Genomic DNA, 45,712 nt, shown 5'->3' on the forward strand with positions numbered 1-45,712 from the left:
TCGAACTCCTACCGCGACTACCTCGAACTGCACGGCCTGTCCGTGCAGTTGGCCGAGGCACTCGCCGAGTACTGGCACGCGCGCGTGCGCTCGGAGCTGGGCTTCGCCGGTGAGGACCCGTCGGTCATCGAGGACATGTTCGCCCTCAAGTACCGCGGCGCCCGCTTCTCGCTCGGCTACGGCGCCTGCCCCGACCTGGAGGACCGCGCCAAGATCGCCCGCCTCCTCGAACCGGAACGGATCGGCGTCCACCTCTCCGAGGAGTTCCAGCTCCACCCGGAACAGTCCACGGACGCGATCGTGATCCACCACCCGGAGGCCAAGTACTTCAACGCGCGGTAGCACGGGCAGGGGCAGCGCACCGCACCCCGAAGCCCCTTCACGGAGGCCGCACGAAGGCGCGCCGGTGCCGGTCGTGCGGCGGGAGCATGCGGTGGCGCCCGGGCAGGTGACGGGAGCCCGTGCGGTGGCGCAATTGCGCGAGGGCGGGGCCGGGAGTCTGTGTGGTGGCAGGCCTGTGCCGGGGCGGGGTTGGGAGCCCGTACGGTGGCATGCCCGTGCCGGGCCGGCTCTGAGAACCCGTGCGGTGGCGCGATCGCGCGAGGGCGGGGCCGGGAGTCTGTGTGGTGGCACGCTTGTGCCTGGCCTACGGCGGGGAGGCCTGCGGCGGTGCGTCAGCGCAGGTGACGGGAGGCTCCCGTGGCCGTCCACCGAGCGAGGACACCCAGAGGCTGCGGTGGCGCGCCTGTGCCGGGCCGGCGCTGAGAGCCCCTACGGCAGCCCGGCTCGCGCCGGTCCGGCGGCGGGGAGGCGGGCGGTGGCGTACCCCCGACCCATGGCGGGGATCGCACCCGTGGCGACCCGGACCGGGAGCGCACACAGTGGCGCGCCCGCGCACGCCGACGGCTGGGCGCCTCCTCGTGCGCCGACGCTGGGCCACCCCTGGCGCGCCCCGGGGCCATCCCCTCGTACCCGAAAGCGGCGGAGGGCCGGCCGCACCCGTCGCCACGAAACCGCCCTTCCGCCCTACCCGCTGGCCCCAGTGGCGTGGCGCTCTCGTATCGGGGGGCACTTTGCCCACGAGAGTCGTACACTGGTCGGTCCATCGCAGGCCGGTTCCCTGTCAGGGAACCGGCCTGGTCGTCCCTTCAAGGAGGTGCGCCGGATGACGACCACGGTTCCCGCGCTTGGAACCCGTACGGCCGAAGGCTCAGCCCTGCAGGCCGTGCTCCTCGACATGGACGGAACGCTCGTGGACACCGAGGGGTTCTGGTGGGACGTCGAGGTCGAGGTCTTCGCCGCCCTCGGCCACACGCTCGACGATTCATGGCGCCATGTCGTGGTCGGCGGCCCCATGACGCGCAGCGCGGGGTTCCTGATCGAGGCCACCGGCGCCGACATCACCCTCGACGAGCTCAGTGTGCTGCTCAACGACGGGTTCGAGGACCGCATCGACGGCAGACTGCCGCTGATGCCGGGCGCCGCACGACTGCTCGCCGAACTCGCGGCGCACGAAATCCCCACCGCCCTGGTCTCCGCCTCGCACCGGCGCATCATCGACCGCATCCTGGCCTCGGTCGGCCCCCAGTACTTCGCCCTGACCGTCGCAGGCGACGAGGTGGAGCGCACCAAGCCGTTCCCGGACCCGTATCTGCTGGCGGCCAGGGGCCTCGACGCGGACCCCGCCCGGTGCGCGGTCATCGAGGACACGGCCACCGGTGTCGCGGCCGCCGAGGCCGCGGGCTGCCGCGTGGTCGCCGTACCGTCCGTCGCCCCTATCGCACCCGCCGCGGGCCGCACCGTCGTGACCTCACTGGAAGAGGTGGACCTGCCATTTCTGCGTGGTTTGATGACGGAAATGCGCTAGGCCTTCACCCAGCGTGCACCATGAATGGACGGAATACCGCGGAGTGTCCAACGGAATGAATTAATACCCGGGCACCTGCCCGAATTCCGGTACTCCCCAGCAGAGTTGAGCGTGTGACGTTCACCACGCCAAAGGGTCTCGACAGCGGGCCCGGCGCGTGCTGTTCCACCCCATTCGGGTGACCCTGGCGTGCCCTTGTGTCCCGATTGATGGAACGCTGCACGAATCCTTCCCTGACCGGTTATTCGGTGCGTTCACAACCGGTTTCACAGCGTGATGGGAACTCAACTCCGCTACCTGTGAGCCCTCATGCAGGTGCGGACTAATCTCATCGCGAGAACATCGCCACATCCCCGTGATCCGCCACACCACCCATGTTTGCCGGATACACGGACCCGACAGCTCTGGAGAAACTCGAGCATGAACCGCAAGACTTTGGTGCTGCCGGCCGTCGCAGGTCTGCTCACCCCCGTCCTCGCCGCCTGCGGCGGGTCCACCACTGGGGGCAAGAGCGGTGACGCCATCGTCGTCGGTACCACCGACCGGTTCACCGCCTCCAGCGACGCCCCCGCGCCCGTCGACCCGGCGTACGCGTACGACGTCGGCACCTGGAACATCCTCCGGCAGACCGTGCAGACGCTGATGGTCCAGCCCCGCGGTGACGGTGAGCCCGAGCCCGAGGCCGCCGAGAGCTGCGGCTTCACCGACACCGGCAACGAGCGCTACGCCTGCAAGCTGCGCAAGGACCTCAAGTTCTCCAACGGCGACCCCGTGACCGCGAACGATGTGAAGTTCTCCATCGACCGCGCCCGCGCCATCAAGGCCGACAGTGGTGTCTTCGCCCTGCTGTCCACCATCGACACCGTTGAGACGCAGGGTGACAACGAAGTCATCTTCCATCTCAAGACCGCCGACGCCACCTTCCCGTTCAAGCTGTCGACGCCGGTCGCGGGCATCGTCAACCCCAAGGACTACGAGAAGAACAAGCTCCGCAACGGCTTCTCGGTCGACGGCTCCGGCCCGTACACGCTGCAGGCCGAGGTCCAGAACAACGAGATGGTGAAGGCCACCTTCACCAAGAACCCCAACTACAAGGGTCTGCTCAACCCGAAGAACGACAAGGTCGTGCTGGAGTCCTTCAAGGACGCCGACAGCATGGGCACCGCCCTCGACAAGGGCGACATCGACGTCATGACCCGCTCGATGTCCCCGGACCAGATCCGCAAGCTCCAGAACAACAACGCGAGCGGCAACATCAACCTGGTCGAGATGCCGGGCCTCGAAATCCGCTACCTGGCCTTCAACACCGACGCCACGTCGGTGAAGAGCCAGGCCGTCCGCCAGGCGATGGCGCAGATCATCGACCGCGGCGCACTGGTCTCCAAGGTGTACGGCACCGAGGCCCAGCCGCTGTACTCGCTGGTCCCGGCCACCATCACCGGCCACTCCAACTCGTTCTTCAACAAGTACGGCGACCCGAGCGTGGCCAAGGCCCGTACGCTGCTCAGCAGGGCGAACATCAGTACCCCGGTGAAGCTGACGCTGCACTACACGACCGACCACTACGGCTCGGCCACCGCCAAGGAGTTCGAGGTGCTGAAGCAGCAGCTCAACGACAGCGGGCTGTTCGACGTCAGCGTCCAGGGCGCACCCTGGGAGCAGTTCGTCCCGGCCGAGCGCAAGGGCCAGTACGACGTGTGGGGCATGGGCTGGTTCCCGGACTTCCCGGACGCCGACAACTACCTCGCGCCGTTCCTCGACAAGGACAACTTCCTCAAGCTGCCCTACGCCAACAGCGAGATCCGCAACAGCCTGATCCCGCAGTCCCGGCGCGAGGCCGACCGGCTCACCGCGTCCAAGAGCCTCACCGACATCCAGGACATAGTCGCCGACGACGTGCCGATCCTCCCGCTGTGGCAGGGCAAGCAGTACGTCGCCACCCGGGACAACATCACCGGCAGCGAGTACGCGATGAACTCCTCCTCCACGCTGCAGCTGTGGGAGCTCAGCCGCGGCGTCGGCAGCTGACGCGCAACTCCTGAAGGCCCCCGGTTTCCGACCGGCCCGGGGGCCTTCGCCTTGTCCGCGGTACGATCCGAAGGCTCCCGTACGGCCCTGTCCCGCACCGCAGTTCGGGCCACCGAGAATCCAAGACAAGGCACATACACGTGAACAAGCGCACCCAGTGGCCGGTCCTGTCCGTCGCGACGGGGCTGGCGGCCGGTTTGCTCACCGGATGCGGCACCTCGGCCGGCGACTCCGGAGGCAGCGGCTCCTCCATCGTGATGGGGATGTCCGACGATGTCCTGGCCACCGACCCTGCCTCCGGCTACGACCCCGGATCCTGGCTGCTGTTCAACAACGTCTTCCAGTCCCTGCTGAGTTTCCCCAAGGGCGGCACGGAACCCCAACCGGAGGCCGCGAAGCAGTGCTCGTTCACGGACACGGCCACCAAGGTCTACTCGTGCACCCTCAAGGACGGACTGAAGTTCAGCAACGGTGACTCGCTCACCTCGAAGGACGTCAAGTTCTCCTTCGACCGTATGCTGAAGATCAACGACTCCGCCGGTCCCGCGATCATGTTCCCCATGCTCGGCTCGGTGGAGACCCCGAACGAGAAGACCGTCGTCTTCAGACTGAAGTACGCCGACGCCACGTTCCCCAGCAAGATAGCCTCCGGCGCCGGGTCCATCGTGGACCACAACCAGTACCCCGCCGACTCCCTCCGCAAGGACGGCACGGCGGTCGGCTCCGGCCCCTACAAGCTGGACTCCTTCGGCAAGGACCAGGCCGTCTTCTCCGTCAACTCCAACTACCAGGGCACCGCCAAGGTGCACAACTCCGGCGTCACCCTGAAGCTCTTCCACGGCAACCAGTCCGCCCTGAAGAACGCCCTCCTCAACCACCAGGTCGATGTCGCCTACCGCGGTCTGGCCGCCGCAGACATCGCCGACATCGACAACAACACCTCCACAGGCAAGGGCATCGAGGTCGTCGAGGGCTCCAGCGCCGAAGTCCAGCACCTGGTCTTCAACATGGCCGACCCCGTCACCGGCAAGCTCGGAGTCCGCAAGGCCATCGCCTACCTTCTGGACCGCGACGCCCTGGTCAGCAAGGTGTACGAGAACACGGCGACCCCGCTGTACTCGATCATCCCGGCGGGGATCACCGCCCACGACACGGCCTTCTTCGACACCTACGGCGCCCGCCCCTCGAAGACCAAGGCGGCGGCCGCGCTGCACGCCGCGGGCATCACCGGCAAGGTGAAGCTGACCCTGTGGTCCACGCCCTCACGCTACGGACCCGCCACCGACGAGGAACTCAAGACGATCGCCGAGCAGCTCAACGACAGCGGGATGTTCGACGCGACCGTCAAGTCCGTACCCTTCGACCAGTACGAAAAGGACATCGCGGCGGGCAAGTACGGCGTGTACGTGAAGGGCTGGGTGCCGGACTACCCGGACCCCGACAACTTCACCGCCCCGTTCTTCGGCAAGGGCAACGTGCTGGACAACCGCTACGCCAACAGCACGATCACCGGCGAACTCATCCCGAGGACGGCCGCCCAGAGCGACCGTTCGTCGACCGACAAGGAGTACGGCGAGCTCCAGGACATCGTCGCCCGGGACGTGCCGATGATCCCGGTCTGGCAGGCCAAGCAGTACGCCCTGCGCCGGGAAAACGTCTACGGGCTCGAGTACTGCCTCGATGCCTCGACGGTGTTCCGTTTCTGGGAGATCAGCAAGGACTGAGCGACCGAGCGAGACCGTACGAGCGCCGAATGAGCGCTGAGTGCGCCCCCTTGGAGAAGAGGGCGCCCTCAGCGTCGAAAAAGCCCGTAGGGGTGGTGAAGGTCGTAGAAGGCCCGCAGAGCGCGGGACGAGCTACTGCGCGCCCGGGCGCACCAGTCCGCTCTCGTACGCGTACACCGCCGCCTGCACCCGGTCCCGCAGCCCCAGCTTGGTGAGGACGTGACCGACGTGCGTCTTGACCGTCGTCTCGCTGACGAACAGGTCGGCGGCGATCTCGGCGTTGGACAGCCCGCGCGCCACCAGCTTCAGCACCTCCACCTCGCGCTCGGTGAGGGTGTGCAGCGTGTCCGGAACCGGCTCGTCCCCGGAGGGCAGATGCCCCGCGTACTTGTCGAGCAGCCTGCGCGTGATGCTCGGCGCGAGCATCGCCTCGCCCGCGGCGACCACCCGGATCGCCTGCACCAACTCGTTGGCCGGAGCGTCCTTGAGGAGGAAGCCGCTGGCACCGGCCCGCAACGCCTCCACCACGTACTCGTCGAGGTCGAAGGTCGTCAGCACGAGCACCTTGGCCGGGCCGTCCCGCCCGGGCCCGGTGATCTGCCGGGTCGCCTCCACCCCGTCCATCCGCGGCATGCGGATGTCCATCAGAACCACATCGGGCTGCAGAGCACGCACCTGGTCGAGCGCCTGGAGGCCGTCTCCGGCCTCGCCGACGACCGCGATGTCCTGCTCGGCCTCCAGGATCATCCGGAACCCCGTACGCAGCAGCGGCTGGTCGTCGACCAGTAGGACGCGGATGGCCACGTAAGTCTCCTTCGCTAGTCCGGCCCCATTCTGCCCTGCCCGCCACCACCCGACTCGACCACCCTGACCGGCAGCGACTGCGTTCCCCCGGAGCCGTCCCCTGGGCCGTCGGCCGGTCGCCCGTCGGCGGTCTGTACGGGGGGCGGCTGCGTCTGCCGGGGGGCGTCCCCCAGGACCCCGGCCGATTGCCCGTCGGCGGCCCGCACCGACTGCGGCTGCGTCTGCTGGAGGGCAGCCCCTGGATCTCCGGCCGACTGTCCTTCGGCGGCCTGCCCCGGGGGGCGTTCCCCCTGGGCCCGCGGCCGATTACCCGTCGGCGGCCTGTACTGGGGGCGGCTGCGTTTGCCGCGCCGTCCCCTGGATCTCCGGCCGACTGTCCGTTGGCGGCCCGCACCGGGGGCGGCTATATCTGCCGAGGGCCGTCGCCCGGATCCCCGGCCGACTGCAAACCGGCGGCCCGCGCCGACTGCGGCTGCGTCTCCCGGGGTTCGTCCCCTGAGCCCCCGGCCGACTGTCCGTTGGCGGCCCGCACCGGCAGCGGATACGGCGGGGGAGTGCCGCCGAATTCCGGACAGAACGTCTGGTGGTCGCACCAGCCGCACAGCTTGGTGGGACGCGGCCGCCAGTCGCCCGTCTCCGTCGCGAGCCGGATCGCGTCCCACAGCGCGAGCAGCTTGCGCTCGACGCGCTCCAGATCCGCGAGCACGGGGTCGTACGTCAGCACGTCCCCGCTCCCCAGATAGACGAGTTGCAGCCGCCGCGGAACGACCCTCTTCAGCCGCCACACCACCAGGGCGTAGAACTTCATCTGGAACAGCGCACCCTCGGCGTACTCGGGCCGGGGCGCCTTGCCCGTCTTGTAGTCGACGATCCGCACCTCACCCGTGGGCGCCACGTCGACACGGTCGATGATCCCGCGCAGCTTCAGCCCCGACTCCAGCTCCGCCTCGACGAACAGCTCACGCTCGGCAGGCTCCAGACGGGTCGGGTCCTCCAGCGTGAACCAGCGCTCGACGAGCCGCTCCGCCTCACTCAGCCACAGCGCCAGCCGCTCACCGTCCGGATCGTCCGCGAACAGCTCCACGACCTCCGGCCGGCTCTCCCGCAACCGGTCCCACTGGCCGGGCACCAGCGACTTGGCGCGCGGGGCGGTCCGCTCCGCGGCAGGCGCGTCGAAGAGCCGCTCCAGCACCGCATGCACCAACGTGCCTCTGGTCGCCGCCTCGCTCGGCTTCTCGGGCAGCTTGTCGATCACCCGGAACCGATAGAGCAGCGGGCACTGCATGAAGTCACTGGCGCGCGAGGGCGACAGCGACTCCGGGGGCGCGGCGGCCACGGCGGACGGCTCGGCAGCGCCGTCGGTGCTGGTTTCCATGACCACAGACCATACGGCCCACCACTGACAGTGACCCCGCGATGTCCCCACCCCGAGCGCCATGGGACACGGACGCCGCCGCTACGGGAGCGATCCGTGCGACAGCAGAGGAAACTGAGGGGGTGCCGGGGCGGAACACACCGCGACGGCCGCATACCATCGACCCCAGACCCTCCCACCCGGCACGACCGGGCCGGGGAGACGCTTCTAACGAGGGGACATCGTGGACGAGAGCGGCGGGAGCGGACAGCCGCGCTCCGGCAACGACGGGGCGACCGACCGCGAGGCAACCCCCACGGCCCGGCCCGAAGCCGTAGGCCCCGGGCAGAAGCCGACGGAGCCCACCCCGCCGTACGACCAGACGCCGGAGGCCGTGACAGATCGCGAGGAGCACGCCGAGCCCGCGGCACCGCCGTCCGACGAGAGGACGAAGGAGTCGGCGACGGCCCAGGGCGAGCGGGCCGGCTCCACGACGTCCGGCGACGTCCCGTCCACAGCAGCGGAACCTGCGGCAAAGAACCGCACCGACGACCCCGACACCCCACCGGCTCACCCCGAGGGCCGTAGCACCCCCAAGCCCCACGGCGAGCGCGAGGCATCGCCGGAGGGCGACCACCCCCACAAGAAGGACGCGCACACCGCCTCCGCTCCTTCGCGCGACCACGACCCCGCCGACACCCCACCCGCCGGCCACCCCATGGCCCGCACCCATGCCCACTCCGGCAATCCCGGCAAGGGCCGCCCCCCGCAGCGCCCCAAAGACCCCTCAGGCGGCATCGTCATGGGCCGCCCCTTCGGCGTGCCCGTCTACGTCGCCCCCAGCTGGTTCCTCGTCGCCGCCCTGATCACCTGGGTCTTCGGCGGTCAGCTCGACCGCGTCCTGCCCGAACTCGGCGCCGCCCGCTACCTCGTGTCCCTCTTCTTCGCGGTCGCCTTCTACGCCTCCGTCCTCATCCACGAACTCGCCCACACCGTCGCCGCCCTCCGCTTCAAGCTGCCGGTGCGCCGCATCCAGCTCCAGTTCTTCGGCGGCGTCTCCGAAATCGAGAAGGAAGCCGAAACCCCCGGCCGGGAGTTCGTGCTCGCCTTCGTCGGGCCACTGCTCTCCCTCGTCCTCGCCGGGATCTTCTACCTCGCCATGCAGCCCGTCGAACCCGGCACCGTCCCCGGCGTCCTGCTGGCCGGCCTCATGATCTCCAACCTCATCGTGGCCGCCTTCAACCTGCTCCCCGGCCTGCCCCTCGACGGCGGCCGCATGCTCCGCGCCGTCGTCTGGAAGATCACCGGCAGGCCCATGACCGGCACCATCGCCGCCGCCTGGGTCGGCCGCGCCCTCGCCGTCTCCGTCCTCATCGGCCTCCCCCTCCTCACCCAGTCCGGCGCCCTCGGCTCCACCGCCGAGGACAACGTCGGCATGGACACCGTCACCGACGCCCTGCTCGCCGCCATCCTCGCCGCGATCATCTGGACCGGCGCCGGCAACAGCCTCCGCATGGCCCGCCTGCGCGAACACCTCCCCGATCTGCGCGCCCGCACCCTCACCCGCCGCGCCGTCCCGGTCGAGACCAACACCTCACTCTCCGAGGCCCTGCGCCGGGCCAACGCCTCCGGCGCCCGCGCCCTCGTCGTCGTCGACGGCCACGGCGAGCCCCTCTCCCTCGTCCGCGAATCCGCCATCGTCGGCGTACCCGAACACCGGCGCCCCTGGGTCTACGCCAGCGAACTCGCCCAGGAACTCACCGACGGCATGCGCGTCTCCGCCGAGCTCGCCGGCGAGGACCTCCTCGACGCCCTGCGCGCCAACCCCGCCACCGAATACCTGGTCGTCGAGGAGACCGGAGAGATCTACGGCGTCCTGTCCACCGCGGACGTCGAACGCGCCTTCGTCAAGGCCATGGCCCGGCCCAGCTGACACCACGCACACGCGCGTGAGCCCCTTCCACGTGGTCGGCGGCCCCTCCGACGACCGGTAGGCTGGTCACATGTCCGAACCGACCGGTGCCGCCCGCCGTCGCGGGCCCTTCAAGGTCGGGGACCAGGTACAGCTGACCGACCCCAAGGGCCGCCACTACACGTTCACACTCGAAGCGGGGAAGAACTTCCACACCCACAAGGGTTCCTTCCCGCACGACGAACTGATCGGCGCACCCGAGGGCAGCGTTGTCCGCACCACCGGGAACGTCGCCTACCTCGCGCTGCGCCCCCTGCTCCCCGACTACGTCCTGTCCATGCCCCGCGGGGCAGCCGTCGTCTACCCCAAGGACGCGGGGCAGATCCTCGCCTTCGCCGACATCTTCCCCGGCGCACGCGTCGTGGAAGCAGGCGTCGGCTCCGGCTCGCTCAGCAGCTTCCTGCTGCGCGCCATCGGCGACCAGGGCATGCTGCACAGCTACGAGCGCCGCGCCGACTTCGCCGAGATCGCCCAGGCGAACGTCGAGCGCTACTTCGGCGGCCCCCACCCCGCCTGGCAGCTCACCGTCGGCGACCTCCAGGACAGCCTGAACGACACCGACGTCGACCGCGTCATCCTCGACATGCTCGCCCCCTGGGAATGCCTGGAAGCCGTCTCCAAGGCACTCGTCCCCGGCGGCATCCTGTGCTGCTACGTGGCCACCACCACCCAGCTCGCCCGGACCGTCGAATCCATCCGCGAGATCGGCTGCTTCAACGAGCCGACCGCCTGGGAGACGATGATCCGCAACTGGCACATCGAGGGCCTCGCCGTCCGCCCCGACCACCGGATGATCGGCCACACCGGCTTCCTCCTCACCGCCCGCCGCCTCGCCGACGGCGTCGAGCCCCCCATGCGCCGCCGCCGGCCAGCCAAGGGCGCCTACGGCGAGGACTACGCCGGCCCCAACGCCGACGGAGGCACCGGCCGCTGAGACGGCCCCGCGCACCGCTCAACACACGAAGCACAACGTACGAGCGCCGTGGTCGAGTTCCCGGGAACGCCCGGGAACTCGACCACGGCGCTCCGCTGTTGACACAGGGTTGCGCAAGGGAACCTGATGCGCCGCCAGAAGTGCACACCCCGCCGTTCCCCCGCACTGTGACGTGTGGCACGATGCGGGGCACCCCCACCGGCACAGCCCTCACAGGAGACGCCTCTCTCGTGCAGCACCCCGCCGTTCCGGAACTCGCTCACACCACCACCCGACCCATCCACTGGGTCGCCACCGCCACCGCCATCTCCGGCGTGATCGCCCTGTCCTCCATGCTGCACCCCGGCTCCGCGACGGCCGCCCAGCCCCGCACCGAAACCAAAGCGGCCCCGGCCACCACGGCACCCCCCGACCCGGCCAAGGCCGACTTCCCGCTCAACTGCGGCCCGACCAGACTCCTCGTCCAGAAGAAGGCCACCGGCGACCTCGACGGCGACGGCCGCCCCGAGACCGTCGTCCTCGTCCACTGCGACTCGAGCATGGGCACCCCGCCCGACGCCGTCTACGTCCTCACCCAGGCCGCCGGCACCCCCAGGCCCCGCGTGGTCGCCACCCTCGTCGACCCCAAGGACCGCCTCACCGTCACCGACTTCGCACTGAGAGACGCGGTGATCACCGCGACCCTCCTCGGCTACTCCTCGTCCGCCGTACCGAATTGCTGCCCCGACGTGAAGACCCCGGCCAAATGGCAGTGGAAGGGCGGCGCGTTCATCCGCTCCACGCCCTCCGGCGCACAGAACGTGTGACCCCGCACACCACACCGCCGGCACACGTTCGCATGACCGCCGGGAGGCGCATACGCGTCGAGACGGCAAACCCGGTGTGAGAAACCAGACACGGATGACGTGGAGTGGTCGTACGATCACTCCGCGTCGGGTCCGTAGACCTCAACCATGTCCGAAATCCGACGTACATGAATGCACTCGCCGGGACACTCCCGCGCCGAGTCGACGACATCCCTGAGAAGCGGCAGCAGAACGGGCGTTGTGGCCCCCCTGGCCTGCAGAAGCTCGTCGTCCGGACCCTTCACATAAGCCAGCCCGTCGATGTCCAGCTCGAAGACCTCCGGCGCATACTGGGCGCAGATTCCGTCCCCAGTACACAGATCCTGATCGATCCAGACCTCCAGCGCCTCGCCGTCGACTCCGGCCTCCTGCTGCACGGTCATCTCCCTGCCATTTCCTGCGCAGAGCCCGCCCGGGAATCGGGCCAGCTCTGACGGGTGTTGAACACTGCGACCCTACCTTCGGCCGCTTCCCAATCATGTTCGGTGGGTATTCCCCTGGCGTGAGGGAGAGCGCAAGGGTGAAGATCGGACACACCTCGACAGTCTTTGTGATCTAGGGGTTTCAATCGACACCCACCCAGGTAGGGTCTGGAAGCGTCCAGCTCCCCTTGGAGGAGGTGAGGACCGTGGCAGCCCACGACGACGACATGAACCGCGGCATCCGCCCGGGACGAGGGTCCGACGACCCGGCCGGGCAGATCGCCTACCTTGAGCAGGAGATCGCCGTCCTGCGACGCAAGCTCGCCGACTCTCCGCGACACACGAGGATTCTCGAAGAGCGGATCGTCGAGCTGCAGACCAACCTGGCCGGCGTGTCCGCACAGAACGAGCGGCTCGCCAACACGCTCCGTGAGGCCCGCGACCAGATCGTGGCCCTCAAGGAAGAGGTCGACCGGCTCGCACAGCCACCGGCCGGCTTCGGTGTCTTCCTGCAGGCGAACGAGGACGGCACGGCCGACATCTTCACCGGCGGCCGCAAGCTCCGCGTGAACGTCAGCCCCAGCGTGGAGCTCGACGAGCTCCGCCGCGGCCAGGAAGTGATGCTCAACGAGGCGCTCAACGTGGTCGAGGCCATGGAATTCGAGCGGGTCGGGGACATCGTCACCCTCAAGGAAATCCTCGAGGACGGCGAGCGCGCCCTGGTGCTCGGGCACACCGACGAGGAACGGGTGGTACGGCTCGCCGAGCCGCTGCTGGACGTCACCATCCGCCCCGGCGACGCCCTCCTGCTCGAACCCCGCTCCGGCTACGTCTACGAGGTCGTACCCAAGAGCGAAGTCGAGGAACTCGTCCTCGAAGAGGTACCCGACATCGGCTACGAACAGATCGGCGGCCTCGCCGGCCAGATCGAAGCCATCCGCGACGCGGTCGAGCTCCCGTACCTCTACCCCGACCTGTTCAAGGAGCACGAACTGAGGCCGCCCAAGGGCGTCCTGCTGTACGGCCCCCCCGGATGCGGAAAGACACTCATCGCCAAGGCCGTGGCCAACTCGCTGGCCAAAAAGGTCGCCGAAGTCACCGGCCAGGCCGCAGGCAAGAGCTTCTTCCTCAACATCAAGGGCCCCGAGCTCCTGAACAAATACGTCGGCGAGACCGAGCGGCAGATCCGCCTCGTCTTCCAGCGCGCCCGCGAGAAGGCCAGCGAGGGCACCCCCGTCATCGTCTTCTTCGACGAGATGGAATCCCTCTTCCGCACCCGCGGATCCGGCGTCAGCTCGGACGTGGAGAACACCATCGTCCCCCAGCTGCTCGCCGAGATCGACGGCGTGGAAGGCCTGCAGAACGTGGTGGTCATCGGCGCCTCCAACCGCGAGGACATGATCGACCCCGCGATCCTGCGGCCCGGCCGCCTCGATGTGAAAATCAAGATCGAACGTCCGGACGCCGAAGCGGCCAAGGACATCTTCGGGAAGTACCTCACCGAGAACCTCCCCCTGCACGCCGACGACGTCGGCGAGCACGGAGGAGACAAGTCGGCCACCGTCCAGGGCATGATCCAGACCGCCGTGGAACAGATGTACGCCGAATCCGAGGAGAACCGCTTCCTGGAGGTCACCTACGCCAACGGCGACAAGGAAGTCCTCTACTTCAAGGACTTCAACTCCGGCGCCATGATCGAAAACATTGTCGGCCGCGCCAAAAAGATGGCGATCAAGGACTTCCTCGAACACAACCAGAAAGGCCTCCGGGTCTCCCACCTCCTCCAGGCATGCGTGGACGAGTTCAAGGAGAACGAGGACCTGCCCAACACCACCAACCCGGACGACTGGGCCAGGATCTCCGGAAAGAAGGGCGAACGGATCGTCTACATCCGTACCCTCATCACCGGAAAGCAGGGCGCAGACACCGGACGCTCCATCGACACGGTGGCAAACACCGGTCAGTACCTGTAAAGGCAGGGCGGCTGCGGGTGCCCCCACCGGGTACCCGCAGCCGACGCTTTTCAGGCCACGGCCGGAGCAAGGCAATGACGCAAATGATCTCCCCACCAGCGCAAAGGCGTTCTAGGCTCTTTCGTACCGCCGCGTCGCGCCGTGCGGGGACGGGACCGCACGCGCACCGGAGCACCAGCGGTACTTGAGCGCCGCCCCCGACCGAGGGCGCCGCCGGGCAAGGAGGGCCGCATGACCGTACGGCGAGTAATGGGCATCGAGACGGAGTACGGCATCTCCGTCCCCGGCCACCCCAACGCCAATGCCATGCTCACCTCATCCCAGATCGTCAACGCCTACGCGGCGGCGATGCACCGGGCCCGCCGGGCCCGCTGGGACTTCGAGGAGGAGAACCCGCTGCGGGACGCGCGAGGATTCGACCTCGCCCGCGAGGCCGCCGACGCCAGCCAGCTCACCGACGAGGACATCGGCCTCGCCAACGTGATCCTCACCAACGGCGCACGGCTCTACGTCGACCACGCACACCCCGAATACAGCGCCCCCGAGGTCACCAACCCCCGCGACGCCGTCCTCTGGGACAAAGCCGGCGAGCGGATCATGGCAGAAGCCGCGGAACGCGCCGCCCAGCTCCCCGGCGCCCAGCCGATCCACCTCTACAAGAACAACACCGACAACAAGGGCGCCTCCTACGGCACGCACGAGAACTACCTGATGAAGCGGGAAACCCCCTTCTCGGACATCGTGCGCCACCTCACACCGTTCTTCGTCTCCCGCCAGGTCTTCGCCGGAGCAGGCCGCGTCGGCATCGGCCAGGACGGCCACGAACACGGCTTCCAGCTCAGCCAGCGCGCCGACTACTTCGAAGTCGAGGTGGGCCTCGAGACCACCCTCAAACGCCCCATCATCAACACCCGCGACGAGCCCCACGCGGACGCCGAGAAATACCGGCGCCTGCACGTGATCATCGGCGACGCCAACCTGTCGGAGATCTCGACCTACCTGAAACTGGGCACCACGGCTCTCGTCCTGTCGATGATCGAGGACGGCTTCATCGCCGTCGACCTGGCCGTCGACCAGCCCGTACGCACCCTCCACCAGGTCTCCCACGACCCGACCCTCAAGCGCCTCGTCACGCTCCGCAGCGGCCGGACACTCACCGCCGTCCAGCTCCAGATGGAGTACTACGAGCTGTCACGCAAATACGTGGAGGAGCGCTTCGGCGCGGACGCCGACGAACAGACCAAGGACGTCCTGTCCCGCTGGGAAGACACGCTGAACCGCCTCGAACGCGACCCCATGAGCCTGGCCGGCGAACTCGACTGGGTCGCCAAACGAGAGCTCATGGAAGGCTACCGGCGCCGCGACAGCCTCGACTGGGACGCCGCCCGGCTCCACCTCGTCGACCTCCAGTACGCCGACGTACGCGCCGAGAAGGGCCTCTACAACCGCCTGGTGGCCCGCGGCAGGATGAAGCGGCTGCTGACTGAGGACGACGTCGACAGGGCCCGTACGAAGCCACCGGAGGACACGCGCGCCTACTTCCGCGGCCGCTGCCTGGAACAGTACGCCGACGACGTCGCGGCGGCGTCCTGGGACTCCGTGATCTTCGACCTCCCTGGCCGTGACTCCCTGCAACGCGTCCCAACCCTGGAACCGCTTCGCGGAACGCGTAATCACGTCAAGGAGCTCCTGGACCGCTGCCGCACGGCGGAAGACCTGGTCAGGGTCCTGTCGGGCGGCTGAGCGGGCACCCGGGCGGGCCCGGCCGCGCAGGGTGGAAAACCCGGCGTCCGGGAATCATCGAGGTGGCCCTCGTACGTTGGAGTAACTGCGGGGCCATTGTCGGACCCGGCTAGTAGGGTCTGATCACCACCGATCGGCAGGAAAGCCGACCTGTCGACCATGTCGGGCGAACTGAGCGGGGTGAGGGTTATGGCGACCAAGGACACCGGCGGCGGACAGCAGAAGGCGACGCGCTCCACGGAGGAGGTCGAGGAGCAGGCGCAGGAGGCACAGGCTTCGGAGGACCTCAAGGAGCGGCACGAGAAGCTGAGCGATGACGTGGACTCGGTGCTGGACGAAATCGATGATGTGCTCGAGGAGAACGCAGAGGATTTCGTGAGGTCCTTTGTTCAGAAGGGTGGGCAGTAGGCCGCCTTTTCCTTCGAATCGAAGGTGGATGGGGTTCAGAGGTGGCAGACGAGTCGGAGGTGAAACGCTGCGCGCGGTGCGGCGAGGTCAAGCCGCGCGCAGCCTTCGCGGTCAAGCGAACCAATCTCGACGGCTTGCAGCACCGTTGCCGCGAGTGCGCGGCTGGGTCCGACCGGAAGCGCCAGCAGGCCATGGGCAGAACGGTTCCGCCACGAGGGGCTGTTCCGGAAGGTCACAAGTACTGTCAGGGCTGCGGAGAGATCAAGTCGCGCTCTGACTGGCACCGAGGGAAAGCCTCGCGGTGCAAGGCATGCCGCGCCGTCGACAACCGTGCGCACCACCTGAGGCGCCAGTACGGCATCACCGAAGCCGAGCGCGACGAGTCGATCGCCTCTCAAGGGGGCGTCTGTTGCATATGTCTATCCGCTCCTGCAACGCATGTGGATCACTGCCACAAGACGGGTAGGGTCCGTGGCGTACTGTGCTTCAACTGCAATTCCGGCCTCGGCCTGTTGAGGGACGACCCCGAAGCTGCGTACCGAGCTGCCGACTACTTGGAAGGAAACGCGTGGAAGCCAACCCTCGTAGCACCGGGCGTCTACCGGCTGCCTTCCTGACGCCCGGCTCGTCGTCCTTCATGGACTTCCTGTCCGAGCACCAGCCCGAGCTCCTGCCCGGCAACCGGCAGCTGCCCCCGACCAAGGGCGTGATCGAGGCCCCGCACGGCACCACGATCGTGGCCACGACGTTTCCGGGGGGCGTCGTGCTCGCCGGTGACCGTCGGGCGACCATGGGCAATGTGATCGCGCAGCGGGACATCGAGAAGGTGTTCCCGGCGGACGAGTACTCGGCGGTGGGTATCGCCGGTACCGCCGGTCTCGCCGTGGAGATGGTGAAGCTGTTCCAGCTGGAGCTGGAGCACTTCGAGAAGGTCGAGGGTGCGCAGCTCTCCCTGGAGGGCAAGGCGAACCGTCTGTCGACCATGATCCGTTCGAACCTCGGCATGGCCATGCAGGGCCTGGCTGTGGTCCCGCTCTTCGCCGGTTACGACGTGGACCGCGAGAAGGGCCGCATCTTCTCCTATGACGTGACGGGTGGCCGCTCGGAGGAGCACGGCTTTGCGGCCACGGGCTCCGGCTCGATCTTCGCGCGCGGTGCCATGAAGAAGCTTTTCCGTGAGGATCTGACCGAGGAGCAGGCCACGACCCTGGTGGTCCAGGCTCTGTACGACGCGGCTGACGACGACTCGGCGACCGGTGGTCCCGATGTCGCCCGCCGGATCTATCCGATCGTCACCGTGATCACCGAGGACGGTTTTCGCCGGCTGACCGACGACGAGTCCTCCGAGATCGCCCGTTCGATTCTGGAGCGGCGCCTGGAGCAGCCCGACGGTCCGCGGGCGGCGCTGCTCTGAGGGCGGCGGACCTGTTGTCGAGGTGATCTTGTGACTATGACAGAAAGGGACGGATAACCGGTGTCGACGCCGTTCTATGTCTCCCCCCAGCAGGCCATGGCCGACCGGGCGGAGTATGCCCGTAAGGGCATCGCGCGCGGTCGCAGCCTGGTCGTGATGCAGTATGCCGATGGCATCGTGTTCGTCGGTGAGAACCCGTCCCGTGCGCTGCACAAGTTCAGTGAGATCTATGACCGGATCGGGTTTGCGGCCGCCGGTAAGTACAACGAGTACGAGAATCTGCGGATCGGTGGTGTCCGCTACGCCGATCTGCGTGGTTACACCTATGACCGTGATGATGTGACTGCTCGCGGTCTGGCGAATGTGTACGCGCAGACGCTGGGCACGATTTTCTCGAGTGCGGCGGAGAAGCCGTACGAGGTGGAGCTGGTGGTCGCCGAGGTGGGGGAGACCCCGGAGGGTGACCAGATCTACCGTCTGCCGCATGACGGGTCGATCGTGGATGAGCACGGTTCGGTTGCGGTCGGTGGCAATGCGGAGCAGATCAGCAGTTTCCTGGATCAGCGTCACCAGGACGGGATGAGTCTGGCGGAGGCGCTGAAGCTGGCGGTGCAGGCCTTGTCGCGTGACACGAACGGCAGTGAGCGGGAGATTCCCGCGGAGCGCCTGGAGGTCGCGGTGCTGGACCGTACGCGTCCGCAGCAGCGCAAGTTCAAGCGGATCGTCGGCCGTCAGCTGTCTCGTCTGCTGGAGGCTGATGGTGCGGCCTCTGCCGCGGAGACGGAGGACGAGACTGCGGAGGACGAGGAGTGATCGTTCGTATCGCTCGGTGAGGTGTGTGTCGCCTCAGCCCGCTTTGCCGCGCGCCCCGGCCGTTCTCGGTCGGGGCGCGCGGCGTTGCTTCAGGGGCGTGGCGGGGCCGTGGAGCCGCGTACGACCAGTTCCACCGGGATGTCCCCCTCTTCGGGTGTACGGCCCTCCAGGACGGCGAGGAGGGCCTGCATGCCGCGTTCTCCGAACAGTTCGGCGTCGAGGCGGACGGTGGTGAGTTCGGGGTCGATGGCGGTGGCGAGGGCGAGGTCGTCGAGGCCGGTGACGGAGAGGTCGTCGGGGATGCGCAGGCCGAGGCGTCGGGCTGCTTTGTAGGCGCCGGCGGCGAGTTTGTCGTCGTCGCAGACGAGGGCGGTGGGGCGGGGGCCGGGGGCGGCGAGGGCGGCTTCGGCGGCGGCGAGGGCGCCTTCGATGGAGATGGGGGCGTGTGTGGTGCGGATGCTGGTGCCGGGCACCTGGGCCACGTGCGCGGCCAGCTCACGGGCCCGGGTGTCGAATGTCCACGAGGGGACGTCTGCCGCGAGGTGCAGGAATCGGCGGTGGCCGAGTGCGAGCAGGTGTTGTGCGACTTGTCGTACGCCGTCGGTGATGTCGAGGTTGACGGTTGCGGCGCCCATGCTGCCGTTCGGGTCGCTGTCGAGCATGACGAGGGGGAGTTGGTCGCCGCGGATCGCGGTGAGTGCGTCTGCGGCCATGGAGGAGGCGAGGACGCCGTCCAGTGCGGCTTGTGCGGAGTGGAAGGGGTCTTTGGCGGGGCCGACGCCTTCGGGTGAGGGGTACAGGACGACGCCGAAGCCGTGTTCGGCGGCGACTCGGGCGGCGCCGGTGTAGACGCCGGCGAAGAATTCGGTGGTGAGTGCCGGTACGACGAGCAGGACGGTTCGTGTGCGGCCGAGGCGTAGGTTGCGGGCGGCGAGGTTGGGTCGGTAGCCGAGTTCGCGTGCGGCTTCGCGGACGCGTTGGGCGGTGGGTTCGGAGACGCGTCCGCGCCATTTGTCGCCGAGGACGAGGGATACGGCGGCCTGGGAGACCCCGGCGGCCTGGGCGACGTCGCGGCTGGTGGGTCGCGTGGTACCTCGTGCCACCGTCTGCCTGCTCTTTCGTCTGGACTCGTGGTCAGCGCTCATGGTACGTATGACAGGCGACGTTATACGTAAAACTTGTTATGAACGAAGGGCTTGGGCATGGCCGCGGGGTACCTGGAGATCCTCAGGGCGAGGCACGCCACGCGCCTGCTCGCCGGGACGCTGGTGGGCCGGCTGCCGAACGCCACGGCCGCGATCGCCGTCGTGCTGTTCGTGCGGGCCGAGGGTGGCACCTACAGCCTCGCGGGGGCTCTTGCCGCGGTATACGGGGTGGCGAACGCCGTGGGGCAGCCGCTGCTGGGCCGGCTGGTGGACCTGCACGGTCAGCCGCGCGTCCAGTTGCCGGCCGCGCTGGTCTCCGCCCTGGCCATGACCGTGTTCGCCCTGACGGGCGTGGATCCGCTTCCGGCGGCCTACGCGGCCATGGTGGTCGCCGGGCTCTTCACGCCGCCTCTGGAGGGCGGTCTGCGGGCCTTGTGGCCCGGGGTGCTGTGCCGGGAGGAGCAGGTCCACACGGCGTACGCGCTGGACGCGGTGGCCCAGGAGGTGATGTTCACCGTGGGCCCGCTGCTGGTGACCGTGTGCGTGTCCCTGTGGTCCGCGGGGGCGGCGCTGGTCGTGCTGAACGTCGTCGGGGTGCTGGGCGCGCTGTCCGTGGTGGTCTCGCCGCCGTCGCGCGCGTGGCGTTCGGCGCCGCGGGAGGCGCACTGGCTGGGTGCGCTGCGCTCGCGGGGGCTGCTGGTGCTGCTCGGCGCGTTCCTGTTCGTGGGGATCGCGCTGGGCTCGATCACGGTGGCGGCGGTGCCGTATGCGGACGGGCACGGCGGGGATGCGGTGTACGGCTGGCTGATGGCGGCTTTGGGGATGGGTGCCCTGGTGGGCGGAATCGTGTACGGGGCGCGGCAGTGGTCCGGCGTGCCGGAGCGGCGACTGCGGGTGCTCGTGGGGCTTCTGGCGGTGTGTTATCTGCCGTTGATGCTGATGCCGGGTGCGGTCGCGATGGTGTTGCTCACGGTGCTGTCCGGGGTCTTCCTTGCGCCCTGCATCGCGTGTGCGTTCATCATCGTCGACCGGCATGCGCCGAGCGGTACCGTCACCGAGGCGTTCTCGTGGCTTGTGACGACGTTCACGGTGGGTGCGTCGGTCGGTACGGGCCTGGCGGGCCCGGTCGTGGAGGCGGGCGGGGCGCTGTGGGGCTTTGCGGTTCCGGGGGCCGCGGGGGCCGTGTCCTTGCTGGTGTTGCTGGCCACGGGGAGGGTCCTCGCAGCTCCCGCGGGGGGTGCGGTGGTTGCGTCTTCATCGGAAAATGATCCAAACCGTGCTGTCGAACCCCGTTTCAGCTCGGGTGATCGGGCGTAATGTTCAGTCATGGACCGCCGCATTTTCGGGCTGGAGAACGAGTACGGCGTCACGTGCACGTTCAGGGGACAGCGCCGCCTGTCGCCTGACGAGGTGGCGCGGTACCTCTTCCGCCGTGTCGTGTCATGGGGCCGCAGCAGCAATGTCTTTCTGCGGAACGGTGCCCGCCTCTATCTCGATGTGGGCTCACATCCGGAATATGCGACACCCGAATGTGACAACGTGACGGAACTCGTCACCCACGACAAGGCCGGCGAGCGCATTCTGGAAGGGCTCCTGGTCGACGCCGAACGCCGCCTGCACGAGGAGGGAATCGCGGGCGACGTCTACCTCTTCAAGAACAACACCGACTCGGCGGGCAACTCGTATGGCTGTCACGAGAACTATCTGGTGGCGCGCCACGGCGAGTTCTCGCGGCTCGCGGACATCCTGATTCCGTTCCTGGTCACGCGGCAGCTGCTGTGCGGTGCCGGCAAGGTGCTGCAGACGCCGCGCGGTGCGGTGTACTGCGTGAGCCAGCGGGCCGAGCACATCTGGGAGGGCGTCAGCTCGGCGACGACCCGTTCCCGGCCGATCATCAACACGCGTGACGAGCCGCACGCGGACGCCGAGCGGTACCGTCGCCTGCATGTCATCGTGGGCGACTCGAACATGTCCGAGACGACAATGCTGCTGAAGGTCGGCGCCACGGACCTGGTGCTGCGCATGATCGAGGCGGGCACGGTGATGCGTGACCTGACCCTGGAGAACCCGATCCGGGCGATCCGTGAGGTCAGCCACGACATCACGGGCCGGCGCAAGGTGCGCCTGGCGAGCGGCCGTGAGGCGTCCGCCCTGGAGGTGCAGCGCGAGTACTACGAGAAGGCCGTGGACTTCTGCGAGCGCCGCGGTATCCGTACCGGCACCGTCGAGCAGGTCCTGGAGCTGTGGGGCCGCACACTGGACGCGATCGAGGCGGAGGACCTCGACCGGATCGGCACCGAAATCGACTGGGTGATGAAGTACAAGCTCATCGAGCGGTACCGGGCCAAGCACAACATGACGATGTCGCATCCGCGGGTCGCGCAGATAGACCTCGCTTACCACGACATCCACCGCCGTCGTGGCCTGTACTACCTGCTGGAGAAGAAGGGCCAAGCCACCCGGATCTGCAACGACTTGAAGATCTTCGAGGGCAAGTCGGTTCCGCCGCAGACCACTCGGGCCCGGCTGCGTGGCGACTTCATCCGGCGGGCCCAGGAACAGCGTCGTGATTTCACGGTTGACTGGGTGCATCTGAAGCTCAACGATCAGGCGCAGCGCACGGTGTTGTGCAAGGACCCGTTCCGTTCGGTGGACGACCGGGTGGAGAAGCTGATCGCCGGAATGTGAGGCACGCGTTTCACGCATATCGCCGGAACGCAACGCGGGCGCCGTACGTTTGCCGTACGGCGCCCGTCTCACGTCGTAGAGTTGCGCGCACGCCATCACTCAAGATCGACCGATACGAGGCCCCATCGTGCGCCGACGCTCACTCCTTCTTGCCGCTGTGCCCGCCGGACTGGTCACGCTCTCCGGATGCGGTGACGAAAAATCCAGCAAGGGCAAGGCCAGCGCAAGCTCGTCCCCATCGGCCGCGGCCTCGCCGTCGGCGTCCCTGCCGCCGCCGCCGAAGATCGTCGAGGGTCCGCTGCCGGCGATCACCGCCGGCACCAAGTTCGACGAGAAGCCGACCGTGGCCAAGGGTCCCGGTTCCGCGTCGAAGGACCTGGCGGTCAAGACGGTGATCGCGGGCAGTGGGCAGACGGTCGCGGAGAACGACTACATCCAGGCGAACTACCTGGGCCAGATCTGGGACACGGCGAAGGTCTTCGACAACTCCTACGACCGTAAGATCCCGCTGGTCATCCAGCTCGCCCAGGGCAGCATCATCGACGGCTGGCGGTATGCCCTGCAGGGCAAGAAGGCCGGCAGCCGGGTGCTGATGGCCGTGCCTCCGACCTGGGGCTATGGCTCGCAGGGCAATCCGCAGGCGGGTATCAAGGGCACGGACACGCTGGTCTTCGTGGTCGACATCGAGAACACGTTCAACGGGAAGAGCTCCGCCAAGGGCAAGACGGTCGCCCAGAACGACGCGGACCTGCCGAAGGTGGGCACCAACACCGACGGCAAGGCCCCGTCGATCGAGGTGCCGAAGGTGAAGGCGCCGACGGGTCTGGTCGCGAAGTATGTGATCGAGGGTGACGGCGAGCCGGTCGCGGCGAACAACAGTGTCCTGGTGCAGTACAAGGGTGTGCTGTGGGACACCGGCAAGGAGTTCGACTCCACGTACAGCCGTGGGTCGCTCACCTCGTTCTCGCTGCAGCAGGTCGTCAAGGGCTGGGCCCAGGGACTGACCGGCAAGAAGGTGGGCAGCCGGGTGCTGATCGTCATCCCGCCGAAGCTCGGATACGGCGACAACCCGCCCGCCGGAAGCGGCATCAAAAAGGACTCCACGCTGGTCTTCACCGTCGACATCCTGGCGAAGATGTAAGCCCTGCCGGGATGTGAGAGTGTCGGAGTTGCCGTAGTGGCCTCAACAGCAACTAGCAGGAGCTTTTGACGTGAGCATCGAGAAGCCCGAGATCGACTTCCCGGGCGGCGAGCCCCCGGCCGACCTCGAGATCAAGGACATCTGGGAGGGCGACGGCCCGGTGGCCAAGGCGGGCGACACCGTCTCCGTCCACTATGTGGGCGTGGCCTTCTCCACCGGTGAGGAGTTCGACGCGTCCTGGAACCGCGGTACGCCGCTTCAGTTCCAGCTGGGTGTCGGCCAGGTCATCAAGGGCTGGGACCAGGGAGTGCAGGGCATGAAGGTCGGCGGCCGCCGCCAGCTGACCATCCCCGCGCACCTCGCGTACGGCGACCGTGGCGCCGGTGGCGGCCGCATCGCCCCCGGCGAGACGCTGATCTTCGTCTGCGACCTGGTCGCGGTCTGATCCAAGGCCTGGTCGGCAGTCCGGTCACGGACGCCGGATCAGTCCGGTCCCCGTACGACGGCGGTACGGGATCCGATCGGAATCGATCGGCTGGGGCCCATGCCCGTGCGGGCGTGGGCCCTCGGCTTTTGCCACGACACAGGTGAGCGGTACGGTCATCGGTCGTAAGCACCATAGGGAGGCGAAGGGCGTCGATGGCCATTGCCAAGGCCGAGCGGCTGATGAACCTGGCGCTGTGTCTGCTCGGGACTCGGCGGCCGCTCAGCAAGCGCGAGCTGCGGGAGTCCATCGAGGCTTACGTCGAGGCCTTTGGGCCGGGAAGAGGCGTGGCCCTGGGGCCGGACAAGGGCGCAGCCGGGTCCGACGACTCCTTCAATCGCATGTTCGAGCGTGACAAGGACGACCTGCGCGAGCTGGGTCTGGTCATCGAGACCGTGGAGAACCTGGACGGCGAGGTCGGCTATCTCGCCCGCCGTGACAGCAACCGCCTTCCGCCCATCACCCTCGACGCCGAGGAGGCCGCCGCTCTCGGTCTTGCCGCGAAGGTGTGGCAGCAGGCGCGTCTGGCCGGTGCCGCGAGCGGTGCCCTGCAGAAGCTGCGTGCCGCCGGACTGCCCGAGGATGTGGACCCGTACGAGGCCCATGGCGCCCTGGAGCCGCGCATCCCCGTGCACGAGGCCGCGTTCGAGCCGCTGATGCTGGCCTGCCGTGACCGCCGTCCCGTCGTCTTCGACTACCGCAAGGCCACCGCCGCCCGTCCCGAGCCGCGCCATGTCGAGCCCTGGGCGCTGGAGTGCTGGCGCGGCCACTGGTACCTGGCCGGCTGGGACCGTGACCGGGGTGCGGAGCGTGTCTTCCGGCTCTCCCGGATCACGGGCAAGGTGCGGTCCCGCAGTGGCCGTTTCACCGCCGAGGTGCCCGACGTGGTCACGGTCCGCGAGACCGTTGCAAGCTGGGCGGGGGAGACCGCCGACCGCTCGGCCCGGATCCGGCTGCGCAAGGGCGCGGGGTACCCCCTTCGAGCGAAGGCCACTGCGGTACGGGAACTCGGTGACGGCTGGGACGAGTTGGAGATTCCGTACGGGCACGGCCTCGATGCGTGGCTGGTCGAGTTCGGGCCGGACGTGGTGGTGTTGGAGCCCGCCGAGCTGCAGGCCGACGTGGTGGACCGACTGCGCGCCGTGGCCAAGGGCTGAGGGGGGAGACGTAGGACAGTGGCAGGCAAACCGGCCAGGCCCGCGAACGCCATCGACCAGACCCGGCGGATGCTCTCCCTGGTGACCTATCTGCGGGAGCGCCCCGGTGCGCGCGTCGAGGACGTCGCCCGGGCCTTCGGGATCAGCGAGGACGAGCTGGTCTCGGACCTCGACGTGCTGCCCATGTGCGGCACCAGCTTCCGCGGTGGCGATCTGCTCGACATCGACACCGACGGCGAGCGCATCTGGTGGCACAATCCGGCCGCCCTCGGGGCGGACGCGGCCGAGCCCCTGCGCCTGGCTGCCGACGAGGCGACCGCGCTGCTGGTGGCCGCGCGGGCCGTCGCCACCCTGCCGGGTCTGCGCGAGAGCGACCGGCAGGCGCTGCTGCGGGCCACCGCCAAGGTGGAGACCGCCGCCGGCGAGGCAGCGGGCGCCAGCTCCCGCCTCTCGGTGACCTTCGAGTCGGAGGGCGGCGTCTTCGCGGACGTCGACCGGGCCATCTCCGAGCGCCGCCGCCTGTGGATCCGCTACTACTCGCCGGCCCGTGACGAGGTCACCGAACGCGAGATCGACCCGATCCGTCTGGTCAGCGTCGGCCACACCTATGTGGAGGCGTGGTGCCGCCGCTCCGAGGCGCGCCGCACCTTCCGGCTCGACCGGGTCGCCGAGATCAGGATTCTGGACGAGCCGTCGGCGCCGCCGGAGGTCGAGCTGCGCGACCTGTCCGAGGGACTCGTCCAGCCCGCCGCCGAGGACCCCGAGGTGGTCGTCGAGGTCGGCCCGGCCGGTCGCTGGGTCGCCGAGTACTACCCGCACGACAGCGCGGATGAGCTGCCGGACGGCGGGCTGCGTATCACCTTGCGGACCCCGGACCCGGCGTCGCTGCGACGGCTGGCGCTGCGCCTCGGGCGCGACGGCCGGATCGTGTCGCCGCAGGACCTCGCGGACAGCGCCCGCCGGGCGGCCCGAGAGGCGCTGGAGGCGTACGACACACCGTCGGCCGTGGTGAACGGGGTGGCCAACGGGCGGGATCAGGGGCAGTACGACAGGGCGGAGTGAGCCGCGGGCGCGCGCCGGTGCGGCGGGGGCGAGTGTGCGGCCCCGGAAGGGCTGAGCCCGATGGCCCGCGTGCGGTCGGCTGTGGCGCCCGAAGGTGAACGATCAGAACAACAGGAGGAGCGAGGGCTGTGAGCGAGTCTCCGGTGTCCGGTGCGAGGGAAATGACGGTGGCGGCCGCCTTCGCCGGGATGAAGAGAGCGGTCCCTGTGGTGTTCAAGGCGGGTTGCCCGGACTGCCGGGGCCGCTTCGAGCTCGCCGCGAGCGCGCTGCGCCTGGCCATCGGTGCCACCAGCCGGACGACGTTCTACTCCTTCACCTGCCCCGAGTGCGGCGCCGCGGTGCGCAAGCCCGCCGGGGAGCGCATCGTCGAGTTGCTCACCGGCGGCGGGGTCAGAACCCTGCGGTTGCACTGATCGGCGGACGCGGGACTGTGACCGAGTGGAGGTGCGAGACCACCACCGGTGAGCCGTCGCAGCTTCGCGGTAGAAGCTGAGGGCAGCCTGTCCCGGAATACGCCGGGGAGTGTGGGAGGCAGCACTGACAACGCCAGGAGTCGGGATACCGGGGCGGGCCCGTTTTCGGCAGCGGGCCGCAAGCGGGACGGAGGCCGCAGAGTAGGTCGGCAGCAATTATTGCGGCTGGCTCAACCGGTCCAGGATGAACAACTGGTATTCGGTGACCGCACCACAGTTGCGAGCCGTCATCTGAAGACCCCGCATTCCGCGATCAACGGAGTCAAAAAGTCTTCGACTCGTCCACTCTGAATTCCATCGCCGGCATCACACGGGCGATGGCGACCGGAGAAAGCGGAACCGGTGAAGGCTCCCGGCCTGGTTGAGCCGTGCTGCCTGGACACAGGCACGTCCGGCCTCTGAGGGCGCCGGGGCACGTCGCCGTGCCCGGCTGCCCGACCAGTGGTGCGGTATCGCCACCCGCTACGAAAAGACCGCCGCCATCTACCTGGCCGGACTCGACGGCGCGGATACTTCCTCTGGTCCGCCCGCTGATCCGGACGACACTGACTGGCCCGGCGGGCATTACACCATTCGGGAGGTCAGCAGTGGTGAACGGAATCGGCCGACATGGTGGCCGCGCTCACCGGCGTGACGGCCGCTATACCGAGAATTGCCACGGAACTGGCAATGATGACCCTGAAACTCTGCTTGAGAGTCACATTTCCAGGTCGAGCCGATATTGATTGGAGACCAACGCCGACTGTCAAGATCGATTTTCAGGCGTGACGCAGGCGCGATGGCCGGACGGTGATCCAGGTCCGCCCGCTGATCCATACGAAGCTGCCCAGGACCGTCTAGGCTCGACGTCATGTTCTGGCCGATGTTTGCGGTAGCTGTGGGTTTCCTGGGACTTGCCGTCCTCGGTGTGCTGGCGGTCCGGGTCTTCCTGGAGGCGCAGCGCCTCGGCAGGCAGGTCGCGGACTCGGCGCGCCGTATCAACAAGGCGGCCGAGGACCTGGAGCGGGCGACCGTGAGCGCCGCCCGGGCGGTCGACTCGCTGTGAGCCGTACCGGGAACTCCTGGGAACTCCCGAACGTACTGATCCAAGGGGTACTTCGCCCTGTCACCCTGCCCTTGCAGCCAGGTACGCTGCTGGTCGCGGCCCGGAGAACGGGGGCGCGGCCCGGATAGCTGGAGTACGCACAGAGATGGTTCCGAGTTCATCCCCGGGCGATACGATCGCTGGAAGCACGATGGTCAGACACCTGTCCGAACGGTCGGACAGGCCCCGCCGCCCCGCCTCAGTGAGAAGGTGAAGACTTATGTTCCGCAACGCACTTGAGCCGTGGCACCTGGTGCTCCTGGTTCTGGTGATTGTCCTCGTGTTCGGCTCGAAGAAGCTTCCGGACATGGCACGGTCCCTCGGCAAGTCCGCTCGCATCCTGAAGAGCGAGGCCAAGGCGATGAAGGACGAGGGCAAGACCTCGACCCCGGCCGCCCAGCCGAGCGAAGAGCAGTCCACGGCTCAGCGCACGATCCAGGCCGCTCCCGGCGACGTGGCCAGCTCCCGGCCGGTCAACGAGCCGACGGACACGACCACCCAGCGCTGACGCGAGGACCGGACGTCTCCGGTCCGCTGCACGAGATGAGGATGTGGGTTGCTCAAGCCTGCCCGCAACAAGGAGAGGGATCCCGAGGGGCGCATGCCGCTCGCGGATCACCTGCGTGAGCTGCGCAACCGGCTCGCGAAGGGTGTGCTGGCGATCGTCGTCGTCACGATCGTGGCTGCCTTCTTCTACCAGCACATCATCAACTTCATCACCAAGCCGCTGCTGGACTCGGTCGGCTGCGCTCAGTCCTTCGGGCAGATGGCGAAGACGAAGGAAGACGTCCACTGTGCGCACATCACGGTCAGCGGCCTGCTGACGCCCTTCACACTGGCGCTGAAGGCCTCGCTGACCGCCGGTGTCGTGCTGTCGGCACCGGTCTGGCTCTACCAGCTGTGGGCGTTCGTCGCGCCCGGCCTGCACCGCCATGAGAGGAAGTACGCCTACGCCTTCGTCGGCTTCGGCTTCCCCCTCTTCCTCGGCGGCGGCTATCTCGCCTACCACGTGCTGCCCACCACGGCGAAGGTGATGATCGGCCTGACGCCGAAGGGCGCGGAAAACCTGCTCCCGCTGGACAAGCTGCTCGACCTGGTCACACGCATGGTGGTGGTCTTCGGCCTCGCCTTCGAGATGCCGCTGCTGCTCGTCATGCTCAACCTCACCGGCATCCTGTCCGGCCGGCGCATGCTCGGCTGGTGGCGCGGCATGGTCGTCGGCATCGCCGCCTTCGCGGCCGTGGCCACGCCCGGCGCCGACCCGATCTCGATGCTGGCGCTGGCAGCGCCGATCTGGGTGCTGTTCTTCATCGCCGTGGCCTTCTCGCTGTTCAACGACCGCCGCCGGGCCCGACGGGAGGGTCAGGGCCTCTCGGACGACGAAGCCTCCGAGCTGGACCTCACCCCGGAGGATGTCGGCGAGGTGGAGGCCGTGACCGCGAGCAGCGCCCCCGAGCTGCCGGGCACTGACCGGATCAACGGGTACGACGACGTGACCTGAGCCGACCGGACCGCTCACCGAGCTGCCATGCGATGCCCCCGTCCCCCGTGGACCGGGGCATCCGCCGTTGTGGCGCGCCCCGGCATCCGTAGCTGTACCACCCGCGATCCGGATAATGATCGTCCTGTTGTCAGTGGCTGCCGGTACGCTCGAAAGCACGATGACAGAGGACCTCTCACCGGCCGAGCGGTACGCGGCAGCCCGCAAGCGCGCTGCCGAGCAGGCCACCGCGCTCGCCTCCTTCCGCGAGATGTACGACTTCGGCCTCGACCCCTTCCAGATCGAGGCCTGCCAGGCACTCGAGGCGGGGAAGGGCGTGCTGGTGGCCGCGCCCACCGGCTCCGGCAAGACGATCGTCGGCGAGTTCGCCGTCCATCTCGCCCTCGAGCAGGGCAAGAAGTGCTTCTACACGACGCCCATCAAGGCGCTGTCGAACCAGAAGTACTCCGACCTGTGCCGCCGTTACGGAGCGGCGAAGGTCGGCCTCCTCACCGGCGACAACAGCGTCAACTCCGACGCCCCGGTGGTCGTGATGACCACGGAGGTCCTGCGGAACATGCTGTACGCGGGCTCACAGACCCTCCTCGGCCTCGGCTATGTGGTCATGGACGAGGTGCACTACCTCTCCGACCGCTTCCGCGGCGCTGTCTGGGAGGAAGTGATCATCCATCTGCCCGAGTCGGTGACGCTGGTGTCACTGTCGGCGACGGTGTCGAACGCGGAGGAGTTCGGGGACTGGCTCGACACCGTCCGCGGAGACACGGAGGTGATCGTCTCCGAACACCGGCCCGTGCCGCTGTTCCAGCACGTGCTGGCCGGCCGCCGGATGTACGACCTGTTCGAGGAGGGTGAGGGCCAGAAGAAGGCCGTCAATCCCGATCTGACGAGGCTGGCCCGCATGGAGGCGAGCCGGCCCTCCTACCAGGACCGCAGGCGCGGCCGCGCGATGCGCGAGGCCGACCGCGAGCGCGAGCGCAGACAGCGCTCCCGCGTGTGGACGCCGGGCCGGCCCGAGGTCATCGAGCGACTCGACGCCGAGGGCCTGCTGCCCGCGATCACGTTCATCTTCAGCCGCGCCGCCTGCGAGGCCGCCGTCCAGCAGTGCCTGTACGCAGGGCTGCGGCTCAACGACGAGGAGGCGCGGGAACTGGTGCGCGCCCTCGTCGAGGAACGCACGGCCTCCATCCCGCCCGAGGACCTGCATGTCCTCGGCTATTACGAGTGGCTGGAGGGCCTGGAGCGCGGTATAGCCGCCCACCACGCGGGCATGCTGCCGACGTTCAAGGAGGTCGTCGAGGAACTCTTCGTCCGCGGCCTGGTCAAGGCAGTGTTCGCGACCGAGACTCTCGCGCTCGGCATCAACATGCCCGCGCGCTCGGTGGTGCTGGAGAAGCTCGTCAAGTGGAACGGCGAGCAGCACGCCGACATCACTCCCGGCGAGTACACCCAGCTGACCGGCCGCGCCGGCCGGCGCGGCATCGACATCGAGGGCCACGCGGTCGTGCTGTGGCAGCGCGGCATGAGCCCCGAGCACCTCGCGGGCCTGGCAGGCACACGCACGTATCCGCTGCGCTCCAGCTTCAAGCCGTCGTACAACATGGCGGTGAACCTGGTCGAGCAGTTCGGCCGGCACCGCTCCCGTGAACTCCTGGAGACCTCCTTCGCGCAGTTCCAGGCCGACAAGTCGGTTGTCGGGATCTCCCGTCAGGTGCAGCGCAACGAGGAGGGCCTGGAGGGCTACAAGGAGTCCATGACCTGCCACCTCGGTGACTTCGAGGAGTACGCGCGGCTTCGCCGCGAACTGAAGGACCGCGAGACGGAACTGGCCCGGCAGGGCGCGGTGCAGCGCCGCGCCGAGGCCGCAGTCGCCCTGGAGAAGCTCAAGCCCGGTGACGTCATCCACGTCCCGACCGGTAAGTACGCGGGCCTGGCCCTGGTGCTGGACCCCGGTCTGCCGGCCGGCCGGTCCAACGGCCACCGCGGCTTCGAGCACCACGACGGCCCGCGCCCGCTGGTCCTCACCGTCGAGCGACAGGTCAAGCGGCTGGCGTCCATGGACTTCCCGGTGCCCGTGGAGCCGCTGGAGCGGATGCGCATCCCGAAGTCGTTCAACCCGCGTTCGCCGCAGTCCCGTCGCGACCTCGCCTCCGCCCTGCGCACCAAGGCGGGGCACATCCCGCCGGAGCGGCACCGCAAGAAGCGGTCCGCCGCCGCCGACGACCGGGAGATCGCCCGGCTGCGCACGGCCCTGCGCGCCCACCCGTGCCATGGGTGCAACGACCGTGAGGACCATGCCCGTTGGGCCGAGCGCTACCACCGGCTGCTGCGCGACACCTCGCAGCTGGAGCGCCGTATCGAGGGGCGTACGAACACCATCGCGCGCACCTTCGACCGTATCGTCGCCCTGCTCACCGAGCTGGACTACCTGCGCGGCGACGAGGTGACGGAACACGGAAAGCGGCTCGCCCGGCTCTACGGCGAACTCGACCTGCTCGCGAGTGAGTGCCTGCGGTCGGGAGTCTGGGAGGGTCTCGCCCCGGCCGAACTCGCCGCGTGTGTCTCGGCGTTGGTGTACGAGGCCCGGGTGGGCGACGACGCGATGGCGCCGAAGCTGCCATCGGGCAAGGCGAAGGCCGCGCTCGGTGAGATGGTGCGCATCTGGGGCCGGCTCGACGGACTGGAGGAGGAGTTCCGCATCACCCAGACCGAGGGCGTGGGCCAGCGCGAGCCGGACCTGGGCTTCGCCTGGGCCGCGTACATGTGGGCGAGCGGCAAGGGCCTCGACGAGGTGCTGCGCGAGGCCGAGATGCCGGCCGGTGACTTCGTCCGCTGGTGCAAGCAGGTCATCGACGTCCTGGGCCAGATCTCGGCGGCGGCTCCTGCGGAGGGCTCGACGGTGGCGAAGAATGCGCGCAAGGCGGTCGACGGGTTGCTGCGCGGGGTTGTGGCCTACTCGTCGGTGGGCTGAACGCTCTCGGACGGGTGCTGGTTGAGTGTGGTTGCCCCCGCCCGTAGGAAGCCGGGGACGCGGCTGCCGTCGGCCAGTTCGACGCTGTGCCCAAGGCCGGTCCGCAGGGCGCGCAGGCGGTGGACCGGCCCGGTCGTGGTCCAGGTCCTGTCGTCAAACTCCCGTCGTCCGCCCGGAGGGCGGGCCCTGCGGCGTCAGGTGCGTGCTCTGGGGGTCCCCCCGGCCGGAGGCTGGGGGAGTGCCGGGTGCAGGCCCTCGTACTGGATGTACTTGGGTCTGTGCCCGGTGGGGCGAGTGGGGGTCCCCCCTGCTCGAAGAGCTTGGGGGAGCGTGCATGGCGTCGCGGGGCTGGGGGCACCTCCCGGCCGAAGGCTGGGGGAGGGAGTTTGACGACAGGGCCTAGCGGTCGAAGCGGGCGCCCGGGGCCAGGGGCTGGGAGCCGGACGTGCGATTGGCGCCGAGGGCGGGGGTGATGATGCCGGCGACGGTCGGGACGAGACCTTTGCCGCCCCCGGCGATCAACTTGTCGACAAAGTTCCCCACTGCCGTGGAGTGCTCGGCGACGAACGCACCCGCCGCGGTCAGCCGGGCAACCGCGGCCTCGTAGGCCTGGGCCCAGCCCTCGTCGAGTTCAGGCGTCCCTGTCCGGCAGCGGGCGAGGGCCTGCTCGGCCGGCCTCCGGGACTGTGCGGGAGAAGGCCGTGACGCAGTTTCGCCGACGACACCGCCCCGGCCCGCGACGGCGAACGCGGCGCTGCGTGCCGCCGCTGTCTGACGGTTGCTCAAGTATCGCCCGGGAGTGGGGATTTCACCTGCACGGGCGGCTGTTTTCGCGCGTATGTACGTCGTAACCCGGCGTGTTCGAATCGCGGCGCACCGTGCAAAAAGAGCCGAGCGTACTCCTTGCCCGGTGGGGATTTCAGGTGCTTGCGGAATATGACATAGCGATGATCCGGTCGGACTAAGCTCGCCCACGGCGCACCGAGTTGAGGTGAATTCGTGCGCCTGTTCCCAAAAATACCGAAGATCCAGTTGATTCGCCTTCCGATCCGGTACTTACCCCCCACTTTTCCTCCGCAAGCACCCCTGATCCAGCCGATTCATCTCAGAGGGCATACATGGTGAGTGTTCAATCGCCTCCCGGTGGCCGTGAACTTCCTTACGCGCGCGAGCTGTTGCTGCCCGCCATACTGATGGCCGCGATGACGGGGGCCGCCGTCGCGTTGGTGCCGGGACCGGCCCGGATCGCCGTCGGCTGGTTCGGCGCCATCGCCACGGTCCTGGTGACCGCCGTCGCTGCCGTGGCGGCGCGCCGCGGCCGCACCGTCCGTGCCCTGCGTGCCGACTTCGCGCAGCGGACCGACTACCTGGAACAGCGCCTCGCCTCCCAGGGCAACGAACTCGAGTACTTCCGCACCCAGATCCTGCCCAGGACGCTCGACACGCTGCGCAGCGGAGTCTCTCCCGCCGAGGTCATGCGCACGATCGTCGACCGGGATCCCGAACTCCGCGGACTTTCCAACCCCCAGCGTCAGTTGCTGCGTACCGTGCTGCGGATCGTCGACCGTGAGATCGCGATGCGTGACTCCTCGCTGCGCGCCTTCGTCAACATCGCCCGCCGCGTCCAGGCCATCGTCCACCAGCAGGCCAAGGAACTCAGGGAGATGGAGGAGGACCACGGCCGCAACCCCGAGGTCTTCGACGACCTGCTGCGCATCGACCACGGCACCGCGCTGATCGGCCGCCTCGCCGACTCGATCGCCGTCATCGGCGGCGGCCGCCCCGGCCGCCAGTGGCCCAAGCCCGTACCGCTGTACAGCGTGCTGCGCGGCGCGATGTCCCGCATCCTGGAGTACCGCCGCATCGAGTTGCACTCCATCGCCAAGGTCAACATCAGGGGCACCTCGGTGGAGCCGATCATCCACGCCGCGGCCGAGCTCCTCGACAACGCCACGCGCTACTCGCCGCCCCAGACCAAGGTGCACGTCACCGCCACCGAAGTGCAGACCGGAATCGCCGTCGAGATCGAGGACGGCGGCATCAGCCTCAGCGAGGAGAACCGCGCCAAGGTCGAGCGGATGCTCGCCGAGGCCCAGGCCGGCGTGGACGTCCAGGAGCTCGGTGAGGCCCCGCGCCTCGGCCTCGCCGTCGTCGGGCGTCTGTCGTCGATGTTCAACATGCACGTCTCGCTGCGGCAGTCCGCGTACGGCGGGGTCCGAGCGATCCTCGTCGTCCCGAACGACATGCTGACCACCGAGCCCGCCCCCGGGTTCGCCCACGGTATCGGCGCCACTTCCGTGCCGACCCTGGACAACGACGGGGTCAAGGGCCCGGACCGCTCGAACAAGAAGCGCCGTCCGACCACCGGGCCCCGGATCCCGCGGCAGGTCACGATGGAGGACGACGTCCCCGTCGTCACCGAGTGGACGGCCAACGGTCTGCCGCAGCGGCGCAGCCGGGTGAAGACCCCGCTGAGCCAGCGGATTGCGGAGGCCGCCGCCGCGGAGGCCGCCGCCCAGGCCGCCGAGGCCGCGACCCACTCTCCCTGGACGCCCGAGCCCGAGCCCGAGAAGGAAGAGCCCGCGCCCGGCCTGTGGGTCGAGGCGTTCATGAACGGGCTCAAGGCCGACCCGGACCCGAACGCCTTCTCCTCCGGGCCCCCGGCCGACGACCCGCACGCATTCATCACGAACGACGAGCCGGCCGTTGCCCAGGCCGACGAGGAGGGGGACCTCAAGTGATCCAGCAGCGAGGCAACTTCGACTGGTTGCTGAAGGAACTCGCCGACGGTGTACCGGGCGTCCACCAGGTCGTGGTGCTCTCCGCCGACGGTCTGCGCATCGCCCGCTACGGCGGTGACCCGGACGCGGCCGACCGCGTCGCCGCGGCCTGTGCCGGACTGCAGAGCCTGGCCGGCGCGGTCGCGGCCGAGATCCCGGACAGCGACGGCCGGATGCGCATGGTCATCATCGAGATCGACGGCGGCTACTTCTACATGATGGCGGCGGGCCCCAACGCGTATCTCGCGGTGCTCGCCGACACGGTCGCGGAGGCGGGTCTGATGAGCAACCGCATGCGCGACCTCGTCATCCGCATCGGCTCGCATCTGACGAGTCCGCCGCGACGCAACGGGCAGACCGTATGACTCCTCCGCAACGCCGCCGGCGATATCCCGAGGAACAGCCTCCGCCGGAGCCCGTCACAGAAGCCGGCGGAGGGGACGGCAAGGAGGGCGAGGAGAAGCAGCCCGAGAGGCTGTACATCCTCACCGGCGCGACCGACGGGGGCGAGCGGGCCCCCATCGACCTCGTCACCCTGATCGTGACGAGTGCCGATCCGCCGCCCACCGCCACGCCCGAGCAGTCGGCGTTGCTCAGGCTGTGCCGGGCCCCTCTGTCCGTGGCCGAGATCTCGGCCTACCTCAGTCTGCCGTTCAGCGTGGTGACCGTCCTGCTCACCGACCTGTTGGCGGCCGAACAGGTGCAGGCGCGCGCCCCGATCGTCCGGCAGGCGATGCCCGACCGTTCCCTCCTCGAAGCGGTGATGCATGGACTTCAAAAACTCTGACACCATCCCGGGTCCACGGAGCGAGGACCACCTTCCACACACGACGCAGGCCGCAGTCAAGATCGTGATCGTGGGCGGCTTCGGGGTCGGCAAGACGACCATGGTCGGTGCCGTCAGCGAGATCAGGCCGCTGACGACCGAGGAGACCATGACGCAGGCGGGCATCGGAGTCGACGACAACTACGGCTCCGACACCAAGACGGCCACCACCGTGGCCATGGACTTCGGCCGCATCAGCATCACCGAGCAACTGGTGCTCTACCTGTTCGGCACCCCCGGCCAGGAGCGCTTCTGGTTCCTGTGGAACGGCCTGTTCGAGGGCGCGCTCGGAGCGGTGGTGCTGCTCGACACCCGCCGCCTCGAAGTCAGCTTCGACGTCATAGGCCGCCTGGAGGAGCGCGGCGTGCCCTTTGTGGTCGCCGTCAACTCCTTTCCGGACGCGCCCCGTTACCCCATCGAGGAACTCCGCGTGGCACTCGACCTGCCCGCCGAGATCCCGATCATGGAGTGCGACGCACGACGCCGGGCCTCCAGCCGTGACGTCCTGATGACGCTGATGCGCTTCCTGCACTCCCTGACGATGAGGCGCGCACCCATCTGACCCGCGCCCGCACCCGCACTGCCCACCCGCACCCGCACCCGCAACCGCCCCGCACCCTCACCCTCACCCGCACACCCGCCGTACCTGTCCCCACGTCCCGTCCCCACCCCAAGACACCGGATCCCCTTCAGTTTCGGAGCGATCACCGTGACGCCTGAATCCCACTCCCTGACCGACAAGGACCTCACCGGTACGGACGACCCCGCCGCCGTCCCCCCACCCGGCTGCCCGGCCCACGGCCGCGGCCCCGGCGCAACGCACCGGCTCTACGGTCCCGAGGCGGAGGACCTGGGAGCCCTGTACGAGAAACTCCGCGCCGAACACGGTGCCGTGGCCCCGGCGCTGCTCCACGACGACGTTCCGGTCTGGGTGGTGCTCGGCCACAGCGAGAACCTGCACATGGTGCGCTCCCCGGTCCACTTCTCGCGGGACAGCAGAATCTGGGCCCCGCTGCAGTCCGGCCGGATCAAGCCCGACCACCCGCTGACACCGCACTTCGCCTGGCAGCCCATCTGCTCGCACGCCGAGGGCGACGAGCACCTGCGGCTGCGCGGCGCGGTCACCGGTGCCATGTCGACCATCGACTACCGGGGCCTGCGCCGGTTCATCAACCGCGCGACACAGGCCCTCGTCAACCGGTTCTGCGAGGAGGGCCGCGCCGACCTGGTCGGCCAGTTCGCCGACCATCTTCCGATGGCGGTGATGTGCGAGGTCCTCGGCATGCCGGACGAGTACAACGACCGGATCGTCCACGCGGCCCGCGACATGCTCAAGGGCACCGAGACCGCCATCGCCAGCAACCAGTACATCGTGGACGCCCTGACCCGGCTCACCGGGGCCCGCCGGGCCCAGCCCGAGGACGATTTCACCAGCCACCTCATCAACCACCCGGCCGGACTCACCGACGACGAGATCAGGGAACACCTGCGTCTGGTCCTGATCGCGGCCTACGAGGCCACGGCCAACCTCATCGCCAATGTGCTGCGCGTGGTGTTCACCGATCCACGGTTCCGGGCCCAGCTCAACGGCGGGCAGATGACGGTGCCCGAGGCGGTCGAGCAGTCCCTGTGGGACGAGCCGCCGTTCAGCACCATCCTGGGCTACTTCGCCAAGCAGGACACCGAACTGGGCGGCCAGCGCATCCGCAAGGGCGACGGACTCCTCCTCGGAATCGCGCCCGGCAACGTCGACCCGCGCGTACGGCCCGACCTCTCCGCCAACATGCAGGGCAACCGCTCCCACCTCGCTTTCGGCGGCGGTCCGCACGAGTGCCCCGGCCAGGACATCGGCCGCGCCATCGCCGACACCGGAATCGACGCGCTGCTGATGCGACTGCCGGACATCCGGCTCGACTGCGACGAGAACGAGTTGCGCTGGACGCAAACGATCGCGTCGCGGCACCTGGTGGAGCTGCCGGTGCGGTTCGACCCGAGGCCGCCGCAGGACGTGATGCAGCAGCCGGCCCTGCACGCGGTGCCGCACCAGCGCCCCGGTTGGCTGATCACGACGTCCGGGTCCGGGGGCGCGACGACAACGCCGGTGGAGGGCCGGCCGACGCCGCCGGTCGCTCCGCCGCCGACGTCGGCACCCGTCCCGCTCACCGAGCGGCGGCCGCGTCCAGGCCTGTGGCAGCGGGTGCTGCGCTGGTGGCGGGGCGACTGAGCGCTACCGGGCCCATGCGTCGTACGCCGACCACGCCTGGAGCACCCGCCCGCTGACGAAGCGGTGCTCGTGCCCCGTGACCGGATCGGTGAACTCCAGCACCCGCGCCAGCAGTTGGAGCGGACGCCGGAAGTCACCGGCCGGTACGGGGCCGGTCACCACCGGATAGAGCGGGTCGCCGAGGATGGGCAGCCCCAACGCGTTCATGTGCACGCGGAGTTGGTGGGTCTGCCCGGTGTGCGGGACCAGCCGGTATCGTCCGTGCCCGGCGCGGTGTTCCAGCAGCTCGATCCGGCTGACCGCGTTGGGCTCGCCCGCCGGCTCCCGGGCCGCCAGGACCCCGCGTTCCTTCACGATACGGCTGCGCACGGTGCACGGCAGGGTCACCTCGGGGTCGTACGGGGCGACGGCCTCGTACTCCTTGGTGACCCGTCTGTCACGGAACAGCGTCTGGTAGCTGCCGCGCTCCCCGGGACGTACGGTGAACAGCACGAGCCCGGCGGTGAGCCGGTCCAGCCGGTGTGCGGCGGTCAGCGTCGGGAGGTCCAGTTCACGCCGCAGCCGGGCCAGTGCGGTCTCGGCGACATGGCTGCCGCGCGGGGTGGTGGCGAGGAAGTGCGGCTTGTCGGCGACGACGAGGTGCTCGTCGCGGTACACCACCTCGACGGGGTACGGAACGCGCTCCTCCGCGGGCAGCGGGCGGTGGAACCACACGTACATGCCCGGCACGTACGCCGTGTCCCGCGCGACGGGCCGCCCGTCCGCCCCCACGATCAGCCCCGCGTCGAGCATCCCGTCGATCACCCCGTCCCCGGCCGCGAGCCGGGCCACGAGATGGTCCCGTACGGTGGCCCACTCGTCCCCGGCAGGCAGTCGCACCCGCACGGGGTCGACCCCGTCGCGCTGCGGCAGGGGAGAGGGCGGGGGACTGGATCTGCGTCTCATCACGAAGAGCGTACGAGGGGGCGAGGGGAGGGGCGAAAACCGCCGGGCTCGCTCAGAGGACCCCGGGGACGCGCCCGCGGCCCGCGGGACAGGACGTGGCCGTCAGGGTCAGTGGGTCCTGGCCTCGTCGACGTCGAGGCCGCGGTCGACGCCGTGGGGGACTACGCTCTGCCCGGGTTCGAGGTGCAGACGCGTTCCGTCGAGATGGACCTCGACCTTGTCCGGCTCGAAGGACACCAGGTCGCCGATCCTGTCGACCTCTCGGTAGGCGCTGCGGTACGACCATGCGGCGCGACGCGCGTCACCGATGTCGTAGTAATCGCAGAGACCCTTGTAGGGGCAGAAGGTCCGGCCTTCGACGGGCCGTAGCCGGGCCTCGTCGATGTCGGCGCGCGGGACGTACCAGCGGGGGGCGAATCCGGACTCGAAGAGTACGACGGGGTGCTCGGAGCGGGCGATCACGGTGTCGCCGAGGCGGACTTCCAGGGTGCGGGAGGTGTTGCGGATGTCGATGCGGTGGTACGGATCCGCGGCATGACCGAGGATGCGTTCGTCTTCTTCGTAGAAGGCGTCCATCGCGCGCCAGGCGAAGGCGACACGGCCCTGGAGTTCGGCGGCGTGCTTGGGCAGTGCGGTGAACTCCCAGGCTGCGCGTTCGGTGGTGCGGTCGCCGGACCGCACCGTGTACCAGGCGGTGTCGCCGAGGTCCTTGTGGTGGGTGACCTTGCCGCTTGCGACCAGGGCCTGCTCGTCGACGTCCTCTCGGGGGAAGTAGGCAACGGGATAGCGGCCCGGCTCGTGGAGCAGGACGACGTTCTCGCTGTCGGCGATCCAGGTGTCGTTGAACTTCACACGCATGCGGCGGCGCAGCCGCTCGGCGAACAGGAGGCGCTCGGGCAGGGGTTCGGGGACGAGGAAGTGTCCGATCGCGCCGGCGGAGAGGGGGCCTTGCTGCCAGGACAGTCCCATGGCGGGTTCCTTCCGGGTGCGGGGTGGGGTGGGCGCGTGTGCGCACCCCGGGGCGGGGTGGTTGTCGACCCACCGCGCGTCAGGGGAGGACGCGGGCGAGGAATGCGTGGATGTACTCGGCGATGGTCTCGAGGTGGCTTTCCAGGGCGAAGTGCCCGGACTCCAGCAGGTGGATTTCGGCACCGGGCAGGTCCTGGCCGAACGCCGTGGCGCCGTCCGGTCCGAAGATCTCGTCGCCTGCGCCCCAGACCGCAAGCAGCGGGACCTGGGAGTCGCGGAAGTACTGGTGGACCTGCGGGTAGAGGTCCACGTTGGTGGGGTAGTCGCGGAAGAGCTTGAGCTGGATCTCGTCGTTGCCGGGGCGGTCCAGCAGTGCCTGGTCGTGGACCCAGTTGTCCGGGCTGACCAGGCTCGGGTCGGCGACACCGTTCACGTACTGCCAGCGGGTGATCTCGGGGGTCAGGGCGCCCCGCATGGGGGCTTCGGTGTCCGGTCCCGGGGCCTTGGCGTAGGCGAACACGCCGTCCCAGAAGGGCTTGACGAAGCCCTCTTCGTAGGCGTTGCCGTTCTGGGTGATGATCGCCGTGATGCGGTCCGGACCCTGGAGCGCAAGCCTCCAGCCGATGGGGGCGCCGTAGTCCTGCACGTACATGGCGAACCGGTCGACGCCCAGCTGCTGGAGCAGGCCGGAGGTGACCTCGGTGAGGGCGTCGAAGGTGTAGGGGAAGTCGTTGAGGGCGGGCATCGCGGACTGACCGAACCCGATGTGGTCGGGGGCGATCACGTGGTAGCGGCCGGCGAGCGCCGGGATCAGGTGGCGGAACATGTGCGAGCTGGTCGGGAAGCCGTGGAGGAGCACGACTACAGGTGCCCGGGGGTCGCCGGCCTCCCGGTAGAAGACCTCGAGGCCGTTGACAGTCGCGGTGCGGTGGTGGACTGCGGAGATCATTTCCTTAACCCCTGTGTCGAGCTTCACCGGTTATATGTCCAGTCGAGCACGCTCAATCTAACCCGTCAAGGTAAGTTTGGCGGTTAGGTTAGAGGTGTGGTCGGGGTGCCGCCGTGCCCCGGCGGCGCAACGCCGGCCAACGGGTCCGGAAACGTAGAGCAAGGGCCCGAAATCGCGGCGGCCCCGGTACGAGAACTAGGCTCGGGCCCAGCGCAAGATCACAGCGCCATGAGGGGCTGCCCCGGCCGGTCACCCCGCAGGAGGTCCACAATGGCGACGCTGCTGTCCGTCAACGTAGGAATGCCCAAGGACGTCTCCTGGCGAGGAAGGACCGTCCACACCGGAGCCTGGAAGTCCCCCGTGCACGGCCCCCGGATGGTGCGGCGGCTCAACATCGACGGAGACGGTCAGGGAGACCTTGCCGGGCACGGCGGCGAAATGCGTGCCGTCCTCGTCTATCAGTTGCACTCCTACCAATACTGGCAAAAGCAACTCGGTCGCGACGATCTGACGTTCGGGATCTTCGGGGAGAACTTCACCGTCGACGGGTTGCCGGACGACGAAGTGTGCATCGGCGACCGGTACCGCATCGGCGAAGCCGAATTCGAAGTCACCCAGCCCCGTGTCACCTGCTACCGCGTCGGCATGCGCCTGGGTGAGCCGACCATGGCCTCCCTGCTGGTTGCCCACCACCGCCCCGGCTTCTATCTGCGTGTCATCACGGAGGGGCGCGTCCAGGCCGGCGACGAGATCACCCTGACCCGCAAGGGCCCGGAAGAACTCAGCGTCGCCGACACCGACGCGCTGCTCTACCTCCCCGACCGCGACCCCGCGAAGCTGCGCAAAGCGCTGGACATCCCCGCCCTCAGCCCCGGATGGCAGCAGTCCTTCCGTGAACTCGCCGCCGCCCGGCAGCCCAAACAGGAACCGGGTTGGCCGTGCGAACGCGCCGGCACCCAGCAGCCCGGAGAAGTGCCGGGATGGCCGGGCTTCAAGCCCATGCGCGTCGTCCGTATCGTCCCCGAGACCCCCACCGTCTCGTCGATCTACCTCACCGCCACCGACGGGACAGCACTACCCGAAGCCCGCCCGGGCCAGTACCTCTCCATCCGTCTCGCCGTCGGTGATACCGCTCCCGCAGTACGCAGCTACTCCCTGTCCTCCGCGCCCACGGCCGACACCTACCGCATCAGCGTCAAGCGCGAGCCCCACGGGAAAGTGAGCAGCCACATCCATGCCACGCTCCACCCGGGGGACCTCGTGGACATCGCCGGCCCACGCGGAACATTCGTGCTCGAGGAAGGCGCCTGCCCGGTCGTCCTCATCTCCGCAGGGATCGGTGCCACTCCCGTGCTCGCCATGCTCCACCAGCTCGCCGCCGCACGAGACCCACGCCCTGTCTGGTGGATCCACACCGCCCACGACCGCGCCCACCACGCCTTCGCGGACGAGACCCGCATGCTTCTGGCGCAACTCCCCAACGCCCGGGAGCACATTTACTACACCGCCGAAGCCCCGCATCCCGATGAGCCCTACATCACCCAGGGCCGCCCGACCGCCCGATCGCTCGCGGCCATGGGCATTCCCGCCGACGCGGACGCCTACCTCTGCGGACCACCCGCTTTCATGGACGACCTCGGCGGTTACCTGCGCGATCACGGCCTGCGCCCCGAGCGGATCCATACGGAGCAGTTCAGTGCCCTCCCTGCCATCAACCCCGGCGTCACGCCCATCGCCGCGATCCGGCCGCACCAGCCATCCGGCCCACCGGGCACCGGGCCCCTCATCACCTTCGCCCGCAGCGGCATCACCACCCCCTGGTCACCCGCTCACGCGTCACTCCTCGATCTCGCCGAAGCCTGCGACATCCCCACCCGCTGGTCCTGCCGCACGGGTGTCTGCCACACCTGCATCACCCACCTCGTGTCGGGCGACATCACCTACACCACCCAACCCCTCGAGCCCCCGGAGACCGGCACCATCCTCGTCTGCTGCAGCGAACCGAGCACCGAAGTGGTCCTCGACCTCTAGGCAGCGGCCGGGGCCGGCCCATGTGGCGGAAACGCACTTCGTGCGCGTCGGACAGCGCGCCGCCGGCCGCGGGCGCAGTCCTGAGGCCTTGCGGTCCGGCACGGAACGCGATACATCGTGTGTATTGACGCTGCTCTCGGAGACGCGATATGTTCGTCCACGGATATTCGGTGACGAGGCATTGATCGAGGTGAAACTCCGTGGCGACGAAGCGCCGAAAGCTCGGCAACCCGCTGGCGCTCGCGGTCATGGTGCTGCTCACGGAGAAGCCGATGCATCCGTACGAGATCGCTCAGACCCTGCGCCGTCGCGGCAAGGACTCCAGTCTGAAGATCAACTACGGCTCCCTCTACACCGTCGTCCAGAACCTGGAGAGACACGGTTTCGTCGAGGTCGCGGAGGTACAGCGACAGGGCAACCGCCCCGAGCGCACGCTCTACGGCATCACGGACGCCGGACGCGAAGAGGCCACCGAGTGGCTGTCGGACCTGCTCGCCGTCCCGGTGCAGGAGTTCCCCATCTTCGAGTCGGCGCTGTCGCTGATGGGTGTGCTCCATCCCGACGAGGTGGCCCGCCTGCTCGAGGAGCGGCTGGACACCTTGGAGGTGCAGGCCGCCAGCGCACGCGGCGGCCTGGAGAAGCTCAACGAGACACTGCCCCGGCTCTTCCTGATCGAGTGTGAGTACAAGCTCCACATGATCGAGGCCGAGGCGGCGTGGATCCGCGACTTCCTGACGGAGGTCAGGGCGGGCACGTTTCCCGGGGTCGAGGAGTGGCGGACGTTCCATGAGACGGGGGAGGTCCCCGAGGAGTTTCTGAAGCTGGAAGGCGGCGACTTCGAGAGACCCCAGCCGCCGGAGTAGAACGAAAAAGACCCCGGCAGGACTGTTGCAGCAGCCCCGCCAGGGTCTCGAACCCCGAACTGAATCCGCCGTGAGGCATATCCAGGCGATCGAGGTGCGGCACACCCAGGATAGCCCGGCGCTCTTCACGCGGATCAGTCGTCATCCGCTCATCCGGACCACGGCCCGTCCGCCCACCCGCGGATCCGCCGTCGTCCGCTGTCCACAGGAGAGCAGTCGTCATGAACACCCCTGCGCCCGCCGTGGCGGCGCGCCAGCTGATCAAAACCTATCCCGGTGACGTCACGGCCCTGAACGGCATGGATGTCACCGTCGAGCCGGGCACCGTCTTCGGGCTCCTCGGCCCGAACGGCGCCGGGAAGTCCACCACCGTCAAGATCCTCACCACCCTGGCCCGCCCCGACTCGGGCTCGGCCACCGTCGCCGGCCACGACGTGCTGCGCCACCCGGACCGGGCGCGGCGCGCGATCGGGGTGGTCGCGCAGAGCTCCGGCGCCGATCCGGTGGCCACCGGCCGGGAGAACCTTCAACTCCAGGGCAGGCTCTATGGACTGAAGGGCGGAGCGCTCAACAGGCGCGTCGACGAACTCCTCGAGCGCTTCACGCTCACCGACGCCGCGCGCCGCCAGGTCAAGGGCTACTCCGGCGGCATGCGGCGGCGCCTGGATGTCGCGCTCGGCCTGGTCCACCGGCCCGAGGTGCTGTTCCTCGACGAGCCCACCACCGGCCTCGACCCGGAGGCCCGTACCGCCATGTGGGAGGAGATCGGCCGGCTGGCCGGCGAGGAGGGCCTGACCATCCTGCTCACCACGCACTACCTCGAAGAGGCCGACCGGCTCGCCGAGCGCATTGCGATCGTCGACCGAGGCCGGGTCGTCGTGGAAGGCACTCCGGACTCCCTCAAGGGCGAACTCCGCGGTGACGCGGTCCATGTGGAACTGCGCGAGGCGGTCGGCGAAGCCGGTCGTACGCTGCTGAGGGGCGCCCTCGCCGGGCTGCCGGGCGTGCACGAGGTGCATATGGACGGGCGCCGTATCAGCGTCCGCGCCGACGACGGAGCGTCCGCCATGCCCGCGCTGCTGGGAGCCCTTGAGCGCGCCGGGGTCGGGGTCGCCGCCGCGACCGTCGCGCGCCCCTCGCTGGACGACGTCTATCTCCGTTACGCGGGCCGCCGTTACTCCGAGGCCGAAGGCGAAAGCACCGACCCCCTCGTCCTCGCCGGAGGTGTGCGATGAGCACTGCCGTCTCCCAGACCTGGTACATGACCCAGCGTCAGCTCATGGTGTTCGGGCGCCAGCCGGCGTACGCGGTCATCACCCTGATCCAGCCGGTGATCTGGCTGTTCCTGTTCGGCAACCTCTTCAGGAAGGTCGTCGGGCTCGGCGGCTTCGGCACCACCTCCTACCTCGACTACCTCGTGCCGGGCGTGGTCGTGATGAGTGCCCTCAGCTCCAACATGTGGGCGGGCATGGGCACGCTGGAGGAGATCCAGCGGGGCACGCTCAACCGCTTCCTGACCACCCCGGTCAGCCGGGCCGCGCTGATGAACGGCAACGTCGTCAACAACGGCCTCGTCACCGCCCTGCAGTCGGTGATCATCGTGCTGCTCGGTCTGCTGGGCGGCGCCGACTACCCGGGCGGTCTCGGCGGTATCGCGATCCTCGTCCTCGCGTCCGTGCTGCTCGGCACGATCTTCGGGGCGCTGTCCAACGCGCTGGGCATGCTGGTGCAGGAGCGGGAATCCATCATCGGGATCAACACCTTCCTGCTGCTCCCGCTGACGTTCCTGTCCACGGCCTTCATGGCCCCGTCCCAGATGCCCTCCTGGATGGGGCACATCGCCGACTTCAACCCGCTCAACTGGGCGATGGTGGCGGGCCGTTCGGCGATGTCCGAGCACCCGGACTGGGGGGACGTGCTCAGCCGGGGCGGGGCGTTGCTGGGGCTGGCGATCGCCGCAGTGTGGCTGTCGATCCGTACCTTCCGCTCGTACCAGCGGTCGGTGTGATCTCCCGGTCACACGGAAGCGGGGGGGCCCCCCCGGGGGGGGCGCCCCGGGGCCCCCCCCCGGTTTGGGCAGGGGGTAGGCGGTGGTGGTGGCGGAGTGGAAGGTGATGTTGC

Annotated in this window: 40 protein-coding genes and 1 pseudogene; 33 read left to right on the forward strand and 8 right to left on the reverse strand. The window is 68.9% G+C overall.

The features are described 5' to 3' along the window. The 4 genes from ABT186_RS16005 to ABT186_RS16020 all read left to right on the forward strand — a co-directional run. The coding region (locus tag ABT186_RS16005; protein ID WP_351925490.1) for a vitamin B12 dependent-methionine synthase activation domain-containing protein at positions 1-342 on the forward strand (342 nt) is incomplete at its 5' end. Between the two features lie 823 nt (positions 343-1,165). Beyond that, a complete protein-coding gene (locus tag ABT186_RS16010) occupies positions 1,166-1,867 on the forward strand; it encodes an HAD family hydrolase (RefSeq protein ID WP_351236374.1) in 702 nt (233 codons plus the stop codon). 420 nt (positions 1,868-2,287) lie between these two features. After that, positions 2,288-3,895 (forward strand): ABC transporter substrate-binding protein, encoded by a 1,608-nt coding sequence (locus ABT186_RS16015; protein WP_351236376.1) that lies wholly within the window; start codon positions 2,288-2,290, stop codon positions 3,893-3,895. Between the two features lie 140 nt (positions 3,896-4,035). Further along, entirely contained in the window at positions 4,036-5,619 is a 1,584-nt protein-coding gene (locus ABT186_RS16020; protein WP_351925492.1) for an ABC transporter substrate-binding protein, read from the forward strand. A 132-nt stretch (positions 5,620-5,751) separates the two neighbouring features. Here the strand turns inward: ABT186_RS16020 and ABT186_RS16025 are convergent, their stop codons facing one another. Further along, on the reverse strand, positions 5,752-6,423 hold the full coding sequence (locus ABT186_RS16025) for a response regulator (RefSeq protein ID WP_016639462.1): 672 nt from the start codon (positions 6,421-6,423) through the stop codon (positions 5,752-5,754). 403 nt (positions 6,424-6,826) lie between these two features. Beyond that, entirely contained in the window at positions 6,827-7,798 is a 972-nt protein-coding gene (locus ABT186_RS16030) for a RecB family exonuclease (RefSeq protein WP_351236379.1), read from the reverse strand. A 223-nt stretch (positions 7,799-8,021) separates the two neighbouring features. Between ABT186_RS16030 and ABT186_RS16035 the strand changes: the two genes are divergently transcribed. The 3 genes from ABT186_RS16035 to ABT186_RS16045 all read left to right on the forward strand — a co-directional run bounded on the left by ABT186_RS16035 (position 8,022) and on the right by ABT186_RS16045 (position 11,489). Then, complete coding sequence (locus ABT186_RS16035) at positions 8,022-9,710, forward strand: site-2 protease family protein (protein ID WP_351925493.1); 1,689 nt, start codon at positions 8,022-8,024, stop codon at positions 9,708-9,710. Between the two features lie 70 nt (positions 9,711-9,780). Next, positions 9,781-10,683 carry a tRNA (adenine-N1)-methyltransferase gene (locus ABT186_RS16040; RefSeq protein WP_351925495.1) on the forward strand — a complete coding sequence of 301 codons (903 nt, stop codon included), beginning with the start codon at positions 9,781-9,783 and terminating at the stop codon, positions 10,681-10,683. A 230-nt stretch (positions 10,684-10,913) separates the two neighbouring features. Next, positions 10,914-11,489: a hypothetical protein gene (locus tag ABT186_RS16045; RefSeq protein ID WP_351237190.1), complete on the forward strand. Its 576-nt coding sequence runs from the start codon at positions 10,914-10,916 to the stop codon at positions 11,487-11,489. Between the two features lie 116 nt (positions 11,490-11,605). Here the strand turns inward: ABT186_RS16045 and ABT186_RS16050 are convergent, their stop codons facing one another. Further along, positions 11,606-11,911 carry a ferredoxin gene (locus tag ABT186_RS16050; protein WP_351237188.1) on the reverse strand — a complete coding sequence of 102 codons (306 nt, stop codon included), beginning with the start codon at positions 11,909-11,911 and terminating at the stop codon, positions 11,606-11,608. Between the two features lie 245 nt (positions 11,912-12,156). Here ABT186_RS16050 and arc point away from each other — a divergent pair, with 245 nt between their 5' ends. The 6 genes from arc to prcA all read left to right on the forward strand — a co-directional run bounded on the left by arc (position 12,157) and on the right by prcA (position 18,301). Beyond that, positions 12,157-13,923, forward strand: coding sequence for a proteasome ATPase (gene arc / locus ABT186_RS16055; RefSeq protein WP_351237186.1), 1,767 nt, complete (start codon positions 12,157-12,159; stop codon positions 13,921-13,923). Between the two features lie 231 nt (positions 13,924-14,154). Next, the gene (gene dop / locus ABT186_RS16060; protein WP_351237184.1) at positions 14,155-15,666 is read left to right on the forward strand and encodes a depupylase/deamidase Dop; all 1,512 of its coding nucleotides are present in this window, start codon (positions 14,155-14,157) and stop codon (positions 15,664-15,666) included. 189 nt (positions 15,667-15,855) lie between these two features. Continuing rightward, positions 15,856-16,074 carry a ubiquitin-like protein Pup gene (locus ABT186_RS16065; RefSeq protein ID WP_199893821.1) on the forward strand — a complete coding sequence of 73 codons (219 nt, stop codon included), beginning with the start codon at positions 15,856-15,858 and terminating at the stop codon, positions 16,072-16,074. A 191-nt stretch (positions 16,075-16,265) separates the two neighbouring features. Beyond that, positions 16,266-16,691 carry an endonuclease VII domain-containing protein gene (locus ABT186_RS16070; protein WP_351237192.1) on the forward strand — a complete coding sequence of 142 codons (426 nt, stop codon included), beginning with the start codon at positions 16,266-16,268 and terminating at the stop codon, positions 16,689-16,691. Beyond that, positions 16,643-17,488 (forward strand): proteasome subunit beta, encoded by an 846-nt coding sequence (gene prcB / locus ABT186_RS16075; RefSeq protein WP_351237182.1) that lies wholly within the window; start codon positions 16,643-16,645, stop codon positions 17,486-17,488. Before ABT186_RS16070 ends, prcB begins: the two co-directional genes overlap by 49 nt. Before the next feature lie 60 nt (positions 17,489-17,548). After that, positions 17,549-18,301 carry a proteasome subunit alpha gene (prcA, locus tag ABT186_RS16080; RefSeq protein ID WP_351237180.1) on the forward strand — a complete coding sequence of 251 codons (753 nt, stop codon included), beginning with the start codon at positions 17,549-17,551 and terminating at the stop codon, positions 18,299-18,301. Between the two features lie 89 nt (positions 18,302-18,390). Here the strand turns inward: prcA and ABT186_RS16085 are convergent, their stop codons facing one another. Next, on the reverse strand, positions 18,391-19,404 hold the full coding sequence (locus tag ABT186_RS16085) for a LacI family DNA-binding transcriptional regulator (RefSeq protein WP_351925557.1): 1,014 nt from the start codon (positions 19,402-19,404) through the stop codon (positions 18,391-18,393). Positions 19,405-19,503: 99 nt separating this feature from the next. On the opposite strand from ABT186_RS16085, the gene ABT186_RS16090 reads away from it, so the two are divergent. The 11 genes from ABT186_RS16090 (at position 19,504) to ABT186_RS16140 (ending at position 32,004) form a co-directional block, all read left to right on the forward strand. Continuing rightward, a complete protein-coding gene (locus ABT186_RS16090; RefSeq protein ID WP_351235585.1) occupies positions 19,504-20,763 on the forward strand; it encodes an MFS transporter in 1,260 nt (419 codons plus the stop codon). A gap of 9 nt (positions 20,764-20,772) precedes the next feature. Next, positions 20,773-22,134 carry a Pup--protein ligase gene (gene pafA, locus ABT186_RS16095; protein WP_062672158.1) on the forward strand — a complete coding sequence of 454 codons (1,362 nt, stop codon included), beginning with the start codon at positions 20,773-20,775 and terminating at the stop codon, positions 22,132-22,134. A gap of 127 nt (positions 22,135-22,261) precedes the next feature. After that, entirely contained in the window at positions 22,262-23,275 is a 1,014-nt protein-coding gene (locus ABT186_RS16100) for an FKBP-type peptidyl-prolyl cis-trans isomerase (RefSeq protein WP_351235583.1), read from the forward strand. Positions 23,276-23,345: 70 nt separating this feature from the next. Further along, the gene (locus ABT186_RS16105; protein WP_351235581.1) at positions 23,346-23,720 is read left to right on the forward strand and encodes an FKBP-type peptidyl-prolyl cis-trans isomerase; all 375 of its coding nucleotides are present in this window, start codon (positions 23,346-23,348) and stop codon (positions 23,718-23,720) included. Between the two features lie 194 nt (positions 23,721-23,914). Beyond that, positions 23,915-24,916 (forward strand): helix-turn-helix transcriptional regulator, encoded by a 1,002-nt coding sequence (locus ABT186_RS16110; protein ID WP_351235579.1) that lies wholly within the window; start codon positions 23,915-23,917, stop codon positions 24,914-24,916. 18 nt (positions 24,917-24,934) lie between these two features. Then, on the forward strand, positions 24,935-25,978 hold the full coding sequence (locus ABT186_RS16115) for a helix-turn-helix transcriptional regulator (protein ID WP_351235577.1): 1,044 nt from the start codon (positions 24,935-24,937) through the stop codon (positions 25,976-25,978). 161 nt (positions 25,979-26,139) lie between these two features. Further along, positions 26,140-26,391, forward strand: a complete 252-nt coding sequence (locus ABT186_RS16120) for a hypothetical protein (RefSeq protein WP_351235587.1) — start codon at positions 26,140-26,142, stop codon at positions 26,389-26,391. 910 nt (positions 26,392-27,301) lie between these two features. After that, on the forward strand, positions 27,302-27,496 hold the full coding sequence (locus tag ABT186_RS16125; RefSeq protein ID WP_351235574.1) for a hypothetical protein: 195 nt from the start codon (positions 27,302-27,304) through the stop codon (positions 27,494-27,496). Positions 27,497-27,755: 259 nt separating this feature from the next. Beyond that, a complete protein-coding gene (gene tatA / locus ABT186_RS16130; RefSeq protein WP_351235572.1) occupies positions 27,756-28,043 on the forward strand; it encodes a Sec-independent protein translocase subunit TatA in 288 nt (95 codons plus the stop codon). 48 nt (positions 28,044-28,091) lie between these two features. Beyond that, the gene (gene tatC / locus ABT186_RS16135) at positions 28,092-29,036 is read left to right on the forward strand and encodes a twin-arginine translocase subunit TatC (RefSeq protein WP_351235570.1); all 945 of its coding nucleotides are present in this window, start codon (positions 28,092-28,094) and stop codon (positions 29,034-29,036) included. 115 nt (positions 29,037-29,151) lie between these two features. Beyond that, a complete protein-coding gene (locus ABT186_RS16140) occupies positions 29,152-32,004 on the forward strand; it encodes a DEAD/DEAH box helicase (RefSeq protein ID WP_351235568.1) in 2,853 nt (950 codons plus the stop codon). 462 nt (positions 32,005-32,466) lie between these two features. Here the strand turns inward: ABT186_RS16140 and ABT186_RS16145 are convergent. After that, a pseudogene (locus tag ABT186_RS16145) lies at positions 32,467-32,728 on the reverse strand (allophanate hydrolase); the annotation flags it as partial. A gap of 394 nt (positions 32,729-33,122) precedes the next feature. On the opposite strand from ABT186_RS16145, the gene ABT186_RS16150 reads away from it, so the two are divergent. The 5 genes from ABT186_RS16150 to ABT186_RS16170 all read left to right on the forward strand — a co-directional run bounded on the left by ABT186_RS16150 (position 33,123) and on the right by ABT186_RS16170 (position 37,834). Then, a complete protein-coding gene (locus tag ABT186_RS16150) occupies positions 33,123-34,745 on the forward strand; it encodes an ATP-binding protein (protein WP_351235777.1) in 1,623 nt (540 codons plus the stop codon). Continuing rightward, positions 34,742-35,149, forward strand: a complete 408-nt coding sequence (locus ABT186_RS16155) for a roadblock/LC7 domain-containing protein (RefSeq protein ID WP_351235779.1) — start codon at positions 34,742-34,744, stop codon at positions 35,147-35,149. The genes ABT186_RS16150 and ABT186_RS16155 overlap by 4 nt, the downstream gene beginning before the upstream one ends. Continuing rightward, positions 35,146-35,571 carry a DUF742 domain-containing protein gene (locus tag ABT186_RS16160; protein WP_351925498.1) on the forward strand — a complete coding sequence of 142 codons (426 nt, stop codon included), beginning with the start codon at positions 35,146-35,148 and terminating at the stop codon, positions 35,569-35,571. The genes ABT186_RS16155 and ABT186_RS16160 overlap by 4 nt, the downstream gene beginning before the upstream one ends. After that, a complete protein-coding gene (locus tag ABT186_RS16165; protein WP_351235783.1) occupies positions 35,552-36,172 on the forward strand; it encodes a GTP-binding protein in 621 nt (206 codons plus the stop codon). Before ABT186_RS16160 ends, ABT186_RS16165 begins: the two co-directional genes overlap by 20 nt. 147 nt (positions 36,173-36,319) lie before the next feature. After that, entirely contained in the window at positions 36,320-37,834 is a 1,515-nt protein-coding gene (locus ABT186_RS16170; protein ID WP_351925500.1) for a cytochrome P450, read from the forward strand. 3 nt (positions 37,835-37,837) lie between these two features. Here ABT186_RS16170 and ABT186_RS16175 read toward each other — a convergent pair whose 3' ends face one another. From ABT186_RS16175 to ABT186_RS16185, 3 genes are all read right to left on the reverse strand, one after another. Beyond that, on the reverse strand, positions 37,838-38,779 hold the full coding sequence (locus tag ABT186_RS16175; RefSeq protein WP_351925502.1) for an RluA family pseudouridine synthase: 942 nt from the start codon (positions 38,777-38,779) through the stop codon (positions 37,838-37,840). Between the two features lie 108 nt (positions 38,780-38,887). Next, a complete protein-coding gene (locus ABT186_RS16180) occupies positions 38,888-39,748 on the reverse strand; it encodes a DUF427 domain-containing protein (RefSeq protein ID WP_351235788.1) in 861 nt (286 codons plus the stop codon). 79 nt (positions 39,749-39,827) lie between these two features. Then, positions 39,828-40,697, reverse strand: coding sequence for an alpha/beta fold hydrolase (locus ABT186_RS16185; protein WP_351235790.1), 870 nt, complete (start codon positions 40,695-40,697; stop codon positions 39,828-39,830). Between the two features lie 270 nt (positions 40,698-40,967). Between ABT186_RS16185 and ABT186_RS16190 the strand changes: the two genes are divergently transcribed. The 4 genes from ABT186_RS16190 to ABT186_RS16205 all read left to right on the forward strand — a co-directional run bounded on the left by ABT186_RS16190 (position 40,968) and on the right by ABT186_RS16205 (position 45,599). Next, complete coding sequence (locus tag ABT186_RS16190; RefSeq protein WP_351235792.1) at positions 40,968-42,728, forward strand: MOSC domain-containing protein; 1,761 nt, start codon at positions 40,968-40,970, stop codon at positions 42,726-42,728. 200 nt (positions 42,729-42,928) lie between these two features. Continuing rightward, entirely contained in the window at positions 42,929-43,591 is a 663-nt protein-coding gene (locus ABT186_RS16195; protein WP_351925504.1) for a PadR family transcriptional regulator, read from the forward strand. A 221-nt stretch (positions 43,592-43,812) separates the two neighbouring features. Then, complete coding sequence (locus ABT186_RS16200; protein ID WP_351925505.1) at positions 43,813-44,826, forward strand: ATP-binding cassette domain-containing protein; 1,014 nt, start codon at positions 43,813-43,815, stop codon at positions 44,824-44,826. Beyond that, positions 44,823-45,599: an ABC transporter permease gene (locus tag ABT186_RS16205; RefSeq protein WP_351925507.1), complete on the forward strand. Its 777-nt coding sequence runs from the start codon at positions 44,823-44,825 to the stop codon at positions 45,597-45,599. Before ABT186_RS16200 ends, ABT186_RS16205 begins: the two co-directional genes overlap by 4 nt. The last annotated feature ends 113 nt before the right edge of the window (positions 45,600-45,712 follow it).

It is taken from the genome of Streptomyces sp. NPDC001634, assembly GCF_040298185.1.
Taxonomy (GTDB): Bacteria; Actinomycetota; Actinomycetes; order Streptomycetales; family Streptomycetaceae; genus Streptomyces.

Coding starts and splice junctions, on each gene's coding strand:
- ABT186_RS16010 (WP_351236374.1), top strand. CDS start 1,166: ATGACGACCACGGTTCCCGCGCTTGGAACCCGTACGGCCGAAGGCTCA.
- ABT186_RS16015 (WP_351236376.1), top strand. CDS start 2,288: ATGAACCGCAAGACTTTGGTGCTGCCGGCCGTCGCAGGTCTGCTCACC.
- ABT186_RS16030 (WP_351236379.1), bottom strand. CDS start 7,798: ATGGAAACCAGCACCGACGGCGCTGCCGAGCCGTCCGCCGTGGCCGCC.
- ABT186_RS16040 (WP_351925495.1), top strand. CDS start 9,781: ATGTCCGAACCGACCGGTGCCGCCCGCCGTCGCGGGCCCTTCAAGGTC.
- ABT186_RS16050 (WP_351237188.1), bottom strand. CDS start 11,911: ATGACCGTGCAGCAGGAGGCCGGAGTCGACGGCGAGGCGCTGGAGGTC.
- dop (WP_351237184.1), top strand. CDS start 14,155: ATGACCGTACGGCGAGTAATGGGCATCGAGACGGAGTACGGCATCTCC.
- ABT186_RS16065 (WP_199893821.1), top strand. CDS start 15,856: ATGGCGACCAAGGACACCGGCGGCGGACAGCAGAAGGCGACGCGCTCC.
- ABT186_RS16070 (WP_351237192.1), top strand. CDS start 16,266: ATGGGCAGAACGGTTCCGCCACGAGGGGCTGTTCCGGAAGGTCACAAG.
- ABT186_RS16090 (WP_351235585.1), top strand. CDS start 19,504: ATGGCCGCGGGGTACCTGGAGATCCTCAGGGCGAGGCACGCCACGCGC.
- pafA (WP_062672158.1), top strand. CDS start 20,773: ATGGACCGCCGCATTTTCGGGCTGGAGAACGAGTACGGCGTCACGTGC.
- ABT186_RS16110 (WP_351235579.1), top strand. CDS start 23,915: ATGGCCATTGCCAAGGCCGAGCGGCTGATGAACCTGGCGCTGTGTCTG.
- ABT186_RS16120 (WP_351235587.1), top strand. CDS start 26,140: ATGACGGTGGCGGCCGCCTTCGCCGGGATGAAGAGAGCGGTCCCTGTG.
- ABT186_RS16125 (WP_351235574.1), top strand. CDS start 27,302: ATGTTCTGGCCGATGTTTGCGGTAGCTGTGGGTTTCCTGGGACTTGCC.
- tatA (WP_351235572.1), top strand. CDS start 27,756: ATGTTCCGCAACGCACTTGAGCCGTGGCACCTGGTGCTCCTGGTTCTG.
- ABT186_RS16140 (WP_351235568.1), top strand. CDS start 29,152: ATGATCGTCCTGTTGTCAGTGGCTGCCGGTACGCTCGAAAGCACGATG.
- ABT186_RS16150 (WP_351235777.1), top strand. CDS start 33,123: ATGGTGAGTGTTCAATCGCCTCCCGGTGGCCGTGAACTTCCTTACGCG.
- ABT186_RS16160 (WP_351925498.1), top strand. CDS start 35,146: ATGACTCCTCCGCAACGCCGCCGGCGATATCCCGAGGAACAGCCTCCG.
- ABT186_RS16165 (WP_351235783.1), top strand. CDS start 35,552: ATGGACTTCAAAAACTCTGACACCATCCCGGGTCCACGGAGCGAGGAC.
- ABT186_RS16175 (WP_351925502.1), bottom strand. CDS start 38,779: ATGAGACGCAGATCCAGTCCCCCGCCCTCTCCCCTGCCGCAGCGCGAC.
- ABT186_RS16180 (WP_351235788.1), bottom strand. CDS start 39,748: ATGGGACTGTCCTGGCAGCAAGGCCCCCTCTCCGCCGGCGCGATCGGA.
- ABT186_RS16185 (WP_351235790.1), bottom strand. CDS start 40,697: ATGATCTCCGCAGTCCACCACCGCACCGCGACTGTCAACGGCCTCGAG.
- ABT186_RS16190 (WP_351235792.1), top strand. CDS start 40,968: ATGGCGACGCTGCTGTCCGTCAACGTAGGAATGCCCAAGGACGTCTCC.
- ABT186_RS16200 (WP_351925505.1), top strand. CDS start 43,813: ATGAACACCCCTGCGCCCGCCGTGGCGGCGCGCCAGCTGATCAAAACC.
- ABT186_RS16205 (WP_351925507.1), top strand. CDS start 44,823: ATGAGCACTGCCGTCTCCCAGACCTGGTACATGACCCAGCGTCAGCTC.